Origin of the sequence: Paenibacillus eucommiae (assembly GCF_017874215.1) — a bacterium.
Taxonomy (GTDB): Bacteria; Bacillota; Bacilli; order Paenibacillales; family NBRC-103111; genus Paenibacillus_AI; species Paenibacillus_AI eucommiae.
The window spans coordinates 115,344-173,014 of sequence record NZ_JAGGLB010000014.1; the positions used below are offsets into that span (position 1 = coordinate 115,344).

Genomic DNA, 57,671 nt, shown 5'->3' on the forward strand with positions numbered 1-57,671 from the left:
GATTACCATCGATGAGGTAGGGGAAGGCGCAACGGAGATTACTTCGGAAATGAGCGTGCTGCCGGGTGAATACTACATTCGTATTAGCAACATAAAGGATTATACCAATGCTGTCACTGGGGAATATACGCTTTCTATTGAATTTTCTCCTAAACTTTTAGATCCCAACGAACCGAATGACAAGCCCTATCAAGCAACCTACTTAGGCTGGTTTTCCGACTATAAGGGCGTTTTTCACAATAATGAAGATGTGGATTGGTTTGAGTTCCGTATCGACAAAGAAAGTCTTGTACAGATGAGTTTTCGTGATATCCCTACGAGCCGCAGGCTTGGTGTGGCTCTGTACGACAGCAGCTTGAAAGAGCTAGCCGCCTACAAGAATAAATCAGGGCAATCTTCTATTCGTGTTGATCAAAAGCTGGCCGCGGGCACTTATTATTTAAAGCTGAAGCCTGACCGATTTTTTGTGAATCAAATGTATCATCTTCAAATAGGTGTCTATTCGCTAAAAAGTGGGTATATAGATATTAACGAGCACTGGGCTTCAGATGCCATTGTTGAACTTACAAGCAAAGGCTGGATTAGCGGATATGGTAATTTCCGGTTTGCCCCTGATCGATCCATTACGAGAGCGGAGGCGGCAACTGTGCTCGTCAAGGCTCTTAATTTGACAAAGCAGAGGGAGCTCAGCTATACCGACCTTGGTCCGAAGCACTGGTCCTACCCCTATATAGCCAAGGCTGAACAGGCGGGATTAGTGGAAGGCTACCCAGATGGTTCGTTCCAGCCTGACCGGGTTTTAACCCGAATGGAAATGGTTAGTATGCTGGCGAGAAGTATGAATATGAAGGGGACACAAAGCGGAAATTCACCTTTTATTGATGTTAAGGAGGATTACTGGGGAATCAGTGTTCTGAAACAGATGAGGTCAGAAGGATGGATTAACGGGTATAAGGATGGGTCGTTTCAACCCGAGAAACATGCGACCCGGGCGGAATTCGTTACTATGCTGCAGAAGGTGCTGAATCGTTAATGAAAAGGGGAAAAGCAGCCGATGATGGACTTGCCGGTAGCTACAGGTGCATCCTATAGCGTTATTATCAATATTGCGATTTACTTATTATGCATAGCCCTTTCTTGGTGGGCACTTCAGGAATTTCGTTTTGATGTGCTGCTTAAGAGGCCAAAAAGTGCACCGGCCATCATGCTTCAAATTTTGCTTTCTATAGCCTTAGGTCATTTAGTAGCCAGTTTTTTTATTCAGTATTTGAACTTTTCTGTAGGCTTAAATCAAATATTTTAGGGTATATTATCGAATAATGCACACATTTCTTGTCAACAATGAATCTTATACGGTTCTAAAATGGAATAATCATCCGAATGTTATTGTGACCGCTTGAAAAGCGGATATTGTTCTCATTGAGCTGTAGTGATAAACTAAGGAAATGTACGTAAACAGGTGCATTCAAAATGAGTTCGCGGAGGGAACAAGATGAGCAAAATTATCGTCCGCGGTGGCCGAAAGCTAGCTGGTAAGGTAAAGATAAACGGAGCCAAGAACGCCGTACTTCCTATTATTGCAGCCTCTATTCTAGGGTCTGAAGGAGAAAGCATCATTTATGACGCACCTCCCCTTGACGACGTGTTCGTCATTAATCAGGTTTTGGAAAGCTTGGGCATTGAGATTGAATTTAAAAATGAAGTGATACGGGTTCGGGCGCATAAGATTAATACGTGCGAAGCTTCCTATGAGCTTGTACGTAAGATGAGAGCTTCATTTTTAGTTATGGGACCGCTGCTTGCAAGGCTGGGGCAGGCCCGTATTTCGCTTCCTGGAGGCTGTGCAATCGGAACCAGGCCTATTGACCAGCATTTGAAGGGCTTTGAAGCCATGGGTGCTGAGATCGATCTGGGGCAGGGGTACATTGAGGCTAGGGTTAAGGGACGACTTAAAGGAGCTAAGATCTATTTAGACGTAGCGAGCGTAGGTGCTACGGAGAATATTATGATGGCGGCCACGCTAGCTGAAGGAACCACCATTATTGAGAACGCCGCAAAAGAACCGGAAATCGTTGATTTGGCCAATTATTTAAATGCTATGGGTGCCGTTGTGCGGGGAGCAGGCACGGGTGTTATTCGAATCGAAGGCGTAGAGAAATTATGTGGGGTTTCACATACGGTTATTCCAGATCGCGTTGAAGCGGGTACATACATGATTGCCGCAGCTATTACCGGAAGCAATTTGTATATAGAAAATGCCATCGGCGATCATCTTCGCCCTGTGATCTCTAAGCTGCAGGAAATGGGCGTATCTGTTGATGAAGACGAGAATGGCATTCGTGTTATAGCAGATCGGCCTTTAAGAGCGGTTGATGTTAAAACGCTGCCGTATCCTGGCTTTCCAACAGACATGCAATCTCAGATGATGGCGCTTTTGATGGTTGCTGACGGAACGAGCCTTGTTACGGAGACCGTATTTGAGAATCGCTTCATGCACGTAGACGAGTTTACGAATATGAACGCTCAGATTAAGGTTGATGGAAGAACTGCAGTAATCAGTGGCAACTCCAGACTGAAGGGTGCTAAGGTTTGCGCTACAGATCTACGGGCAGGCGCTGCATTGATCTTAGCGGCTCTAGTGGCAGATGGGGAGACGGAAATTACCGGAACTCACCATATTGACCGGGGCTATGTGAATATTGCAGCTGTTCTTCGCCAGCTTGGAGCGGATATTTACAGACTCACACCGCAGGAAGTGGAACAGGAGCTGCCAGAGGTTGGCTTCTTCACGGCACAGCCTACACTAGCTTAATAAGTATTTACAGAGCTGATCTCCTGACGGATATCGGCTCTTCTTTTTGTTCTATTCTACTAAACCCCCTCATAAAATGTTCATAACCTGACTTCCTAGTAGGAGATTCGGTTTGAACAAATGATGGAGGTATAAAGGATATGTACAAATGGAAGAGTGGCTCTACGCCAAGGGTTGTTTACTGGGTGGCTTTTTGGTTGTCGGCACTAATCATCGTTACTATTATAATTCCTGGAATACTAGTCAAGAAGATTCCAACCGAAACCTCCCTGATTCCGTTAGCCACACCAGAAGCAATAGCAGCCGGAGTTTTAACGACTAAGGCCGCTGTTGCCGAGAAGCAGCTTATGATACCTGTATATTTGAGTAAAAAGGAAGTTGTTGAAACAGTACCGCTCGAGGAATATGTGCGTGGCGTTCTTGCTGCAGAAATGCCAATAGCTTTTGAGCTGGAAGCTTTGAAAGCCCAGGCTATGGCGGCAAGAACCTATATGCTTAGGAGGATCACCGATCAGGATTTCAGCGAAGTACCTACTCGTGATGCTTGGGTTACTGATACGGTTGTACACCAGGCTTACATCAATGAGGACGATCTCAAAAGCAAATGGGATAACAGCACTAAGGAGGCCAATATGGCCAAGATTAACCGGGCTGTGGAAGAAACGAGGGGGCTTATCCTCACCTATGACAATAAACCGATTAATGCTACCTTTTTTTCTACGAGTAACGGTTATACAGAAAATTCAGAGGACTACTGGCCGGATAAGGTCCCTTATTTAAGAAGTGTTCCAAGCCCTTGGGATAAGAAGCTCTCCCCCCGATTTGAGGATACAGTTACTTTTAGCTACTCAACACTTCTGCAGAAGCTGGGTCTTTCTAGTATTTCCTCTAAAAAGGGTAGTACCATGGGGATTAGCATTATTGAACAGTCCGCAGGCCATAGAATTATGAAAATAAGAGTTGGTGGCAAAACCTTCACAGGCCGGGAAATCAGAGAGAAGCTGGGTCTGGCTTCCTCTCAATTTAATTGGAAGTGGAAGGGGTCCCAGCTGGAAATAACTACATACGGATATGGACATGGGGTAGGCATGAGTCAATGGGGAGCTCAAGGAATGGCTAAAGAAGGCAGGACGGCCGCTGATATTGTCAAATACTATTATACCGGAATATCCATCGTTCAGGCCTCCGAGATACTAGCTATGAAATAAAGCGGAAATTCTATAAAAATATCTCTATTGAACAAGTATAAAACATCCAAAAGTGTCAAGAATGGTTATTGAGGTGATAACCATGAATAATCAAAAACCAGAGTTACAAACAAAGGAAGATGCTCCTAAAACTGTTCAAGGAGCACAAGGCGTCACATCCCCATGGAAGAGGTTGCTCGCTAAAAAATGGGTATTTCCCGCGACCTACATCGCAGCAGCGGCAATTATCTTAACCTTCATGTGGGTCTATCAGGATGTTGGTAGAAAAGCGATTAGCGAAGAGGATCTTGGACTCAAGGTAACAGATGGTGCTGTAGCTTCTCCTGCACCGGATGCATTAGCCGTACAAGCACAGCCAGAGACTATGCAGCGGCCTTTTGAGGACCATACAGAAGTGCTAGTTTCCCTACCTTTCTATGATAGTAATGCTACGAATGAAGTGAGACAAGCTGCAATGATCGAGTATGGCGATACGCTGACTCCTCATGTAGGTGTCGATTTCAAAAAGAATGATGGAGAAGCATTTGACGTTCTTGCGGCCCTCAGCGGCAAAGTGACAGCCGTAGAACAAAATCCCGTTGTTGGCTATTTGGTAGAGATCACGCACAGTAATGGATTGGTTACCGTGTATCAGAGCTTATCAGATGTTACGGTTGCAAAAGACGCTGAAGTGAAGCAGGGCGATATTATCGCCAAGGCTGGCCGTAATGAGCTGGAAAAGGGAGAAGGCGTCCATCTTCATTTTGAAGTCCGTCAAGGCATAGATGGTGCCGCCATAAATCCTGAAACGCTGCTTGGCGAGCTATAGGCAAAGCCGGGCAATATCATAAGCAGATGGGGAAATTTGCCCACTGCTTTTTTGTTTTAAGCACCGTTTTAGGGCTTTTTCCAAAATAAATGTACGAATTCAGCTTGTCAGGCTTGGCTACGTAGAATATATAGTCCTGCCCCTCATATAATGTACCAAACTATCTTGAGTAGGGAGGCGAGGGGATTGCACGATTACATCAAAGAGCGAACCATTAAAATTGGAACCTGTATCGTCGAGACCAAGAACACGGTTCGCACCATTGCTAAGGAATTTGGCGTTTCTAAGAGCACCGTGCATAAGGACTTGACGGAGAGACTGCCGGAAATCAATCCGGACCTGGCTAATCAGGTGAAGCACATTTTGGAATATCACAAATCCATTCGACACCTGCGGGGAGGAGAGGCGACGAAGATTAAATACCGCAAAACGAAATATCCCAAGCCTGTTGAAGCCCTTGTCTCTGTGAAGTCCTAAGTATCCGCGCCTTATTCCCTATGGTTTGACTCATTTGTCGAAAAATGCGCAAAAAAAAGAGGAATTCATGCATTTATAGCGAATTTAGCTTATAATTAAACCATATATACGAGGCGCCGATTTCTATAAGGGATGGACGATTGATTTAGGGAGGATTATTCAGAAATGTTAAGCAAGGATATTGGAATAGATCTCGGCACTGCAAATGTGCTCATTCATGTTAAAGGACGCGGTGTTGTGCTCGATGAGCCTTCCGTGGTTGCTATTGAAAGCGACACGAAACGCGTGCTTGCTGTCGGAAACGAGGCCCACCGTATGGTGGGTCGTACTCCCGGTAATATCGTCGCAATTCGTCCGCTGAGAGATGGTGTCATTGCTGACTTTGAAATTACTGAGTTGATGTTGAAGCATTTCATCGCCAAGGTTGGCGGCAAGAAATGGTATTCTCATCCGAGGATCTTAATCTGCGCGCCAACCAATATCACCTCTGTCGAGCAGAAGGCTATCAGGGAAGCTGCCGAGCGCAGTGGTGCCAGGGAAGTATTTCTGGAAGAGGAGCCGAAAGCGGCTGCTATTGGTGCCGGAATGGACATTTATCAGCCTAGCGGCAACATGGTAGTGGATATTGGCGGAGGGACCACAGATGTTGCTGTGCTATCCATGGGCGACATCGTGACCTCCTCTTCGATTAAAGTTGCCGGCGATACGTTCGATACGGCCATTACTAAATATATCAAAAATAAATACAAGCTGCTTATCGGAGAGCGTACGAGTGAGGATATCAAGATCAGAATCGGTACCGTCTATCCGCACGGTCGCTACGAAGAGATGGATATTCGCGGCAGGGATATGGTTTCCGGGCTCCCGCTAACGATAACTATCCATTCCAATGAAATTCAGGAAGCGCTGTGGGATTCTGTATCTTCGATCGTAACAGCTGCCAAGAGCGTCTTGGAGCATACACCACCTGAGCTGTCAGCCGATATTATTGATAGAGGGGTTATTTTGACTGGCGGTGGCGCATTGCTGCACGGTTTGGATCAGCTTCTTGCGGACGAGCTGAAGGTGCCTGTCCTTATTGCAGAAGATCCGATGCATTGTGTTGTTAAAGGAACCGGCATCATGCTCGACCATTTGGATAAAATGAATAAGCGAAAGCTGATGTAAAGGCGATGATACGATGATAAGAGGGTTATACACTGCAGCGGCGGGCATGATTACTCAGCAGCGCAAGCATGATACAATCACAAATAATATTGCCAATATAAATTCTCCCGGCTTTAAACAAGGCAATTCATTGTCCCGGTCGTTCCCCGAGATGTTAATTTCACGTATTCGTGGCGGACAAGACAGCCCGGTTTCGACGCCAATTGGCAGAATGAATACGGGCGTGTTCGCCGAAGAAAATATCTCCATCCATACACAGGGAGATTTACAGGCAACAGATAATCCTTATGACTTCGCGTTGGTTTCCAATATTCAGGTTCCGGGAGCTACCTTTGATGCAACAGGAAAATTCGTGGATCTGGACGGCAATTGGATCTTTCAGCCGCAAGCACTCTTTACGGTAGAAAATGCAGAAGGAGAACAGCGTTACTCACTGAACGGGAAATTTTCTGTAGATGCTGCCGGAACGCTTGTGAATTCGGAAGGCAATATCGTTTTGGGTAGAGATGGACAACCCCTCATACTCGTAGATCAGGTAACGGGACTTCCTATACGTAATATCCAGGTTACAGATAAAGGCAATTTCCTAAACGCTCAAGGTGCCCCTATTCTTAATGCAGCGGGACAACCCCTGGGATTATTGATTTCAAGGGTCGAAAATCCAAACCTTCTATTGCGTGAAGGCAATGGACTTTATCGAATTAATCCTGGAGACGAGGCTTCCGTCACGGCTCTTGGCCAAGGTGATCAGGTAGAGGTTCGTCAAGGCTTCGTAGAACGTTCCAATGTAGATTCAGCCCAGTCCATGGTTGACATGATGTCTGCGCTTCGTGCTTATGAAGCTAACCAAAAAGTCATTCAATTTTACGATAAAAGCTTGGAAAAAGCAGTGAACGAAGTAGGCAGAGTGTAAAAACTGCATAACGTTGTAGGAGGTTCCAATGAACAATTCGATGATCAATTCATCGGTATCCATGCATGCTTTACAGCAGAAGCTGGATATTCTGGCGAATAATATGGCTAATTCCAATACGAACGGCTTTAAGAAGAAGGAGGCTTCCTTCGAGGACGTTCTGACTAACATTAAGAACCAGCCGCAGGGCTTCCGTCAGCAAGGACGCTTATCCCCCCTTGGATTTAATCAGGGCTGGGGATCAAGGCTTGTCCAAACACAGATAAACATGTCCCAGGGCCCTATCCAATCCACCGGCAATATAACGGATTTGGCCATTCAGGGTGATGGCTTGTTTGAATTAGCGATCCCCACTACGGATGCCAATGGAAACCAGGCTTTCCAAACTGCATGGACGAGAAACGGGGCTCTGCACCTAAGTCCGGACAACCAGGGAAGCATGACGCTAAATACAGAAGATGGACATTATCTGGTCAACACCAACGGAGCACCGGTTAGAATTCCTAAAAATTACCGCCCTGAGATTGACCAGAACGGCAATATATTCGCTTATAGCGAAATTAATCATAGTGCACCGCCAATAAATGTAGGACAAATCAAGCTAGTGCGTGTTGTGCGCCCGCAGCTTCTTCAAGAATTGGGGAATAACTTATATACACTGCCTGCGGATATCGGTGATATCCAAAACGTCCTGCAAAATGTAAATGGGAATCCAATGGATGGGGCAGATCGCGTGGAGGTTATGCAGGGATACCTGGAGCAGTCTAATGTGAATATGGCTGATGAAATGACGGATCTTGTTATGGTGCAGCGAGCTTTCCAACTCAGTTCTCGTGCAGTTACTTCCTCGGATACAATGATGAATTTAGCCAATAATTTGCGTGGCTAACAGGGGAAAGTGAGGAAATAACCCGATGTCTGAAAAGCAAAGTTCAACAGAAGCAACTGTAAACAAAACAACGGCCAGTAAAACGGCCACCAATCAAACAACTGCAAAAAAGACAACCGCAAAAAAAAATAAGAAAAAAACCAGACCGTTATGGCTGGCGATTATTTTAGCTATCCTTAAATTTATTCGTGTGCCCTTCCTGTGCTTAGTCGCTTTAGCTATCGGACTTTGGATTGGTTATGTGAAGGTGGGCCATCAGCCGACATCCGAGATGTTCGAATTTAAGACATGGAAGCACTTATTTGATCTAGTATTTGCGAATTAAATCGGCTCCCGTAAGGGAGTTTTATTTTTGCTGGCAGAACGTTTATAATAAATGAAGGTTCTCTTGAGGAGAGGAAAACGCTTGAATGTTCCGAACTTGCTGACACTAAGCCGATTTGTTCTTATACCTGTCTATCTGGTCGTTTTTTTTGAAGGTTATCCAAAGACCGCTTTTTTAATTCTGGTTGTGGCGGGCTTAACGGATATTCTCGATGGTTATTGGGCCAGGTCACGGGGATTAATTACGCCGCTGGGCATCATGCTGGATCCGCTGGCGGATAAGACAATGATGCTTGCTGTAATGATCTCCTTATTGATCTCGGGCATGATACCGTGGCAAGCGGCGGCGGCTATTTTTATTCGAGATATTGGCATGATTATCGGTTCGGCTTTTTTCCATTTCCGAGGGAAGCGGACGGTTCCAGCCAATATGTTAGGCAAGCTTACGACCGTGCTGTACTATGTGGCTATTTTATTTATTGTATTTGAGCTTTCTTTTGCCACTACCTATTTATGGTTTGTTATTGTTATTTCATTTATAGTCTCTGTGATCTACATCATTCAATTTGCTTTATTAAATGCCAATAAGGCAGGTACAGGCTCGAATTCTAAAATATAAAAGAGCAAAAAAAGCAAAAAAGAGCATAAGTATAAGCATATCAAATATTGATTGCCCATACTTACACTCCCTTATATCAACCTTCACTTCTGCAGTCATGAAGGGATATGACTAGTTTAAGTCAATTTCATTGTTTTTATACAGGTATCCGGGAAGGAGTTTATATGAATGCTAGATATTAATCAAATTCAAGAGATTATTCCGCATCGCCCTCCGTTTTTACTCATCGACCGCATTCTTGAAGTGGAAGAAGGGGTAAGGGCTGTTGGCATTAAAAATGTGACGATGAATGAACCTTTTTTTACGGGACATTTCCCGGGATTCCCGGTGATGCCCGGTGTGTTAGTGATCGAAGCCTTGGCTCAAGTGGGAGCCGTCGCTATTTTAAAAAAGGAAGCTAACCGCGGTAAAATTGCCTTGTTCGCCGGTATTGACGATGTACGTATCCGTGGTCAGGTTGTACCAGGAGACACGCTCACCTTAGAAATGACCATTACACGTATAAAAGGGATAATCGGCAAAGGCCGGGCAGTCGCAAAGGTAGGGGATCGTATAGTTTGTGAAGGTGAGCTGATGTTCGCCCTAACGGATCCGAAGTAGAGAAAAGTAGATTAGAAGGAGCTGAAATCTTAATGTCGATGAGCCGCGTACAAACGGAGTATCAATTATGGCTGGATGATCCCGCAATTGACCCTACAACCAAGGAAGAGCTTCGTGCAATCGGGGGGAGCGCCAAGGAAATAGAAGATCGTTTCTATAAGGACCTGGAGTTTGGAACAGGGGGATTAAGGGGCGTGATCGGTGCTGGTACGAACCGGATTAATGTGTACACCGTAGGGCGGGCCAGTCAGGGACTTGCAGAATATGTGCTGCAGACGGGTGCAGCTTCTCCTTCTATTGTTATTGCATATGATTCCCGGAACATGTCACCTGAATTTGCTTTGGAATCTGCCTTGGTTTTTGCCGGCAATGGGGTAAAGGCTTATGTATTCAAAGCTCTTAGACCGACTCCAGAGCTATCTTTTGCAGTGCGTTACCTTGGTGCGTCAGCAGGTGTGGTTGTAACGGCAAGCCATAATCCTCCTGAATATAATGGCTACAAGGTTTACGGCTCCGATGGCGGACAGCTGGTACCAGAGGCAGCAGGACAGGTTATTGCTCTGGTAGGCGCAGTAGATTCGTTTAACAAAGTGAAGAAGCTTGGCCGGGAAGAGGCTGAGGCCAGCGGCTTGCTGGAGTGGATCGGCGAGGAAATTGACATTAAATATACAGCAGCTGTGGCCTCCGTAAGCCAAAATTCCGATATCGTACGTCAAATTAGCGGCGATTTCCGGATCGTCTATACACCCCTCCATGGAGCGGGTAATGTTCCTGTGCGCGATGCCCTGCAAGCCGTCGGCTTTGACCAGGTGCAGGTAGTCCCGGAGCAAGAGCTGCCAGACTCACGGTTCTCTACAGTCAAGTCGCCTAATCCGGAGGAAAAGGAAGCCTTCACCCTTGCCATCAAGCAGGCCGAAGCCTGGGATGCGGATATCATAATCGGAACGGATCCGGATTGCGACCGCATGGGCGCAGTTGTCAAGGATGCTAATGGTGACTATATCGTTCTGACTGGGAATCAATCGGGAGCGATTATGGTGAATTACCTGTTACATAGCATGCAGGAGCGGGGGACACTGCCGGGCAATGGGGTCGTTATTAAGACCATTGTAACCAGCGAGATGGGGGCTGTAATCGCCAATCATTATGGGGTTCCAACGCTGAATACATTAACCGGATTTAAATATATCGGCGAGAAAATGACTGAATACGAGCAAACAGGCGAGCATCAGTTCTTATTTGGATATGAGGAAAGCTATGGTTATCTGGCAGGCGACTATGCTAGGGACAAAGATGCTGTAATCGCGTCTATGCTCATTTGCGAAGCTGCCGCTTATTATAAAACGCAAGGAAAAACTTTATATGATGTGCTTCAGGAGCTTTATGAATCCTTTGGGTATTTTTTGGAAAGGCTGGAATCAAGAACGCTGAAGGGCAAGGATGGCGTCGAGCAAATCGGCCGGATTATGGAAAGCTGGAGAACAAATCCGCCTGAGCAGATCCATGGCAAACGGGTGCTGGAAATCGAGGATTACTCCAAGGGGATTCATGGGCTTCCTCATGAGAATGTGCTTAAATTCAAGCTGGAAAACGGCTCTTGGTTTTGTCTTCGACCATCTGGCACGGAACCGAAAATTAAATTTTATTTCGCTGTCCAGGGCACTTCCGCTTCGCAGGCAGCTGAGCAGTTAAATGATATCGTTCAAGATGTCCTCAGCCGTATAGATGGACAAGGGAGTGAATAGCTTGATTCAAAGGTACACATCGTGGAATAAATTATTGCGAAAAGCTTTATGGTGGTTAGTTATCATCGGCATGCTTTGCTCTCTGCCGCTGGTTTATACCAGATATGAGACAGAAACTTCCGCCAAACAGGTGGAGTTTGTGTTTGATTACCGCGATTTGCTGGACATCGCTGATCTTCAAACAAGTCCGCAGGATTTCGTAAAAAAACAGCTCGTGGCGATGAAAGAAGCAGGAATAGGCTCATTAGCAGTCTATGAAGCGACATTATCAGAATTAAGGCAGAGCCGGCTCATTGAGATGTACAACTCTCGTGAAGCAGTAGCCTTGACGCAAACCATAGGGCTTCCTAACGAAAACTTTACCTATATTTTATTTAGTGACGCACAAGCCAGGCTGCAGCTGCAGCCGCTTATCGAAAAGACCTTTGCAGATTTGCAGGTTCGTACACGGCCATGGAGCTTCAAAAATCAAGCAGGCTTGATTATTGAGATGATCATGGATGAGGCGTCCCTCAAGCCTATGGATCCGGACCCTATCACACTAAGCATGTTGAAGGAACAAGGGTTTCAAATCGTAGTCCGTTTATCGAACCGCAGAGCCTTTGTACCCAATCAGATGGATGCTCTTTTGAAGCATCTTTACAGCTTTGGGGTTAAAAAAATTATCGTCGATGGTGATTCAGTTCCAGGGTATACCGAGGAGGACACCAGCGAAAATCTGGATAAAATGGCGGAGCTTCTTCATAAGTACGGTATGGGGCTAGCAGCCATTGAAATGCTTAAGCAGCCACAGAAGGGCTTCAATACACTGGCCAAAGAGACGAATTTCGATGTTGTCCGGCTTCATTCCTATATGGAGAGAGACGGCGAAAAGCTGATGGAGAACCTGAAGAAGGAAGAACTGGAGCAGCGTATTCAAGCTGCAGCAGACCGCCTGGTTCTGGCTGTAAAGGATCGTAATATCCGGATGGTCTTCCTTAATGCCAAGCCTTTAAAAAGTTTAGACAGAGCGGCTATTGTGAACCCGCTAAATGCTCTATATGCAAGCTTGAATGGCAAGGATGGTGCGATTCCTCGAATCGAAAAGGCTGGATTTACTACCGGTCAGGCGGAAGCCTTCCTGGTCAAAGAGTCAAGCTGGCAAAAGGTAGCCAGATTCTTTATATTAGTAGGTAGTGTAAGCTTAATTACACTTCTTATTTCTTACTTTTTCCCGCAAGTGGCTTTGCTAGTGTTTGTTATAGGCTTGGTTGGAGCTGTTGGTCTCCATACTTTGTCTGGAAGCTTATATGCCCAAGGGTTGGCATTAGGCGCCGCTATTAGCGCACCTAGTATTGCTGTTATGCTTGCTATTCGTTCAGTGATTCAAGGAAAGGCGGCAAGGTGGCGGTCAGGCATCGCTTTTGCGCTTTTGCAAATTATTAAGACTTCCGCGATTTCAATGATCGGTGTGGTCTACGTTATAGTACTGCTGAATCAGATTACGTACTTCTTGGTGCTAGAGCAGTTTAGAGGCGTTGGTTTGCTGCATTTGCTGCCAATTGCTATTGTGGCGATCTATCTCTTGCTCTTCAGTGATGATTCCACTTATACGCAGAAGCTGCAGAAGCTCAAAGCCATACTTTCTTCGAATATTCGGGTTTTATGGCTGGTGCTGGTTGGTATTGCCGTTGCTGCGGGATACTATTATTTATCCCGTACAGGCAATGAAGGACAAGCTCCTGCTTTTGAAAAGCTGTTCCGTTCCTTCCTGGAGAATACGCTGGGCGTAAGACCGAGGATCAAAGAGTTCTTATTTGCACATCCGCTCTTCTTCCTTGGAGCTTATCTGTCCATTCGTTATAAGCATGCGGTCTATCTGATGCTCATTGGCGTCATCGGGCAATTATCGATTGTGGATACTTTTGCTCATCTCCATACACCAATGGCTATTTCGGGGATTCGTATTTCGTATGGCATTATTTTCGGAATCATCGTGGGTCTTGTGATGATTGCCGTCTGGGAAATTGTGGTGAGGAGTTGGAAGCGATGGGCTCCTCAGTTCAAAGGATAGTTCTTTCAGGCTATTACGGCTTTGATAACAGCGGGGATGAGGCGGTGCTTCAATCGATTCTGCTGGCTTTGAAGGAGCAGGGGAGAGAGCAGGGGATTACGATCGAACCGATCGTCCTGTCTGCGAACCCTGAACGAACGCGTCAAATGTACGGCGTCAGGGTATATCATCGTATGAAGCTTCCGCAGGTGCTCAAAGCACTGCGGGAGAGTGATGGCTTAATCAGCGGCGGCGGAAGCCTTCTGCAGGATGCGACCAGCGCGAAGTCGATTCCCTACTATTTGGGCATTCTCAAGCTGGCTCAGTGGCTTGGCAAGCCGACTTTTATTTATTCGCAGGGCATTGGCCCTGTGAATCGGCGCATGTTTGACGGCTGGATCCGCTCGGTGTTCAAGCGGTGCGCCTATGTTTCCGTCCGTGATGTGGAATCCGCGGACCTGCTGGCCTCGATGCGCTTCCCCCGGGAGCGCGCCCAGGTTGTGCCCGACCCGGTCATGGGCCTCCCGCTGCGGAGCTCTGGTGCATCGAGCTCTTCTGGAGAATCAGGAGCGTCTGGTTTGACTGAAGCATCGGGAGTAACTGGAGTATCTGGTGCGTCAGGAGCAGCGGGTGCAATCGAAACATCAGGGGGAGTCGGTGCATCTAATGCATCAGGAGCAAGTGGGGCATCAGGAGCTGCCAGAGCGGCTGCGGACAGCCCCTTGCTCGGGGCTGTCTCTGTGGGCGCTTCAAGCGCGCCCGCGGGTGTGCGGACGGTCGGCGTATCCGTCCGCTTCTGGAACCGGGACCGCTCAGAGCTGGAAGCTCTCTCGCGGTCCTTGACACTGCTGCTCGCAGCCCGCGATGTGCGGCTGCGGTTCCTGCCCTTCCACCTCCCGGAGGATGAGGTGGCCTCGGACTACGTGATCTCCCGCTTGGGCGGGGATCACGGGGACCGGGTGGAGATGATGCGAGGCATCGCCCATCCCCAGGATATGCTTGAGCAGGTGGCACACTGTGACCTGCTCATTGGAATGAGGCTGCATGCTTTGATTTATGCAGCTTCGCAGTTTGTGCCTATGGTAGGCATCTCGTACGATCCGAAGATCGACCAGTTCCTCCATAGGCTGGGGATGAAGGCTGCCGCATCGACTACGCAGTTCGATGCGGCAGCCCTGACCGCTGAGGCCGTCAGCCTGCTGGACGGCCGGGATGCGTGGGCGGCCGATAAAAAGGCCGTCATTGAGCAGCTCAAGGCAGAGGCGCAGCGCCCTGCCCAGCAGATTTTATCTTTTTTTCAGAAATAAAATGATTCAACTTAACGAATATTTGGAGTGTTTTCCGAACAAATTTTGCAATACCCATAATTTTCCGCAACTAAAACTATGCTTACAACGTCTAAATTATGATTACTGTATCTAAAGGATGAGATTTCTTGAACCGACAACCTACTGCTTCGTTAACGGGCTCAATGCCAGCGGAGCGTATTTCCAAAGTCCGTATCTTCGGCGTTCCCATATCCCGAATGGGCATGAAACAGACCGTGCAATATTTATCAGAAGCTGTTGAGCGGAGACAGCCGCATCAAGTCATTACGGCTAATCCGATTATGGTGATGGCTGCGGTTCATGATGAGCGATACCGCTCCATGATGCAGGAGGCCGAATTGATTGTTCCTGACGGCACTGGTGTTGTCTGGGCAGCTAAGCATGTGGGCGAGCCTGTGACGGAACGCGTAGCGGGTTACGATCTGCTTCAAGAGCTCATGCGGGCGGGCGAGCCAAAGAGCTGGAAGGTTTACATGCTGGGGGCCTCCACAGAGGTTGTTGAAGCCGCGGCGAATAAGCTGAAGGATGCTTATCCAGGCATTCAGATTGTGGGCTGCCGCAATGGCTATTTTACCGAGGATCAGGACCAGGAAATCATTCAGCACATCGTGCAGACCGCGCCTGATTTGCTATTGGTAGGAAGATCGGCGGACAAGCAGGAGCCATGGATCGCAAGGTATAAGCAGCAGCTGCAGGTGCCGATTATGATGGGCATAGGCGGGAGTTTCGATGTTTTGTCAGGCAAGCTTAAGCGAGCTCCTCTATTTTTCCAAAAACTAAGAATTGAGTGGCTATACCGTCTTTTGCAAGAGCCTTGGCGCTTTAAAAGAATGCTGACACTTCCGAAATTCGCAGTGAAAGTTATTCGCGAGAAAGAAAAAGTCACCAAATATTGAATATATCCTGCTAATTGCCTGAAAGCGGTCTGAAAGGGGCCATTTTGCCCAAAAACAGAGTTGGTGTTTGTTTGGGAAACAGAGTATAATTTGGTCGGCAGGTTTCCTGCATAGATAGTAGAGGGGCTGTGGAAGAAAAATGTATGGTTTATATGTGATCGGGTTTGTCGCCTCATGCCTTATGGCATTGCTGTTAACACCCATCGTCAAAAAGTTTGCCTTCTGGGTAGGTGCCGTAGATGCGCCGAATCATCGTAAGGTACATACAAGAATCATGCCGCGTCTTGGAGGCCTGGCCATTTTTCTGGCTTTTGTCGGAGCTTACTTTATCGTTTCCCCAGCATTGAACAGCTTTAACTCGGATGCCGGTATGGGACTGCTTCTTGGAGGTCTCGTCATCGTGATTACGGGTGCACTGGATGACCGTTTTCAGTTATCGCCCAAGTGGAAGCTGTTGGGTCAGATTATAGCGGCTAGTATTGTAGTATCCTTTGGTTTAAAAATTGATCTAGTTAATATCCCATTCGGCGTAGATGATCTTCCTATTGGATGGTTAAGTATTCCTATTACGATTTTATGGATAGTCGGCGTTTCTAACGCTATTAATTTAATAGATGGACTGGACGGTTTGTCAGCAGGAGTTTCTGCTATTGCTACAGTGACCATTCTTATCTTGGCTCTTATGATGCCCAATGCAACTGTAGTACTTCTTAGCGTTATTTTACTTGGCAGCATTATTGGCTTTATGTTTTATAATTTTCATCCGGCAAAAATCTTTATGGGTGACTCAGGGGCGTTATTCCTTGGGTTTGCACTTGCCACCTTGTCCATCCTTGGTTTTAAACAAGCTGCAGTTGTGTCCCTGCTTATTCCTATTATGATTCTTGGCGTGCCTTTATCCGATACGTTTTTTGCCATCATGCGCCGTTATGTAAATAAATTGCCTATATCTGCGCCAGACAAAAGCCATCTTCATCACTGCTTGCTGCAGTTAGGCTTTAGTCACCGTACTACCGTTTTTATTATTTATGGAATTGCTTTGATTTTTGGAGGAAGTGCAGTTGCATGTTCCTTGCTAATGGGAAAATCACAGGATTTGACCTGGGCCGTTACCCTGATTATCGTGGCACTGTTTCTGGTCATGCTTTTGGGCGCGGAAGCGATCGGTATCATCAGCAAAAGCCGCAAGCCGATCCTTAAATTTTTTCAAAAAATCATGGGCAAACCTGTACAAACCGACCGTTTTGGTAAATAATCAATAGGCACTTATTGCAAAATTGTATAATACAACCTTAGGGCTTCGCCCTTTTGTAAGCTTTAAAAAACCGTTCTTCCAACCCGGGAGGCGGTTTTTTCTGGTTTATTACGGAGTTTGTGGCTTTATAGCGACGCAGATTTTTCATATTGTCACTATCCCTTTCTGTCAGGAAACAGAAGCCTGCTGGCTGTCCGTTTGAGAATGGCTTGTTCGGCATATTGTAGCTGAGAGAGGGAATGGTGGGTGGAAGAGCGGTAGCGTCCGCATTTAAAGATTTGTTCCAACCCCACATCTATACCATTCAAGGGAACAAATCATTAACAGCGGCTGGAGCCCACATCCATACCCCTCCGCGATGCACCGAATTCTCGAAGACGTACCTCAATGGTCGCCACAAGGCGTTTTTCCCATTTAGAACTTTTCCGTGCCGACTCCTAAAGAAATCAGGTACTTCTGCCGATATATATAATACATGGATTAATTCATAAGGAGTGATTTTAAGGTAATGAAGAAGCTAATTAATTATTTAATGGTGGCTGCATTGGTATTTACCATCCTGCCTCTGAAGCCGGCCCAAGCCGCTGCTGCCAATTTTTTTATTCCCGATAATGTAGCTATATCGAATACAGCCAATATGATAACCGTAGATCCTGCTCTGCATACACCTCTTCTAACTCGCAGCACAGCTTTTTTGTCCAATGCGAAAATTATGTCGATCTCAGGGATTCATCAACAAGTAACTTCAACTTCTTTAAATGTTACGATCGAACAGATCACATTTAATGAGACAAGCAGAGCTTGGCAGGTTGAGCCTGGTAAAACAGAAAGTCTTCCCGTGGCTTCCACAGGAGGCAATCGATTTAATGCCAACGGTATTGAGCTATTCCCTGGATTCAATAGGCTTACTTTTACCGGGAGCCAAGGCTCCGTTACCAAAAAGGATGTTTTCTATGTTTTGTATGACTCGGCTCCTTTACTCAACACCCTGCAATTGATCTCAAATTCTGAATCCTTCAGTCTGAATGAAGGGGCAAGCTTAGTGTTGACCACACCAGCGGCATCCATTCAAGGAAATGCGGCTAATGCAACTTCTGTGATTGTAAATGGTCAAAGGGCTTCTGTGCTGAGCAACGGCATGTTTTTTGCGCCTGCTGTGACCTTAACCCCAGGGCTTAATAATTTTAACATTACGCTATCTAACGAGTCTGATTCGATCACATTGAAGCGTCAGGTTTATTATTATGCACCTCAAACGCCTATTACGATGCTCAAGGTAAAGCAAACAGGATCCACTACCCAAGAAAGTTTGCTAAGCTCCATACCAACATTAACCGGATCAGGGAGTACAGCTGAGCTTGAATTGCAATTCCTCGTTCCTTATCAAAATGTTCCTTTCAATAATGCGAATTCTCAAATAAGAATAAACTCAGTTGTCGTACCTATAGCTTCGCCAGGCGGAGTTGAGAGTGTAAAGGAAACGGTCATATCCAATACGTATGGAGCGCCCGCCTTCAAATTGATTACTCTAACAACGGACAGCTATGATTTAGTGATGGACGGTGCAGACCTTGCGGCCAGTCAACCAGTTGCTATAGCTGTTACTTATATGCCGCTTACCCCGACTGCGGTTACTTTCAGCAGTAATTACTCATTTAATCTTGCTGTAGGCCAAACTTTAATCAAAGGAATTTCACTGCTTCCAGGTTACGTTGCAGGAAGTAATGTCACAGCTACAACGCCAACGTCAGCATTGAACGGATCGGAAGTTTCTCTGCCTGATTTCTTTATTATGGTTGATACATCTGTTGACTTGGTAACCCCTGCAGATCTCAAAGTGGCGTTGTTACCTTTAAGCACCAGTCCACTAACTATTACACCGCTAGCTGATACTACGCCTTCAAGCACCAAAAAAGTGTTTAAAGTATCTGGATTGCCAGAAGGAGAACATACTTTATCTTTTACAATCGGGAATACGAATCCAGTGCCTTTCTTGGCCAAAGTAAATTATGTTTCAAAAAACTACGTCTCACTTGAAGGTCTTTACAATGGACTTGTGCTTAAAATGGATTCTTCTAAAACAACAAATATGGTTCAACTGAAGGGTAAAATTATCGGGTTTGGCTCAAACCTTCTGAATGCCCAATTGCTGATCAACAATGTAGATTACTCAGCCGCACCACATAATCTGTTGAATCTATCTCCTCAAAATTTAACCGATGGGAGCTATGATTTTCCTAATGTAGCGAACGCCAATAATATATCTGTAGATCGTAACAGTGGTCCTCTGTTTTTTGGTGAGAATACAATTAAGTTTGTTGTTGACTATAATGCTGTGCCGGTAACGCCAGGCGGCCCAACCAGTGTGCTGCGGCAATATGTTAAAGAAATCAAATTTTACATTGTCGACACCAACGTGCCGACCTTGTCTGATGTTCGCCCATTAACCCCTCCACCTGCATCAATTGTTAGAGGGAATTTGAATAGTACGGATCCATCGACTTATTTACCGGCATCACCAGAGTTTCAAAACAAGCAAACCTATTACGCAACTACGCATTCCAACATGGATTTGTTTATTGAAGGCTCAGGGGCTTCCCAGGTAGTGGTCAAGGATGGTGGCAAAGAGATCTATAATGCCATGATCAGCTCCAACGCAGTGCCACAAACGACGCCTACATCGGTAGCCATAGGTTCCTCCGCAGCTGATTTCTACGGAAACCAAAGCGCTTTTCGGATTCGGATACTGAATGTTCCGCTTTCTTCCGTAGGAACCCGTGTGTTTACTGTTGAGTTAACAAATATTAATGGAGCTCAAGTAACACAAACTTTAGAGATTCATCGTGACAATGTACCGTATCGCTTGTTAGCGCCTGCTGCAAATACCGGCAGTAAAATTGTAGTCAATAAAAACTTTGTTTTATTCGATATAGAAGCTCAGGGTGCCACAGATGTATTGATTAATGGCAAATCGGCTAAACCTAGAGCAGATTTTTCTGGCAGATATACGTATACGCTTATTGGTTTAAAGGCTGATGCCGAAAACAAGGTAAATCTTGTTGTTAAACGTCCCGGAGGAGAAATAAAGGATACTGTTATTGTCAACTATGTTACAGATCCTGATGTAGGGACTATGTACATGGAAGCGATGGGTGCCAAGCATTCAGTTTTTAATAAGCAAGTTCAATTAAACTTTCCGAAAAACACCATCTTAAGACGCGTATTTGATGGCAGAATACAGCCTCAAGCAAATCTTTTATTTGGAATAGCTGATCCCAATTCGGGAAATACGGAACTAGTTAACGATTACGGGCAGGTACTGGGCATAGATTTGGATGGCAGAACACCTAACGGTTCCTCACCGATTCCAATTAATGCGCAGCTATCCAGCCAGTTTTCCAACCAGTTTGGCCGTGAGCATTTTAACGCCATCTCTCCTTTCTACTGGATTTCAGCAGGTATGGGAGAAATGCCGTCACAATTCCCTTACAGCCCTGCCACAGGCGGGATTGCTCCGTATTCTACAGATGGAACTTTCACGCTCTATAATCAAGCTCGGGTAGTTGTCCCAAGTGAACGAGGGGAGCTGAAGCTGTCATTTAATGAAGCTGTCGTTTCGCAAGCCGGCCCTGAAATTACTGTTTTCTTTCTAGGTAACGATGGAATATGGAAAAACCTTGGCGGTGTAGTAGATGTTAAAGCACGTACTATAACGGTACCTTTTGATAGTTTCGGTTTTTACATGGTGGGCAAGCTTAAGTACGGCTTTGACGATATTACCAATCATGGCTGGGCGCGTGATATTTTGCAGGCTCTGTACTCCAAAGGATATATGCCTAACCTGTATTTCAATACATTCGGGAGTGATGATTACATTACCCGCGGCGAGTTTGCTTCGCTCATAGTTCGTTCTCTTGGCATTAAGATCAATTCCGATAACAAGAATACATTTATTGATATTATTCCCGGGTCCCGTTCGACTACTTGGGAATATGCAGAAATTGAAACGGCAGCAAGGGCTGGCATCATCCAAGGCTTTGAAAACCAGGTATTTGCTCCTGACTTATTAATAACCAGACAAGATGCTTCTGTTATGATCACTAGAGCGCTGAGTGACAAGCTTAAGCAAGCGATCAATGATGACAAGCTGGCAGCGAAGCTTCAGAAAACTTTTGTCGATGCCCAGGACATTTCTTTTTATAGCAGAACTGCGGTTGAGGCATTGTCCAGTGCAGGAATAATACTAGGCAGTCCTATAACTGCAACGACTCCAACTAAAGGCAAGCCGCTTGTTAACTTCAATCCGAAGTCTGACATGACAAGGGCCGAAGCAGGACAAATTACGGTAAGAATACTACAGAAATATTTTAAAACATTCCCGAAAAACTTAACATAATGAGCTAAAATGAAGGGGCCTGAGCTGGCTCCTTCCTCTTAATCTTTTTGGTAAATTGTTACGGATGACGAATATGATAGATCCATAGTATACTAAGTCCCGTGGAACAAATGATATACAAAACAGCCATACGAGGCAGCCACACCAGGAGAAAATAAAAAAATGAAAAGTTTTTTCTCCAAATCGCAACTTTTCCTGAAACTCAGCGTTTAATACATTGAAACACAAACAAAGACGTTGAAAGAGTTAGCTTGCTGGAATGATTTCACAAAAATAACTCTTTACGATGCTAAACCACCATTGTATAATATGAAGTGGTGCCTGTTTCAATTACCTATTTTTAGTTTACTAGTTTCTACTGCGACTAATCTGGTTGCAAAACGAACTTAGTTATAATTACGCTCAACTCTGGAAAGGGGGTGAATCAGCCAATGAGGGAATCGAGCTTAAATAATCATAGAAACTCTAAAAAACCGAAAGATATTCAAGGAGGAGAAAAAAAGGTTATGAAAAAAAGTTTATCCGTTATCCTTTCATCCGCAATGGCATTATCCATGTTTTCTTCAATGGCGTTTGCTAAGACGTCTGAAGATTTTACAGATCTTAAAGATCTTGACGCAGCAACAAAAGCGAAGTTTGACGCTCTAATCAGCGCAGGAATTTTTGATGGAGTTTCCGAAACAACATTTGGTCTGAAAGACCCTATGAACCGTGCTCAATTCGCAAAAGTAGCAGCACTAGTCTTCGGATTAACTGTTGATAGCACTTTAACTACATCTTCATTCACAGATGTTAAGGCAGATGACAAATCCAATGGATATGCACTTCCTTACATCGAAGCTTTGAAGAAAGCTAATCTTACTGATGGTTACGCTCCTGGCGAGTATAACCCAGCAGGTCAAGTAACTAGAGAACAACTTGCTACTTTCTTGCTTCGCGCTCTTGGTAAAGATGCAGAAGCTAAAGCAACTCCAGGTGTTAGCGACAAAACTGTCTCCACTTGGGCTAAAGGTTATGTAGCTCTTGCTCTTGAATTGAAACTGATTGACAACCAAACAGATGGCAGCTTTGGTGGAACTAACGTTGCAAACCGTGAGCTTCTTGTACTGTCTGGTTACCAAGCTAAAGTACTTTATGAGCAAATTAACGTTCCTGCTAAAGCTTCTGTTTCCGAAGCAAAAGCAACAGGAGTTCAAACTGTAACAGTTACTTTGAACAAGGCCGTTGACACTGCTAAAGCTAAGCTTGCTTTGACAAGAGGTAATGCTGCTGTAACAACAACAACTAAATTTGCTGATGATGGTAAATCTGCTGTTCTTACTCTAACAGATTCCAAAATCAGTGCGTCTGAGTATACTGTTACATTAAGCGGGTTAGAAGCTGAAAGTATTGATAAAGCTACTGGCACCTTCACAGGCGAAAATGAATTAGTAAGCAAATTGGATTTTGTAGGAGCTTCTGACACAATTGCTTACAGCTCTAATGCTACTGTTAAAGTAAAAGCTACTAATCAGTATGGCGAAGCAGCCTCACTTGGATCTTCCAATTTCACAGCTTTCGTTTTAGGCAATCAAGTTGCCCCTACTAAAGATAAAGATGGAAATCTTGTCATTAAGTATGATTTGAAAGGAATTACTGGATTAGTTCAAGGCTCAAGCCAAGTTCCAGTGATTATTTATCATAACGACACTCGTCTTACTGCTAACCAAACCTTTAAATTAGGTAATTCTCCTTTCTTAAGCAAAGTTGAAGTTAAAGAAGTTGAATATTCTAATAAAGGTACAGCCTTAGCTTCAAATGGTGAGTTTGCTTCTATTCCATTGAGCTTGTACGATCAATATGGCAATCCAATTATAAAAGCCCAGTTTGATTCGAACGAAGTTTCTACTACAACTATTAACGCAATTGTTACCCCTTATAGCCCGAACTTAGCTTATGTAGCTGGAGATCTTTTTGATTCAAATGATGAGCCACGCATTCGGATTAATCTTATCAATAAAGAAGATAAAACTAGTGATTATACTGTGAATGTTTACGCTGGTTCGTCCACTGCAACAGCTATAGTTAAAGTATCCGCTGCAAATCTTGCTACAAAAATTGACTTTGGTCAATATAGTGGTACATTAGCTGCCGGTGATACAGATGTATATCTTCCTATCGTAGCGACTGATGCGAATGGAAAAACTTTAACTGCACAAGACATTGTTGACAATGCAGGAAGGTTTACTTTTAGTGCTTCAAATACTACAGCTGCTCCATACATCGTAGTAAATGGAGATAACAAAGGTAAATTGCGCCTTCAAGTTAACCCTGCTACTACAGCTAGAAGCTCTGTGTATGTAACTGGCTTTATCAATACTGCTACTGCCAACAGCTCGGCACAAACTCAAATTCAAGTACAAGAAGCTCGTTATCCAGAGCGTGTTGCTGTAACTGTTGAACCAGCTGTTAAAGCAATTTTAGGAGCTACTTCTAAAGTAACCTTCCAATTGAAGGACCAATATGGTGCTAACATTGCAGTAGGTAGTAATATTCCAAATGCAAATGGTCAACAATCTAACTACAAAGTTAAATTGACTGTAGCAGGAGAGGCAGCGACTTCCTCTGGTATTACGCTTAAGGAAACTTCCTCAGGTACTATACTGAATAATGGAACTTTCGAAAAAGAATACTCACCTAGTCAGCTAGCTGCTTTCAATGGAGGCTTTGAATTCTTTACAGATGCTGAAAAAACTGGAAAACTTACTGTAAGAGCTGTTATTCAAAAGGATTCCGGAACCGGATATTCTGATTCTTCAACAAGCATTAGTCGTTCATTGGAGGCAATCAGCAAGAGTACAAACTTGACTTATACTCTTGGTACTATTGGTAACCTTTATGCATTAACTGACAATAACAGCATTGTTGAAGCCACTGGTGACACTAAAGTACCTGAGACTAGTTTGCTTGGTAAGACTCTCTCAATTACAGCAAAGGATGCTGCAGGGAATACAGTGGCGTTCCCTGGAAACAACGTAAAATCCGTTACTTCAACAGATAGCAGCATTGTTAGAACGGGCGACGCCGCAGACAAAGGATATGTGCTAGGTGGCCGTGCTGGTACTTCAACAGTAACTGCATTTGTTTATACTAATGCAGGAACAACTATTTCTTTGACACAAGACGTTACTGTCAAAGCTGATACTATTACAGTTGATGCTTTAACTGTAGCCAATGCTAGATTTGATTATGCTCTTGGGAATAATGATGGGGTTCTTTTAATGGGACTTAAAGCAGTGGATCAATACGGTATTGCTTATACTGGATTAAACAGTGCTCCTACTCCAGAGTCCATCATTAGAAAATACGATAAGCTATTAGGAATCAGATATACTGCAACTAGTATCCAAGGTGATGGATCGGTAAACCTTGATGCTACTACTGGTAAATTTAGCATTACTGGAAATGTTACTGAATTTGTTCTTACTGCAGTTGCACCTAATGGTAAAACTGTATCAGCACTTGTTACTAAGCCTTAATTTGATCCAAAACAATAAAGGCCCTTTAAAGGGTCTTTTTTGTTTTTAATGTTGTTTTTAATGTGTGTTTAATATACATTCCTAGTTAGATGGGTTCTATTTTGTGGATTAATAATTATAAGGAGATTCAAATGATAATTAAAAAAATGATTATAACTTTCACTGTAGGGGCATTAGTTTCAATACCAATTTTAAATGTGACAAAAGCAGACGCCCCAGCCCCAGGCTCTGCCAGCGACCCTGTCATAACCAAAAGCTATTTCGACCAAAATAGCTTATCCGAAGATAAGGTCAAGCAGTTAATTTCCTCAGCAATAGCAGGTCTGCCTAATGGAGGATCCACATCTTCTCCAAGTCCTGGCGCTGGTGCAGAATCAAGCTCACTTAAGGTTGTCCAGTTGAAAATGGGACAAATCTTATATGCTGGAGAGGGCGCGGAACTGATCGTACGTACTGGCAAGACTGTTGCTGTTAGTAATGATGATAACGGAATTCCTGATGTGACAGCAGGTAAGGATATATCTGCAGGGAAAGCTATTGAAAATAATCATTTGCTTATTTTTCCAAGAGATGGTCGTGGTGTTAAGCCTGCTGCCAAAAATACACAAGATATATTTATAATGGTACGCGGCGGATACTTGGTGTTAAATGAAGATGGAAGTAAGGTAACTCCATAAATGTTCTAATATTATCTTTAGCTTATTTTCTTTTTTTAAACGTTTTATTATTTTGGTTACATATTTTATTTTACTTACTAAAAAGCTCTCCATAATTTTACCCGAGTTGACAAGAACTTATACGATTGATAATAAGAGCTCATTGCCATACTAGGTGTACACTCATTTGAAGGAGGAATACCTACTATGGCAAGAAGTTCGAATCATAAAGTAGTTCCTGAATCCAAGATGGCTTTAGATATTCTTAAGTATGAGATTGCAGCAGAGTTGGGTTTACCAGTTGGTAAAAACTCAATGGCGAATGTAAACGAGGAGTTTGCGTCTGAGCTTGGAAGTGTTCCATCATCTTCGGTTAAAGAGGATTATTGGGGTTTTATTTCTTCCAGAGATTCTGGAGCAGTTGGAGGGCAAATTACAAAGCGGTTGATCCAGCGGGCAGAAGAGGTTCTTTATACTTTGTGAAAATATGTTTTATAATTACATGAAATTTGACCATGATATCATGATTTTTTGTTAAACTGTAAATATAAAAAAACGCCACCAGATCATTCATGGTTATGGCGTTTTTTTATATTTACACTATTCAAGTAACAGCTTCCTAGTATAATTTTCATAAATTCATCATCAAATAAAAATATGAAGATCCCTTTGTCTAGCTTTTGTATGAGTTTGATTAAGTTTTTTTTGGAACTGTTCTTGCTCATCTACTCGCATTAGCGTATAGAGGTTAAGTCTTATTGTAGCTAAAAAGCTGAGCCAAATCGCCGTTATAGAGTCTATTCTTTGATTATTTTTAGTGTCTTGGGTAATCGTTTCCAAAAAAGGCCAATATGTAACGCTTCTTTCCTCAAAACTTTTTTTTAAACAGTTTTTTTGTTCCCCTATTATTCAGATGCGGATTGAAGAAATTATTTAACTCCCATTATTTAGAGATAGTTGATTGCTTATATTCAGAAAGGACCTTTTTATAATTTTTGGCTTCTTTGCTGGTGTTAGTTTAGTGTTCCTTACCTAATTCGCTTTCCGATCTGTTGATCGGTATCTGATAAGAAATTTAAAATTATTAAATATGATAAAGTTTTTTATCCATTCAAAATGTATATTTAACAAATATAGGAATTTATTCCTATATTATTTACTTATAAATTCTGATATATTCTATTTATGGTACTAAAATCCATTTCCTAGAATGCTGGCCAGCATTCCCACTACTTAACATTAAATTTAGGAGGAGAAACAATCATGCTAAAGAAAATTACTAAAGTTCTAACCATAGGTCTGTTGGCATCTTCAATTGCCTTTACTTCACAATCGGCTTTTGCTGCAAATTATGTAGATGAGGTAGAACCTACTAATGATTATTATAATTCACCGACTCCTTTTACATGGGGGGATTATGCAAATGGTTATATTTCTAGTAGTACAGATGAGGATGGCTGGATATTTTATGCGGATTCAAATCAAAATGGACGACCAGTTTCTGTAATTTTAAGTCGTCCCTCGAACAAAGATTACCAATATACGATTCGTGAGGTTGATAACGGAAGTATGGTTTATCCAGATGGTTTTCAGTATATCATTGATGAACCCGGTTTTTTGATAGGCACATTTAAATTGAAAGCCAATACTTACTATAGAATAACCGTCTATGGAACTGGACCCAATGAACATAGTACAACTGACAAGTACTATTTATCCGTTGAATAAATGAAGCATAGCTCCTTTAAATAACTCTAAGACTTACTCAGTATTTGACGAATTGAAGAAAAATTAGCGATATAATTTCATTAAAAATAGATTACATGATCTGATTCGACATTGAAAGTTATTTAGTTATCTGCTGATTTCAGTTTGACACTTGATCATTGTTTATTTGACAGCAGGTTACAAATAAAGTAACATATCATATTGAAGGTATACCTAAACAACCTTTTCCAATCGGAAAGGGTTCCTTTTTTTGTAAATATATATTAGTTTTTCGCGGTAATTTGAAATATCAAAATGTATGTAATTTAATTTAAATACTTTACTCTGATATTTCTAAGGAAGACATGATTGTCTTGAGCATGATGATCTGAGCCGTGTATCCTTTTATAATAACTTCTATTGGAGGTCGAGTGATATGACGATTGAACGCGGTCGGCGTTTGTTTACATCGGAATCCGTTACTGAGGGACATCCGGACAAAATTTGTGATCAGATTTCAGATGCTGTATTGGATGCTTTTTTAGAAAATGATCCTAATGCGCGTGTGGCTTGTGAAGTAGCTGTTGCTACTGGCCTTGTTCTGGTTATTGGTGAAATCTCATCCTCTTCTGAGTATGTGGACATTCAAGCCATAGCTAGAAATACCATTAAGGAGATTGGTTACACGCGGGCTAAATTTGGTTTTGACTCGCAAACCTCTGCGGTGCTTGTTTCTTTAAATGAGCAGTCTGCTGATATAGCACAAGGAGTAGACCGTGCTTTGGAAGCAAGAGAAGGTCAAATGTCGGATGAAGAAATTGAAGCTATTGGTGCTGGTGACCAGGGTCTTATGTTTGGGTTTGCTGTAAATGAAACACCAGAACTTATGCCTTTGCCGATTTCCATTGCTCACAAGCTTGCTCACCGTTTGACTGAAGTTCGTAAGAACGGTACTTTGGATTATCTTCGTCCAGATGGTAAAACACAAGTTACTGTAGAATACGACGGCGATAAGCCGCTTCGTGTAGATACAATCGTAGTTTCTACGCAGCATAGAGAAGATATTACATTGGAGCAAATCCAAAGTGATATTAAGGAACATGTTATTGCTCCCGTTGTTTCAGCAGAATTGCTGGATGCAGATACGAAATATTTTATCAATCCTACTGGAAGATTTGTTATTGGTGGTCCTCAAGGAGACGCGGGCTTAACTGGACGCAAAATTATCGTTGATACTTACGGTGGTTATGCTCGTCATGGCGGCGGTGCATTCTCTGGTAAGGATCCTACAAAGGTTGACCGTTCTGGTGCTTATGCAGCCAGATATGTAGCCAAAAATATTGTGGCCGCAGGCCTAGCTGAAAAATGTGAAGTACAACTTGCTTACGCCATTGGGGTAGCCAGACCGGTATCGATCAGTGTGGATACTTTTAAAACAGGTACGATAAGTGAAGATAAACTGGTTGAATTAATTCGTAAGCATTTCGATCTTCGTCCTGCTGGAATTATTAAGGCGCTTGATCTGCGTCGTCCTATTTATCGCCAAACTGCTGCCTATGGTCATTTTGGTCGTACGGATGTTGATTTGCCGTGGGAGCGTACGGATAAGGCTGAGCTTTTGAAAGCTGATGCTTTGAATTGATTTTTGTTTTAGAAGTTGTTTTTTGAAAACCCATAACTTTAAGTATCATATAAATTTTTTACCAAATAGAGACTGCCCTTTAAATAGGGTGGTTTTTTTGTTTTTAAGGAGTAGTTTTGGAAGTTTTTAGTATACAGAAAAATACAATCTACGAATATCGTAACTTTTTCGATAGAAGTGTAGTCTATAGTTAAGTAGGTTAGAAGAAGTATGGGAGAATGAGAGGAGAAAAAGCATGCGGTTACACAAAAAACTAGGAATAGGTGCGCTTGTTTGCGCTCTGTCCCTACAGGTTTTTGCTTTTGCCCCTAGTGTTAGTCTAGCGGCGGATTCAAAGTTGACGATCAGTTCGGAGGAAATTATAACTTCTGGTGCGCTTGTTAAAAAGTATGTTTGGAGCACGACCCGGAACAAAACGACGGTTACGGCGAATGCGAGTGTCATAGAGGTAGATTTGACGAATCCGAATGTAAAGCTGGATGCCATGTCAGGCTCAGGGAGTGAATTTACGAAAAAAGCAACGGTTCTAGAAATGACTAAGAACAGTGGCGCTGTAGCTGGAATTAACGGGGATTTCTATAATACCCAAGCTGAAGGGGTACCAATAGGACCTCAAATTACGGAAGGCGAAATTCTATCGACAACTTCCAATCTGAGCGGTATGTATGCGTTTGGAATTACGAAGGATAACGTGCCGGTAGTGGATCAGTTTACTTTTACCGGTTCCTTAAAGGCGGCAGATGGAGCTTCATTCCCACTGAAGGGAGTTAATACAACCTACTATTATGATGACAATAAGGTATTCAGCCATCAAGATGCTATTTATATGTATACTAGTGCATGGACTCAGAACAATCGCTCTAACGATGGAACTACCAAACCGACAGAAGTATTGGTTCAAAATGGAATCATTACGAAAATCGCTGTGAATGGCGTGATTCCGATGGTTGCCCCTGAGGATGGATACATACTGCGGGCTTCTGGAAAAGGAACTGATTATGTTGTGCAGCATCTGAAAGAGGGAGATCCGCTTATCTCGAATTATGAGATGAAGGCTAAGGATGCTTGGAAGCAGTATGATGTGAACAATTTTAAAATGATGATTGGCGGCAGCACGCTGCTTGTAGATGAAGGCAAAGCAATGAGTTATTTTACCCGTGATATAGGTGGAATCGATGGTTACCGGTATCGTTCGAGAACGGCAATCGGCTATTCGAAAAACTTAAAGACGGCTTATTTAATCACCGTGGATAACAGCGGCAGCAGTAAGGGAGTTAACATGGTGGAGCTGCAGCAGATTATGGTGCAGGCAGGAGTTTGGAGAGGGATGGTGCTGGACGGGGGCGGTTCTACTCAGATGGTGGCCAGACCTTTAGGAGAGTTTGATTCCAAGCTGGTTAATAAGGTAGAAAATAATTACCAACGCAAAGTAGCAAATGGAGTAGGCGTCTATACGCTGGCACCGCAGGGAGAAGTAAAAGGATTGACCTTAAAGGGTCAAGATGAACTGTTTATTGGAGAAACTAGCTCTTATCAAATGAAGGGTTATGATGAATACTACAATCCAATAGCTTCATTCGACGGTATAGTTATGAATTGGAGCAGCTCCGCAGCTTTAGGTACTTTTGAAGGCAATGCATTTACGGCGACTAAATCAGGCAAAACTAAGCTGACTGCAAAATCAGGAAAGGGATCAGCTACTATTGATGTTGATGTGATCGGCCGGGATCAAATATCAGCTATGAAGATTAATGCCGGGGATATTTCCTTGTCAGAAGGTCAAAGCTATAAGCTGCCAATTATGGTTACGACCAAAAGTGGTATTACAAGGGAAGTACCTCCACAGCTTATTTCGTGGGAATTGCAAGGAATCGGCGGTGAGATTGGCAAAGATGGAGTGCTTCGTGTAACGAATCTATCCGGAAGCCAAAGTGCACAACTGATTGCCAGATACGATGGGTACAGCACGATCCTGACGATGCCAATCGGACAAGAGCAGCTGTGGTATGATCTGGATACGACTGGAGTGAAAACTACAGCCAGCAAGTACCCCGCTGAAGTAGTCTCTGCTGTAAATACTGACGCATCAACAGGTAATAAAAACTTGAAAATTACCTATGACTTTACCTTAGGCACTGGAACTAAAGCCGCCTATGCGGATTTTAACGATAAATACGGTGCTCCAATTACGGGTGAGCCTCAATATATCAAGGTGAAGGTACAAGGCGATGAGAGTATGAACTGGCTGCGCGCAGAATTTTCGGACGCCGCGGGCAAGACGCATATGGTCGATTTGACGCAAAATATAAACTGGAAGGGCTGGCAGCAGCTTACCGCTAACCTGACCGATTATAATATGAAGTACCCAATTACCATTAAGAAAATTTATGTTGTAAGTCCTGAGCAAGGTCAGGATGAGCGTGCTTTGAAGGGTGAGGTTCGTTTCGATGATGTAACCTTTGTTTATAAGGGCAAGCTTCCTTCCTTGCCATATAGCAAAGTAAAGCTTACGGTCAACAAGAAGACAGGTATCTTGAATAACAAGAGCATAACCTTGGAGCAAGCTCCTATCATTACTAGCGGAAATACGATGATTCCTATTCGTTTCGTAACAGAAGCGCTTGGAGGCACAGTGAAGTGGGATGAGAAAGAACGGAAGGTTACCATTCTTCGCGGCGACAAGCTGATCGAGCTGTGGATTGGCAAGACGGATATTGTGGTCAACGGCGATCGCGTGACGGCCGAGGTGGCACCAAGGATCGCCAATGACATGACGCTGGTACCACTGAGGATCATTTCAGAGAAATTAGGCTGGAAGGTTGGCTGGGAGCCCGTGGGGCAAGTGATTACACTTGAATAAATTATGTGATAGAATAAGAAAAAAAGACTGATTGTTAGCGCAAAGGAGTTTGGGCCCATTTTGCAAGCGGATGCTTTGGATCGCGTTATAAAAAATGCCATTAACGTTATGGAGACCAGCAAGTACCAGATCTTTGAAATCAGTGAAACAGCCAGACATGAGCGTGAGGTGTTAAGTCGTGAGCTGGAGGATATCAAAGAGGAAACCGGGAATACCATTGACCAAGTGGATAAGCTGGAGAGGGAATACAAGCGCTCAAGAATCCGCCTCACAGAGGTTAGCCGCGACTTCAATCGGTATCGGGAAAATGATATTAAGATTGCTTATGAGGCCGCTATTGATTTGCAGCTCAAGCTGACGATAGCCAGAGAAAAAGAAAATCATTTGAAGGCCAGACGTGATGATCTTCAAAAAAGGATTAAAAATGTCGATAAACAAGTTGAAAGAGCCGAAACGATCGTTTCCCAGATGAATGTTGTACTTGAATATTTATCAGGCGATTTAAATCAAGTCACCCGAATTCTAGAATCGGCTAAAAATAGACAGCTGCTTGGATTGAAAATTATATTGGCGCAAGAGGATGAAAGAAAGAGAATTTCCAGGGAAATTCACGATGGCATGGCTCAGACGATGGCTAATGTGGTGCTTCGCACGGAGATCGCTGAGCGCATGCTGATTAAGCAAGAGTATACGGCTGTCAGAGAGGAGCTAGTAGATCTTAAAGGCCAGGTCAGGGGCGGACTTGAAGAGGTTCGTAAAATTATTTTCAACCTCCGTCCCATGGCTCTTGATGATCTGGGTATAGTTCCAACGCTGCGCAAGTATATTCAGGATTTCGAGGAGAAGACCAAGATCCGTACAAAGTTTACTTTAGTCGGCAGGGAGAGCCGGTTTCCATCGGGACTGGAGATCGCCATTTTTCGGTTGGTGCAGGAGGCTTTCTCCAATGTGGTAAAGCATGCTAAAGCGACCTTCGTGTCACTAGAGCTTACACTGGATAAAGAACATGTGAAAATTTATGTTGTCGATAATGGGATTGGTTTTGACGTAGAAATGACCGAGCAGATTATTACGAAAGGCAACAATTTCGGCTTGCTGGGTATGCGGGAACGAGTGGAGCTGCTCGATGGCAAGATGACTATCGTATCCGAGAAGGATGCAGGTGCCAAATTTACTATGGTGATCCCAATAGGCAATGCAGAAAATAAGGAGGAACTGATATAGAATGGACAATACGGCGACTCTTAAACGAAATGTAAGACTTATTATTGCCGATGATCACCAGCTGTTTCGCGAAGGCGTCAAACGGATCATTAACATGGAAGAAGATATGGAAGTCATTGCGGAATGCGGTGACGGCATTCAAGTCGTCGAGCTGTGCAACCAGAATACACCTGATGTTGTATTAATGGATATCAATATGCCCCTGGAAAATGGAGTCGTAGCTACAGAGCGGCTGAAGCTTATTTTTCCAGATGTAAAGGTTATTATTTTATCCATTCACGATGATGAAAGCTATGTGTTTGAGACGCTCCGCAAAGGGGCTTCCGGTTATTTGCTTAAGGATATGGAGGCTGAGTCGCTGATCAATGCTATACGTTCCGTCGTTGCGGGACATGCCTATATCCATCCGAAGGTGACCGGCAAGCTGATCAATCAATTAAGAAGAATGACCTACCTGGATGAAGTCGGTGTCGTTGGAGCCGAGCAGACAGCGAAGGAAGCTAATATGAGATTTGTACATAAAGATAACAGTCCACTGACCAAGAGAGAGGCTGAAGTGCTTCGTCTGATGGCGGAAGGAAAGAGCAACAAGCTGATTGGAGAAGTTCTGTTCATAAGCGAAAAAACAGTGAAAAATCACGTCAGCAGCATTCTCCAAAAGCTGGAGGTTGACGACCGCACCCAGGCGGTTATAAGCGCAATTAAGAATGGCTGGGTAACCTTGTAGGAACCTCGTTTCTCCCCCCCGCATACTATGGAGGTAAAGGGAGGGAGCCGCGATGTGGATTGGATTGCTTTGGATATTTGGTTGTTACGGAATCAGCATTGCCTTGCTTCACATTTGGTTTGGTTTTAAAAACAATAAACAAAGAAGCGCCGCGCAGGTGCTGCTTATTACAAGAAATAATCAATCACAGATTGAATGGTATATTCGCTCAATGTTCTTTTTTTCACGTATTCGGGGGAGAGAGCTCCAAGTTACTATTTTGGATGAAGGCTCCACTGACGAGACCATGAGGATCATTGAGCGGTTATCCCATACGTATTGTATGGATATCAAATGGTGTCTTCCTGACAAATCCTTGGATGATTTCCTGGAAGCCCATGGAGATGAAGCTGTAATTGTGGTACACTTGAGCAATCGTAAGGAAATACAAGAAATCCCCCTATTTTACTAGTAAACGCTTACAATTCCAAGAAAGCAAGGTGAAGGATTGAAGTCCAAAATATATGCAGTAAAAGTCAACTCCGCATGGCAATGGCACATCACTATTGATTTTCATACAGATATTCAGTATTGGTTCAGTCGATTTGGTACGGATACAGGCATTTTTTTGCTGGATCCTCCTCTTTCGTTAGGACAAGCCCAGCGAATCCACGAGAAGCTTCCTTCACAGCTCCCTTCAAGTTCTCTCCCTTCACTTCAAAAGATAAAACAAATAGCAGCGCAATGCGAACTGAATGCTCAGCTTTGTACGGATTTGCGGATGGAACAAATATCCCATGAATTATGGAAAACCAGAGTACTTCCTGAGGTGCGCCTGGAGCAGTCCATATACAACAAACTGGTATCAGCCCTTAGCGGCAGAGCCTTGCTTATCGAAGAAATCGGTCTGCTCATCGAGCATTTGGGGTTGAAGCCTGAGGGTTTCCCATGGACAAGCTATGTTCAGCTGGCTCATTTGCAAAAAGATGTGTCCATCACTTGCGGAATCAAGGTTGAAGAACGCAGAGAGCTAGCAAGCTTCTGGAAAAAGAGTACTGTATTAACCTGCAAAAGATGCGGCAGCGGCCAGGAGAAAATGTTTTGGTCGGCATGTGTATTCTGCGGCAGTGATTGTCCTTATTGTGAAGAGTGCTTAACGATGGGTAGGACGAGGTTTTGCTCTCTGCTGGTGCAGGGTGGCTCCTTGCGGGGTGAAAGCATTGAAATGGCTGAATGGACTGAAAGAATTGAAAGAATTGAAAGAATTGAAAGAATTGAAAGAATTGAAAGAATTGAAAGAACAAAAGCGACTGTCACAGATGCGAACTTGGAAGAGTTTCAAGCAGATTTAGCCCCATGGGGGCTGAGCGCAGCGCAATCAGCGGCATCATTGGAGGGACTACGCTTTATTGAAAGAACCGGTTCATTGCAGAATGAACAGATTAGGGGGGCTGGACGGACTGGACAGACTGCGAAAAGAACTCCAGGCAGATTCCTGATCTGGGCGGTTACAGGTGCGGGTAAGACGGAAATGATATTTCCATTTATCCTTCACGAGGTTGCCAAGGGCAGAAAGGTGCTTATTGCTACGCCAAGAAGGGATGTAGTGTTGGAGCTTAGGCCGCGCCTCATGAAGGCTTTTGAAGCCTATAAGGTCGTTACGTTATATGGAGGCAGCGAGCAGAGGTGGGAACAGGGAGAAATCACGATTGCAACGACGCACCAATTGCTGCGTTTTCATGAGAGCTTCGATTTGGTTGTGATTGATGAGATTGATGCGTTTCCCTATCACAATAATCCCATGCTGGAATACGCCGCGCAAAAGGTTTGTAAACCTGACGGAAATTACATTCTGCTATCGGCTACTCCACCTGCCTATCTAAGGAGAGCTGCAAAGCGTGGGAAGCTCCCTCATGTAAAGGTGCCAGTCAGGTTCCACCGTCATCCGCTGCCCGTTCCAGAGCTTATTTCCACACCCTCACTAAAACAAATTGTACAGTCGGGTAAATTGCCCGCGGTACTTAAATTAAGACTCCAGGCATCAGCTTCGCGTGGTGCGCAGATATTTGTTTTTGTGCCGAGCATCAAGCTTGTGGAGCCTATGGTGCAACTGCTTAGAAAAGAGATGCACTTCGAGGCTACTTCTGCAATTGATGCAGATAGCTTGCAACAGGAGGGCGGCCAGAATGGCAAGTCTGCTAAAGAAGATACCTCTGGAAAACCCCTTCTGGGACTCATCGAAGGGACGTCGTCACAGGACCCGCTGCGTGCCGAGAAAGTCGTAAGTTTCAGAGAAAGAGAAATTCGGATGCTCGTAACGACAACCATTTTAGAGCGTGGGGTTACGGTTGCTAAGTCGGACGTCTTTATAATCGATAGCGATTCTCTGTTGTTCGATGAGGCGGCGCTAGTGCAGATGGCTGGGAGAGCGGGAAGAAGTAAGGATGACCCAGCAGGTAAGGTTTATTTTGCAGCAAAGGAAAGAACTAAATCACAAATGGAGGGGGTTAGCCAAATTAAGAATATGAACCGATTGGCGCGTAAACAAGGCTATTTCAAGGGGGGAAATGATTGAATAAACAAAGTAGTGGATGGACAACGAAGCTGCTGCAGGCAGCTGGAAGGCTTTTAAGCGTTAGCAGGAAGGAATGTCTTTCGTGTAAACAGCAAGCTGACCTGGACAGCAAGCAATTGGGTCTTTGCAACACCTGCTATCAGACGATCCCTTGGATCACCGAGGTTCTGTGTCCAATTTGCGGAAGGTATGAAGCTTGTCAGGATTGTCTTAGGAGGAAGGATACATTTTTTACGAGAAGCCGCAGCTCGGTGAAATACGATGACACGATGAAAGAGCTGTTGGCAAGATACAAGTACAGGGGGGATGAGAGGCTGGGAGCTTTGATGGGAGCTATGCTGAAACGGGCATTTGATTTACAGCAAGCGGGTGAGGATGATTCTCCTGTGGGGTCTGTTGGAAGGATTATTACCTATGTCCCGGTTAGTGAACGCAGAATGTTGGAAAGAGGCTTTAATCAGGCCGAGCAGATGGCTCGTGTGCTGGGGAACAGCGTCAAGCTGCCGGTTGTCCCACTGTTGCGGAGAGTGAAGCATACGGATAAACAGAGCTTTAAGAAAAGAAGTGAGCGGTTAGATGATTTGGAGCATGTTTTTCAGATTGACGAGGAGGGGCTTTTACAGGCTGGGGACCTTCTCAAGACTTGTGCCGCGGCGCATATTTATGTGACTGATGATGTGTACACAACTGGAAGCACAATGAACCAGTGTGCTAAGGTTTTGCAGGATAGGATCAATGGGGTTATTGGAATTGGCGGGTTTGGAGAGATTGGCGGTTCTTCAGGCTCTGGAGGTTTTGGAGGTTCTATTGTTGGTTTAACATGGGCAAGGTGAGACGCTGGAACTAGACTATTCGTCTAGACCCCTGTTCCCATTCGATTGTGCGTGGTATAATACGCCTAATGATGTAGTTCTGAGAACACGGACACGGGGGTTACGATTAAGAAAGAATTGCAGATTCGAAGCGATTTTCAAAAGTAATCGAAGCAGGCTACTACAAGGGTAGATTAGAGTGGAGGGTTCTAGCATGAGTATGAATGTTGCCAATTGCCCGCGCTGCGGTCGAATTTTTGTCAAAGGATTTAATGAGGTGTGCCCAAATTGCCTCAAGGAAGTTGACCAACAATATGAAAGATGCATCAAGTATCTAAGAGAGAACAAAGGTGCTACAATTAATGAGCTAAGTGAAGCGACTGACGTTACAATGCGGCAAATCACGAAATTTATTCGGGAAGGCAAAATTTCCATCGTTCATGCCCCCAATATGTCTTACCCCTGCGAGGTTTGCGGAGCTTCTATTCGCGATAAATCGATTTGCGATTCATGCCGGAGCAAGCTGATCAAGGACGTAAATAACAGCAATGAGGATGACGTGCGCAGGCAAGAAATGTCGAATAAGCAAGGTCAAGCGAGTTATAATATCCAGGATCGCCTAAAAGATAGACATTAACCTCACATTGATATAAAGTTTCTTATATAAGGTGCCGATAATAGTAGTAAAGATTATCGGTTTTTTCATTTGTTTGTAACGTGACAGGGGTGATAGCCATGAAGATCAATGACAGCCAGCGTATAGGATCAGTGAATCCATACAAGAAGGCGAACGATAGCATAAACACGAACGCTGCAGGGAAAATCAACAAGCCGAAGGACCAGGTGGAAATCTCCCCTGAGGCCAAGGAGCTCTTGGGTGCGCAAGGAAACGTCCGCTCTGAGGAGCAGATCCGTCGCCTAGAAGAGCTTAGAGAGTCAGTTTCATCCGGAACGTATCATGTAGATGCCAGGAAGATTGCTGAGAAGATGTTTCCCTTTATTAAGTAATTAATGTAAGAATACCATCCAAGAAAGAAATCAGGTGAGTATCGATGTCTATGCAAGACTTGATCCAAACCATGGAAATGCTGAGAGAGGCACATGGTTCTCTGCTGGAACTGGCGAAGGAAAAGACGAAGGTTCTTGTGGACAATAAGGTGGAGCAATTGAACCTTATCATTCAAAAGGAAAACAAACTAATCAAGCACATTGCCGTACTAGACCAGCAGAGAATCGAGGTTATCGGCGGCTATTTAATCGCTCGGGGCTATAATCCGAATCCTCGGATAACCATTAGTGACTTAATCCGCATTATTTTTAAGCTGGAAGAGCGGCAAATGCTATCGGAAGCCCAGCAGCGCTTACTAACCGTCTTGGAAGAGCTTCGGGACTTGAACGATTTGAATGAAAAGCTCATTCAACAGTCTTTATTTTACATTGATTATTCTTTAGATCTGTTTGCAGGCTCACCTGACGACGACGCTTTCTATCATCATCCGAAGCATACCGGTCAATTGTCCAATCAAACAGGATATTTCGATAGAAGGGCGTGACCACAGATGAGATCATCGTTCAGCGGCATTGAAATTTCAAAACGGGCATTATTTTCCCAACAGACAGCACTTCAGACTACGTCGCATAATATTGCTAATGCCAATACAGCCGGGTATTCCCGCCAAGTCGTAAATCTGACGGCTTCCAATCCGTTAGAGGCTGTGGGTTTAATGCGGAGTACAATACCAGGGCAGATTGGTATGGGTGTTGAATTCGACAGCATTCGGCGTATTCGCGATACGTTTCTGGATCAGCAATTTTATAACGAAAATAAGGATCTTGGGAGCTGGACTGTGCGTCAAGCAACTCTTGAGAAGCTGGAAGCCATAACCAATGAGCCATCTGATGGTGGTAACGCCAAGGTTATTGAAGGCTTTTGGAATGCTTGGCAGGTTCTAAGCAATGAACCCGAGAGTGCAACGGCAAGAGCGGCATTGAAGGAAAGTGCGCTGGCTATGACGGATTCCTTCAATCATACAGCCAAGCAGCTGGATGAGCTGAAGAACAGTCTAACGCATAATCTCGATGTAAAGGCTCAGGAAGCCAATACGATTTTGGAACAAGTAGCCAGGCTGAACAATGAGATTTTCCGCGTTGAGGGTCTGGGCAATGATGCTAACGATCTGCGTGATAAGCGGGATTTACTCGTTGACGGGCTTTCCAAGATTATTAATATTGCTGTCGATGAGACGGCTTCCGGCTACAATATCCGCATGGGCAGCTTTCAATTGGTGAATGGTATCAATGTAGAGACCTCCTTTGAAACAATTAATCCATCTGATGTCGAAGGCAGCAAAATTAACTTTGAGCAGTCTATGGAATCAGGAGATCTGATTAGCGGCGAAACACACGGGATGATTGTGTCACGCGATACTTATTTGGCAGCCTATCAATATCAACTGGATTCGATGATCAATGCTATGGTTCAAGGAAATGTGGAGGTAACACTCCCCAAAGGCTCTATACTTCCACCTAGCTTGCCTGCAGGGACAATCATTGGAAATACAACCTATACGGGTACGGAGGTTCTTTCTGACGCACAACGTATTCTAACAGCAGATACAAAGATTACGGTAAAAGGCGTCAACGGGCTGCATGGACTGGGATATACACTCGAAAGTCCAGCTAAATCGGGGATCCCCTTCTTCACCAGCTCGAACCCGGAACAAACTAACTTTAACGCAGCCAACATCAGGGTTAACATTGATATTGTTAATAAACCTATGAATATTACTTCTTCATTGAGAGTTGCTACAACGGAGACTAATGGAGTCATTACCATTGATAGAGATGCCAACAATAACGAAATTGTAGTTAAAGGAAATAACACGATTAATTTATTGGCAGCAGGGCTGAAAAATACAAGAATTAATTTTGATCCGGAGGCGACCGGGATTCCGCTGCTTTCCAACGGAACGTTTAATGATTATTATCAGGCGATAGTGGGCCAACTGGGGCTTCAAGCGCAGGAAGCCAATCGTCAATCGCAGAATCAGAAAATATTAGTAGATCAGGTGGATGGCCGCAGGCAATCAGTCAGCGGAGTTTCAATGGATGAAGAAGTGTCTAACATGATCAAGTTCCAACATGCCTACAATGCGGCTGCCCGGTCTATGACAACCTTCGATCAGATGCTGGACAAAATCATTAACAGCATGGGCATAGTCGGCAGATAATAAGACTTGAGTTAAGGGAGGGCACTAGTTATGATGGGAAGAATTACTCAGGGAATGATGAACACGCAGCTCTTAAGCAACCTGAATAACAACCTGAACCGCATGAACGAATATCAGAACCAGTTGGCTACAACAAGGAGAATCAACAAACCTTCAGATGATCCGGTCGGAATTACATTCTCACTCCGATATCGTTCCGATTTGGGCTCTAACGATCAATATCAGAAAAATGTCAATGCAGCTATATCCTGGATGGAATTCAATGATACAATGCTTAACCAAACGACAGAAGTCTTACACCGTGTACGTGAGCTGTCGGTACTGGCGTCTAATGGAACGAATACGGATACTTCCCTGGATGCTGTTAAGAAGGAACTGTTTCAGCTTACCAACCAGCTAGTGACAGTCGGTAATACCCAATTTAACGGGAAATATGTGTTCAACGGTCAGAAGACAGATCTTGCTCCATATCAAGAAGGGATTACTGAACCCAATCCTAATGACCCTGATTCTCTATTTGTGGTGAACGCCAAATCTAATTCCTGCGATGAAGGAGAAATTAAACTGGAGATTGCTACAAGTGTCACTCTCTCCATGAATGTTCAGGGAAATAGTATATTTGGTGTATACACGCCACCTGTTGTTCCACTTCCTGGAGATCCTCCACTACCAGCAGGACCGATAGATGATTCCCTATACAAATTAATGGAAGATATCTTGAACACTTTGCACAAGAACGATAACAAGGGTATGTCTGATGCACTGGCCAGATTGGATAGCCGGATGGACAAGATCATTGGTGTGAGGGCTGATATCGGGGCAAAGCTTAACAGGATTCAATTAGCTTCTGATCGGCTCCAGGATATCAATCTCAATGTTCAGTCGCTGCTATCCAAGACAGAAGATGCCGACATGCCTGCGCTTATTACGAATATGAAAACAAGTGAGAGCGTATATCAAGCTTCGCTATCTGTTGGCACGAAGATCATTTCACCAAGCTTGGTGGATTTCCTTAGATAACGAATCGATTAAGCTCGGCAAAGGTGGTTAGTTCAGGTGGATTTTCCTTTACTCCAAATTCGTCAGCAGTATGCCAGAATTGGTATTGATGCTGATTTGGGAACCTTTGACATAAAACAGCCGAAGCCTGAGATGCATATGAAATCAACTCCAGGAAAGTCTGAGATCCGGCAGCCTCAAGGAGAGCTTACGATAGATTCTTCAAGGGCTAAGGATGCACTGGCCATAGGCTCGCATACACAGTTTATGAAGAGAGTGTACAACGAAGCCTACCAAGTTGGATTGCAGTCTATAGGAACGACCATTGAAGAAGGTAATAGAATGGCTGCGATTCATACGAAGGCTAACGTGATTGCTGATTTGGCTGTCGAAGGCTTTTTCAAGGATTTCAAAATGGCCTATGAGACAGAAGCATCGATCAGTAATGTAGACCTTCAATATACAGCCAATAAACCGCAAATTCATATCGAAAAGAGCCAAATGGAGTTTGATCCGCAGTTACACAAGCCGGAGATTTTCTACAATAGAGGCAAACTGGATATTTATTTGGCTCAGCGAGCCACGCTCGAATTCATACCTCCACAAATTGATGTAAAGCTATAATCATGCCATAATAGAGCTATTGGCATTGATGGATAGCTTTTTTCATTGAAAAAAGACTTACTTCGAAGGAATAGGAGTGTAATGAATGAAATTACATACGTCGCGCTTCGGTGAAATTGATATCGAGACGGAAAAGCTACTAACGTTCACCCAGGGTATCCCTGGATTTGAAGATAAGCACTCATTTATTATGCTGCATCCGGATGCGGAGATTCCTTTTTCATTTATGCAATCCGCTGAGGACGGCAATCTGGCCTTTTTGGTAACAGATCCTTTTTTATACTTCCCAGACTATCAGTTCGATCTGCCCGAGGGGATACAGCAGGAAGTGAATATTCAACAACCCGAGGAAATTATGATCAGAAGTATTGTGTCGATTCATCCGGATACGCAGGAATTCGCCCTGAATTTACTGGCACCGATTATTGTGAATACGAAGGAAAAGCTGGGCAAGCAAGTCATCCTGCATCATTCTTCTTACAAAACGAAGCATCCGATCCAGCCGGGAACCAGCAGTAAAGAAGAACAGTCCGAATTAAAGGAAGTGTAGCAGATGCTAGTGCTGTCGCGTAAGAAGGGCGAGTCTATTATGATAGGCGATGATATCGAATTAGTCATCTTGGATGTAGGCGGGGATAGCATTAGAGTTGGCATCGTAGCTCCCAAGGAAGTGGAGATATTTCGGAAGGAAATTTATTTGACGATTCAAAGCTCGAATGAAGAAGCCTCCTTGAATACCCTGGATACGACGAAGCTGCAGGCTTTGTTTAAAAACAAGAGATAATTAACGATAACGAGAGAAATGGAGTCATCTACTGGCGGTAGGTGGCTCTTTTTGTCGGTAAATGCCGGAAAACGCGTTATTTTGCTTCTTCAATTTTTATATCATCTGTACGATAAATAGAATAGAAGCTTTTTGATAGGGCGTACGACCTATCGAAGAAGTCGAACCACATGGATGTGGAACCCAGAACCTTCAAGGAGGAAGAAAAGTTATGAGAATTAATCACAACATTGGTGCGTTGAACACGTACCGCCAGCTTACAGCTAACACAGAAAAAGGTGCCAAATCGATCGAGAAATTGTCTTCGGGTCTTCGCATCAACCGCGCAGGGGACGACGCTGCAGGTCTTGCAATCTCCGAGAAAATGAGAGCGCAAATCCGCGGTCTCGACCAAGCAACTCGCAACTCGCAAGATGGTATCTCCATGATCCAAACAACTGAGGGTGCATTGAACGAAACTCACTCCATCCTGCAACGTATGCGCGAATTGGCTAACCAATCCGCGAGTGATACAAACGTAGGTGTTGACCGTGCGGAAATCCAGAAGGAAATGAACCAATTGACTTCTGAGATCAACCGTATTGGTAATACAACTGAGTTCAATACACAAGCTCTTTTAAAAGGTAAAACAGGAACTGTTACTGCGACTGATTCTGCTTCTAAAACTATTACTGATGGTGTTGCTGGTGTTCTTCAAGGGGAGCTATCTGGTCTGACTACAGTTAATGGAAGTGTAGTCGGAAGCACTTCAACAACAACAATTCAAGCGTCTTCCAGCAAAGCTACTGGTGCTTTTGAAGATGTGACTGAGACAACTGCAAGTGTAAAAGGTATCAAAGCAACTGTTGGTGTATCCAACGGAATCACTTTTGAGGCCGATGCTGTTGGAACTGGTTTAAATGGTAAAACCATTACTATTAAGCAAAGTGCTACTGGTACAGCCCAGACATCAGGTCTTACTATTGATGGAAGTGGTAACTATACATTTACGATTGGTGAAGATGCTGCCGGGACTTCACTTGCAACTGACAGAGCTACTTACTATAACCAACTGAAAAGTGCAATTGATGACTTCTCAATTAATGGTAATGCGGGTGCAGGCTTTGCTTTGGGGGAAGCTATTACAGTTAAACCACCAGCAAGTGCTGATTCTCCACTCACAGCTTTCAATAACACAGTTGCTACTATTGGTGGCGGTGTAAACGAAGTAGCTGGTGTTTATGATCTGAAATTAGATAAAAAGTTTACAGAAGCTGGCGATACAGTGAAAATTGCTGGTAAAACATTTACTGCAGTAATTGGAACTGCAGATCCTTCTAAAGGTGAATTCCAACTTGCTACTACATCAGCTCTTGTTGGCGCTAGTACTGAAATTACACAAGCAACCAGCCTTTTGGCAGCAATTCAAGCCGATGCAGACATTAGTGCTAGATTCACAATTGATAATGCTGGAGGAACTTTAGCCACTCTTACTTTTACTGAAAAAGCGGGTCAAGCTACAGGTGTTGCTCTTAGTAATACAACTGTTGCCGGTTCAGGTAGCGATGATAAGCTAGTTATCAAGAACGGTAATGGTAACAATCTTAGAAATGTCTCAATTGATGTAGCTACTAATGTTACGGCTTCTGGTGGTACAGTCAAGCTAGAAAGTACTGCTGGAAACACTCTAACATTCACTACAACAGCGGCAGATGGCGCTAAGGCTAATGGAGTAAGGGTTGTAATGGAAGCTGGTACTGGTACAGATCCTACAGCGGTTTACAAGGATGGGAAATTGACAATTTCTTTGGGAACAGATGCTACTCAAAATATTGGTACTAATATATTAGCTGAAGTTAAAGCAATCGGTGTTAAAGATGGTATTGATTTTAATGGTTGGACTCAAGTGAGTGCTGGGAATTTTGGCAATGCTACTGGTGTATCTGCTACAGCTGCTCATATCAATGCAGATCAAATGGTCGCTGGTGGTAAGGATACACAAGTAGCATCAACCATGAGCGTGGAATTTAGTAATGGTGACATTAAGATCCACTTGGCTAACGACAATGCATCCGAGAATACAGCTGCTAAGATCCAAGCTGCTCTTAAAGCATTAGTAACCGCTGGTGAGGTTGGAGGATACTGGGAAGCTGGACAACATAAAGTTGTAGACCTCAACAAATTTACTTTTGAAGCTCAAGGAAATTGGGATACCAAAACACTGGGCAACTCCATTACTAAAGCTACAGGCACATTCACAGGTGGTGTAGAGGATGTTAAGGGTAAGTATACCTTTGACGTTACCAAAGCATTTGGTGAAGGTGACCAAGTCCTTATTAAGGGTGAAGTCTTTACAGCTGTTAGTGGTCTTGCAGATGCAACGAAAGGTCAATTCAGTATCAATGCGAATGGGCTTGGAACAGGAACTCTTAATGAGCAAACAACTAGTTTGCTAGATGCCATCAGCTTGAATTCCAAGCTTAGTGGATATGAAGCTTCTATCGTTAGCGGCACAACTAACAAAATCCAACTGGTTGAAAAAGCTTCTTCCGGTAAGGATCTGAAAGCAACTGATCTAGATACGAAAGCAACTGGAACTCTTGGAGAATTCTCGATCTCCTCAGCACCTTTAAACAATGATGGTGGTTCATTCGTCATTGATGGCGTGGAAATCAAAATTTCCAACAAAGAAGCTAACGTTGGCTATGCCAATGGTACTGTAATTAAAGAAGCTTCCACAGTTCTTGAGCAAAACAAAGCTCTGGTTGATGCAATCAACAAAAACACTGAGCTTAAAGGCAAATACACAGCTTCCATTAATGAAGACGGAGATATGAACTTGGTTCAAACTAATGGATCTGCTACAGGCCCGCAAGTTCAAGCGAAAACTTCACCTAAAGGCGACTTCACTGCAACCTTCCAAGTGGGTGCGAACAGTGGTCAAAGCATGACAATCGAAGTTGGAGATATGCGTGCTAACGCGCTTAACATTAGTGGAGACGGCTCTGTGAGCAATGTTCAAGCTAAGAATGGTATTGTAGCTTCTTTCGTAGCAGTAGCTAACGTTGGAGATGGCTCCACGAAGAACCTTACTGAGTTTGCTCTTGATGTGTCTACAAGTGAGAAAGCATCCGCGGCAATCAGCGTAATCAACGACGCTATTGAAGTTGTTTCCGGACAACGTTCGCAGCTTGGTGCTTACCAAAACCGTTTGGAGCACACGATCAACAACTTGGGTACTTCTTCCGAGAACTTGACTGCTGCTGAATCCCGTATCCGCGATGTGGATATGGCTAAAGAAATCATGGAAAACACTAAGAACAATATCTTGGCTCAAGCTGCTCAAGCTATGCTTGCTCAAGCGAACCAATCTACTCAAGGTGTTCTTCAATTGCTTCGTTAATTTGTTTAAAGCGAAGAGAGACCTTAGCTTGTCTAAGGTCTCTCTTTTCTTCATTATGTGAGCTGAGGAGCGGATGTTGTGGAGAAGTATAGAGCAGTTGTGGAAGCTACCTTGGATCTGTCCGATACCATTGGTGAGGGCATTGATTATATCCGTTATCAAAGCAGTCAAGGAGACTATCTGAACACGCTTAACATGTTCAATGATATTCTGCAAGCGTCGGCTTCTATTGATACGAATTTGCAGTCCTTTGTCGATAAGCTTCCTAGTAATCGTCTCGAAGAGTTGGGAGATACACTGCGTATAGGCTTTTCTTCCCTTGCACTTGCATACGAGCAAGAGGCTCTTGAGAGGGTCTTGCAAGTGGTACAATCAATGATAGATCCCGCCTATGAATCATGGAAACAGGAGCTTAATCGCACATTGAGACCATATATTCTGGTGTAAGGCAAAGGTTTAGAATAAGGAGTTGTTTTAATGGATATTGCGCTATTAGCCATGAGTTTGAATCAGGCCAAACTTCAGGAAAGCGTAAGCTTGTCCGTTCTAAAGATGGCTCTTGGGAATACCCAAGAAATCAGCAGTGGAATTGCACAATTACTTCCAAGCTCCGATAGCGGTATGGCTCGGTCGGTTCAGCCTCACTTGGGAGGGTCTATTGATATAAAGGCATAAGCCGAAATATCATTACTATTTTATTAATTTACAGCAAGCTTATTCCTTTTTAAGGGGTAGGCTTTTTTGCTTCATTCTTTAAAGCAAGAAAGCTATTCAAATCTTCCGGTTTTTTTCCGATAAAATGATATAAGGCTGCCTATACGCTACGATATGAGGAGAATAACCATGAGCGATAAGAAGAGACAACTATTAGTTCCCCATTATATGCAGCAATTTGCATGTATAGGATCTGCTTGTGAGGATACCTGCTGTGCAGGTTGGGCTGTTTCCATTGATCAATCCACCTATAGGAAATATAACAAGGTCAGGGATTCTGTTTTGAAGCCGTTACTGGACAAGAAAGTAACTAGAAATCGGACTAATCCCACTGATGCGAATTACGCCAAAATCAAGCTGAACGAAGATGCTAAATGTCCGCTGCTTAACGAAACCGGCTTATGCAAAATTCAGGTTCAATTAGGGGAGGAGTTGCTCTCTGACACATGCGCTACGTATCCAAGAGTAACTAACCAAACAAATGGAGTGATGGAGCGCTCGGCATCTGTATCATGTCCGGAAATTGCCCGGTTGGCGCTGCTGAATCCTGATGGTATGGAATTTGATGAAATTGAGGAAAGTGCAGATGTGCGGTTTCGTTTCACGAGGCGGTTGGACGAACGCACGGAGTCTGCACCTGATAAGGCGCAAAAGCATTTCTGGGAGCTTCGGATTATATCGATTCAAATTTTGCAAAATCGCAGCTATAAGCTAGCAGATAGACTGGTTATTCTGGGAATGCTCTTCAACAAGGTACAGGAATATGTAGAAGCCAAAAGAGTCGATGAAATCCCGCTCTTAATTGCAGAGTACACTCGTTTACTAGAAGATGGGAGCATGAAAGCAGGGCTAAACAGCATTCCTGTACTCTATGCTATCCAAATGGAAATCATGAAGGGGATCTCGGATGAGCGGTATGTCTTGGGTGTGAATAACAGCAGATATATCGAATGCTTCACGGAAACCTTGCATGGCATCAGCTATACTGAAAATACCCCCGTAGAAGAAATTGCAGAGCGATATAAATACGCTCATGATCTTTATTTCAAACCTCTCATGGATCAGCATGAATATATTATGGAAAACTATTTGGTTAACTATGTATTCAAGAATATGTTTCCATTTGGTGGACATCCGAGCGTAGTCGATGATTACATTATTATGGTTATTCATTATGCTCTTATTAAGCTTCATCTTATTGGGATGTCAGGATTTCATAAAGATGCATTTTGTATAGAGCTTGTGCTCAAACTTATTCAATCCTTCGCCAAATCAATTGAACACAGCCCGCTTTTTCTTAGGAAAGTATACGATTTGCTCAAAAATAATGGATATACTTCCATGGCCTATATGTCCATCCTCATAAAAAATTAATCTTCTACAATTATTTTTTATTTCTATTATTATTTCCTCTTTTTCTTCCGATAACATGGTATATAGACAACATCGGTGAAGGAGGTAAGAAGAATGAGTTCCAATGTATCATTTGGAGGTATTCCGTCGGCTGGAATCCAGCCTTTGGAGAGCATATCCAGAGTGCAGCCTTCCAGCGGCGAATCAACAGCAGGCACTGAAACTAGCAGTATCCCATTATCAATCAAGACAGTGAAGGCTCTCAAGCAAGCAGAGCTGCGCGGGGAAAATGTTACAATTAGCGAGGGGCAGCTCATCAAAGCAATAGATCATGCCCTTAAGGCTGTTCAGGGTGCTACAACCTCCTTGGAATTCTCTGTTCATAACAAGACCAAGGAAATTATGGTCAAGGTAAGAGACAAGGAAACAGGTGATGTTATTAGGGAGATTCCCCCGGAAAAAACACTGGATTTTGTTGCCAAGCTCTGGGAGATGGCCGGCATCTTGGTAGATAAAAAGGGTTAAAGGTTTAGGAGGAGATTTACTATGGTAACAAGAATTAATACAGGAGTTTCCGGATTAGACATAGATTCAATGGTCAGTCAGTTGATGAAGGCCCGGCGACTTCCAGTTGATCAATTAATGCAAAAGAAGCAGGTTATAAGTTGGCAGCGTGATGACTACCGTTCGATTAATGCCAAGATAGTTGATTTCCGTAATTCCGCATCCGATATGAGATTGCAAACCCCATTTCTTAACAAAAAGGCCGCATCCTCTAATGAAGCCATTCTTTCCGTAACGGGAACCGCTAATGCAACAGAGGGGATTTACAAGATTAAAGTGAATGCTCTGGCAGAAGCGGCAAAGCTTACATCCAGCGCTAACGTGACCGGCACCGTAGGGGGGGACCTTTCTAAGAAGATGTCGGAATTGGATCCTAGTTTTGCTTCCAATACTACGCTTACCGTAGGCGGTGCCAAGGGCACAGCTACTATAATCATTAAGCCTACAGACACACTTGCTAATGTAGTGAACAATATCAATTCGGAATCCAACAATACTGGTGTGAAGATAAGCTACGATGGCGGTTTAGACCGACTGTTTTTTGTTGCAACCTCTACCGGCGCTGAGAAAACATCCAACATTAAGCTGCAGTCAGCCAATGAGGATTTACTGACGGATATATTCAAAATGCCACCTGCAGGCGTTACGACGCCGACAACATTCGCAAACACAGTAACGGGTACAGTGGCCTTTGTGGCCGAAAAGACTGACAAAGATGCTGATGACGCACCTCCAGTTCCACTGGAAGTTAAGAAAATAGCTCCTGATCTTAAGGCAGAGCAAGTCTTTAAAATCAGTATGGGAGCTTCAGACAGTGCAAGCTTCACGATTACCAAAAGTACTTCAATAGGCGAATTAATTGATAAAATTAACAGCTCGGACCTTGGCAAGAAGGGGGTATCTGCTTATTTAAATGAGTCTGGCAAGCTTGTGATCTTTAACCCTAATAGATCCAATGAATTGAAATTTACTGATGAGACAGATGATGATAGTGATGTGTTGAAATCGCTTGGACTAGAAGCACCGGTAACCTCTGGTGATTTTGCCTATACACAAATGAGCAGTGTGGGGAAAGATGCGGAAGTTGAATTCAATGGTGTTACGGGTTTTTATGCCTCAAATACGTTTTCCATAAGTGGCTTGCAATTCACAGCCAAAAAGGTAGACACGGAAGAAGTAAATGTGTCGGTCGCTCAAGATGTCGATTCGGTGTATAATTCAATCAAAACCTTTGTAGATAAGTACAATGATGTGATTGATTCTCTTAATAAGAAAATGCAAGAGAAGAGAGACAGGTCTTACCTGCCACTTACTGACGAGCAGCGTACGAATATGAAGGAAGATGAAATTAAACGCTGGGAAGAGAAGGCAAGATCGGGTATTCTGCGGAATGATTCGATTCTTAGCTCTGCTTTAAATTCCATGCGGCTTGCCATATCCAGTCCTGTTAATGGTATTCCGAGCGGGGAGATCAGTATTTTGTCTGATATTGGCATTAAGACTTCGGCTAATTATCTGGAGAATGGGAAGCTTTATATCGACGAGGCGAAGCTTCGGGACGCGCTTTCGAATAAATCTGATCAAGTTAGAAGGCTCTTTACGGCAGATGGAGGGGATGCCTCTTCGGAGCGTGGCGATGGTGTCGCGAGGCGTTTGTTCAATGGAGCGAGTAAGGTTTTTTCAGATATATTAACTAAAGCAGGGGCCTCAAACACTTTGGCCGATGATAGTTTGCTCTCCAAAGACGAAGGTACGTTGGACAAGAAGATATATGATTTCAACAAAAAGCTCTTACTGATCGAAGATCGATACTATAAGCAATTCGGCGCCATGGAAGCTGCCATTCAGAGAATGCAAGATCAATCTTCTTCACTTATACAGCAGCTGACAGGAAGTAAATAATTAGCGACTATTGGGAGGATCCTCATGTTACCGACACAGCCTAACAAATATCTAGAAGCATCGATCCAGACCGCAACCCCTGCGCAATTGCTTATTATGACTTACGATGGCGCTATTCGATTTTGCAAGCAGGCTATTGAGTCGATTAAAAACAATGAGTTTGATAAATCTCACTATTACTTGTCCAAAACACAGGATATTGTTAAAGAGTTTATTATAACGATGGATCGCAGCGTTCCTTTATCCGAGGATTTGCTTCGGCTTTATGATTACTTTCTTACGAAGCTGATTGAAGCGAATGTTAAGAAAGCGACTGCCCCTGTTGAAGAGGTGCTAAGCTACTTAATCGATTTGAAAGAAACCTGGATTCAAGCAGCCAAGCTGAGCGGAGCGACTAAAGTAGGATCCAAGCAGTATGGATAAAACTTTAAACGAACTGATGTCTCTTACCCAAGACGTAATTGGCCGCATGCCGGTCATTACGTATGAGGAGCTGGAAGAGTTTCTGGATAAGCGTGGCGCACTGATCTCTACACTAATTGAGATGGATGTATCTGGAGAAGCGGATATGAAGCTCTACAAGGCTTCTATAGAGAGCGTGCTGGCCTATGACTCACTTATCCAGGACCGCATGAATCATCTCAAGCTGCAGGCCAGCAGCGAGCTTATCAAGCTTCAAACAACCCGCAAACAAAAGTCTGGCTACGATTCTGCGGACAATACCGAAAGTTTATTTTACGATCAAAGAAACTAGACTTATTTGCAAAGCGATAGCTATACTCAGGATCCCACTTGGTACATTAGAAATGTACATGAAGGTGTGGTCCTTTTTATTTTTTTACCCGGATGTTTTCCACATTTTTATTAGAGAAATCTTGTGAATAACTCCACCCCCAGCCTGTGGATAATGTGCATAACTTTGTGTATAACTAATGAAAACAAGCTTTCAGGCCGTTAGAAGGCTGTTAAGGAATTGTGAATATGCAAATTTTCTAAATATTTAGCCAAGTTTGTTTTTACAATTGACATGCCAAGCTGGTGAATGTTATATTCAAAAAGTAAGCAAGGGCTTACATTTGACTTGAATATGAAGGGAATGTGTCAGATGCAAGGTAAAGTGAAATGGTTTAACGCTGAGAAGGGCTATGGATTTATTGAGCGCGAAGATGGTGGAGACGTATTCGTTCATTTCTCCGCAATTCAAACGGATGGCTTCAAAACTTTGGATGAAGGTCAAGACGTTGAGTTTGATATCGTAGAAGGCGCACGCGGACCTCAGGCCGCTAATGTAACGAAATTGTAATTTAAACCAGTTGGAGAGAACCTCTGGAATAGATAGATGAAATAGAACGCTAGCAGCACCCTGAAGAAAGCTTCGGGGTGTTTTTTTGTTAGAATTTAGCTTTTAATTTAGCTGTTAAGGTTGGAATATGAAGGAATTTTGAAGGTGGGGTTGGAATGTAGTATACTAGAGTCATGAAGGGAGGCGTTATACAATGAAATTCAGTATTCGCGGTGTACAACTAGAGGTAACGGAAGCCCTCAGGGACTATGTTGAAAAGAAGTTAACTCGACTGGAGAGGTACTTCGATGCTCCCCTTATTTCTGAAGTAAGTGTAACATTAAGCGTCATTAAAGGCTTGCAGACGGTGGAGGTTACTATTCCACTAGCAGGTGCAGTACTTAGGGCGGAAGACAAGAACAATGACATGTATGCATCTATTGATCTAGTAGTAGACAAGCTGGAAAGACAAATTCGTAAGCATAAAACCAAAGCTAATCGTAAAATTCGTCAGGAAGGCGGGAAGAGGGATCTTTTCAAGGTCGATGCGATTGCCGCGACTGTGTATGCGGATGAGGAAGAAGAGTTTGAGCTGGTACGGACAAAGCGTTTTGCTTTGAAGCCAATGGATGTGGAAGAAGCCATTTTGCAAATGAATCTGGTTGGACATGCATTCTTTGTTTTCGCCAATATGGATTCTTCTGAAGTTAATGTAGTTTATAAAAGAGAAGATGGAAAGTATGGTCTAATAGAGCCCGCTAATTAATTACCAAGTTAATACGAAGGACTCATACAGACATAACGATAGAACAAAAGGCTGGATCCGATTTACGGGTCTGGCCTTTTTCAAATAGTGTCATGAGCGGCTAATTCCTTTCATGGTTTCTACAATTTTTCCAGTGCGGTTGCGGGTAAATTAAGGTATACTTTTTGAATAGTTATTTATTGAGAAAACAGAATGAAGGATTAGAACAGAGAGACGAGCGGGAAATTGAAATATAGTGTCGCAGCATTTTAGATTGAAATCCTTGTTTTGTTGCGACAAGACCGCCAAACTGATACAATTTAGGGATAAGAAATGTGAGTGGAAAGGGGTTCACCGATGCTAGGACTAGTAAAGAAGATTTTTGGTGATTCCAACGACAGAGAAATTAAGCGCATGTGGAAAACTGTAGATCGGATTAATGCTCTTGAGCCTTCGCTTACAGTTCTGTCGGATGAGGATTTAAAAGGCAAAACAGAGGAGTTCAAGCTGCGGCTGGCGAAGGGCGACGAAGATATCGATGATATCCTTCCGGAGGCTTTTGCGGTTGTGCGCGAAGCGTCCAAGCGGACCTTGGGCAAACGTCATTACGATGTACAGCTTGTAGGCGGTATGGTGCTTCATGAAGGCCGTATTGCGGAGATGAGAACCGGGGAAGGTAAAACCCTAGTAGGAACTTTACCTGTCTATTTGAACGCGCTGCTTGGTCAAGGTGTGCATGTGGTAACCGTCAATGATTACCTGGCACAGCGTGATAGCGCAGAGATGGGGCAGATCTATCATTTTCTGGGCTTAACTGTTGGTGTGAATTTACATGATTTAACTCATGATGAGAAGCAGGCGGCTTATGCCTGTGATATTACCTATGGTACAAATAACGAATACGGTTTTGACTTTTTGCGTGATAACATGGTGTTGTACAAGGAACAGATGGTGCAGCGTCCACTTTATTTTGCTGTTATTGATGAAGTGGATTCCATTCTTGTCGATGAGGCGAGAACACCACTGATTATTTCTGGACAAGCTGCTAAATCTACAGATATGTATTACGCGGCTGATCGTTTCATTCAAAGGTTAACTGCTGAGGATGATTACACCGTTGATATTAAGGTTCGTTCAGTTGCACTAACTGAAGCAGGTGTGGCGAAGGCTGAGCGTGCTTTTGGCATCGAGAATTTATTCGATCACAGCAATGTCACACTCAACCACCATATTACTCAAGCATTAAAAGCTCGCGTGATTATGCGCAATGAAGTGGACTACGTGGTTCAGGAAGGCGAAGTCGTCATTGTTGATGAATTTACCGGGAGAATGATGACCGGACGCCGTTATAGCGATGGATTGCATCAGGCGATTGAAGCCAAGGAGCAGCTTGAAGTTCAGAATGAAAGCATGACCTTGGCTACGATTACTTTCCAGAATTATTTCCGGATGTACCGCAAGCTTTCGGGTATGACGGGTACAGCTAAGACGGAAGAAGAAGAGTTCAAGAAAATTTACGGGCTGGAAGTTATCGTTGTGCCTACGAATAGACCGATGATCCGTCAGGATATGCCTGATGTGGTCTACAAGTCAGAGAGAGGCAAATTTAATGCGGTTGTGGAACAAATTGTAGAACGCCACAAGAAAGGTCAACCGATACTGGTGGGAACCATTTCGATTGAAAATTCAGAGCTTTTGTCAAGCATGCTGAAGAAAAAAGGCGTCGCACATAAAGTCCTAAATGCCAAGTATCACGCTGAAGAAGCTGAAATCATTACACGTGCGGGTCAGGCGAGCGCAGTTACAATTGCAACGAACATGGCGGGCCGTGGAACGGATATCGTGCTTGGTGAAGAAGTATCCGATATAGGTGGCTTGCATATTATAGGAACAGAGCGTCATGAGAGCAGACGGATCGATAACCAGCTGCGCGGCCGTGCAGGACGTCAGGGAGATCCTGGTTCCTCACAGTTCTACCTTTCCTTAGAGGATGAGCTGATGAAGCGTTTTGGTGCTGACAACATCATGGCGATGATGGAACGTCTTGGTATGGAAGAAGACCAGCCGATCGAGAGCAAGCTTATCAGTAAAGCGGTAGAATCCGCTCAGAAGCGGGTGGAAGGCAACAACTTCGACGTGCGTAAAATCGTACTGCAGTATGACGATGTGATGAACCAGCAGCGCGGCATTATTTATAAACAGCGTAAAGAAGTGCTGGAGTCGGCTAACATCCGTGAAATTGCAGAAGGTATGATTAACACAGTCATTGATAAAATAGTTAAAGCCCATTGTCCGAAGGAAGAAATCCCGGAAGAGTGGGAGCTGAAGGAAGTCGCAGATTTCGTCAACAACACCTTCCTTAAGGAAGATCAGCTGACTGAGAAAGAGATCTGGGGCAAAGAGCAGGAAGAAATCAGCGCCTACATCAAAGACCTGGTGAGCAAGCGTTATGATGAGCGTGAGGTAGAAATCGGCCAAGAGTTCATGCGGGAATTTGAGAAGGTCGTTGTGCTGCGCGCGGTCGACAGCAAATGGATGGATCATATCGATGCAATGGACCAATTGCGTCAAGGGATTCATCTGCGGGCTTACGGCGGCACGGATCCACTGCGCGAGTATCAGTTCGAAGGCTTCGAAATGTTTAACGAGATGATCGGGAACATTCAGGAAGAAGTCGCTACTTATATTATGAAGGCACATGTGGAGAGCAACCTGGAGCGTCAGGCTGTTGCAGAAGGCCAAGCTGTTGATACCAAGAACGAAGCTGGCGGCAAGAAGCCGTTAGTGCGTGAAGACCGAATCGGCCGCAATGATCCGTGCCCTTGTGGCAGTGGGAAGAAATTTAAATCCTGTCACGGAAAGTGATACGGTATAAATCAGATTGAGGTGTAGAGCATGCTGGAACCGGAAGTAAAGCACGATCTAAGAGATACCGTTAGACGATTAAACGAATTACGGGGGTCTCTTTGACTTAGATCACAAGCTTGAAGCCATTGGCGATTTTGAAGAAAAGATGGCTGCACCTGATTTTTGGGATGATAACGAGAAGGCGCAGAAGACCATTGAAGAGCTAAATGCGATTAAAAGCGTTGTGGAGCAGTTCAGAGAGCTGTCCGAAGCCTACGAGGACCTCGAGGTTATGGCCCAGCTTGTTGAGGAAGAAGCCGACGAAAGCTTGATTCTGGAAATAACGTCGGGCATTTCTTCACTCATTAAGAAGCTAGAGACCTTCGAGCTGCAGCTTCTGCTGAGTCAGCCGTATGATCGTCTCAATGCGATCCTGGAGCTGCATCCGGGTGCTGGAGGCACAGAGTCGCAGGATTGGGCAGAAATGCTGCTGCGTATGTACCGCCGGTGGGCGGAGAAACGAGACTTCAAGGTCGAGCTGCTCGATTACCTGCCAGGCGACGAAGCTGGCGTGAAAAGCGTTACGCTCCTTATCAAGGGCTTTAATGCCTATGGCTATCTGAAGGCGGAGAAGGGCGTGCACCGCCTCGTCCGGATCTCTCCGTTCGACGCATCCGGGCGCCGGCATACCTCCTTCGCTTCATGCGATGTGATGCCGGAAATCGATGACGATACAGAAGTTGAGATTCGCACTGAGGATCTCAAGGTGGATACGTATCGGGCCAGTGGCGCCGGGGGCCAACATATTAATACGACCGACTCCGCGGTACGGATTACACATATGCCGACCGGAGTCGTAGTGACCTGCCAAACACAGCGTTCGCAGATCAAGAACCGGGAACAGGCCATGAAAATGCTTCGTTCCAAGCTGTACGAGAAGAAAATTGAAGAGCAGGAGAAACATCTCTTGGAAATCCGCGGTGAGCTTTCGGATATTTCTTGGGGCAGTCAAATCCGTTCTTATGTTTTCCATCCTTACAGCATGGTTAAGGATCACCGGACTACTGTGGAGACGGGGAATGTAGGCGCCGTGATGGATGGCGATCTGGATCCTTTCATAGATGCTTATCTGCGAAAGCAAATTAATAGAAATTCATAAAGTGTTCCCTCATGGATCATCCTACACTGTAATAGCAGTGTAGGTTTTTTGTGAGAGGATGGGTCCTTGTTGTCTAGAAAAAATGCGCGCTTCTCTGTAGCGGCCGAATCCCCTGCCCACAAAGTATTAGAATATTTGATGCTGATCGTGGGATCGCTGATTATGGCGACCAGTTTTAATTTATTTTTGAATCCGAATCAGATTGCTTCAGGTGGGGTCGCGGGCATCTCGACGATCCTTCACCATGAAACCGGGTTGAACCCGGCTGTTATTCAGTGGGCTATGAACATTCCGCTTTTAATATTCGGCTTGTGGCTGCTTGATCGGCAATACACCTTGAAAGCCGCCGTAGGGTCTATCATTTTTCCGTTATGCGTGCTGCTGACAAGCCATTTGGAGGCGCCCACGCATAATCTTTTATTAGCGAGCATTTATGGCGGGATGGGAATTGGCTTAGGGCTGGGGATTGTGTTTCGGGGCAAAGGGTCAACCGGAGGTCTTGGCTTGGCCGCGCAGATTTTGCAGCTTTACACAGGTATCTCTCTTGGTTTTGCGATTGCGTTATTAGATGGACTTGTCATTGTAACGTCAGGGTTCGTCTTTACTGCGGAAAATGCGCTGTATGCGCTGATCGGTCTTTTTGTCACGAGCAAAACGATCGATGTCGTACAACTCGGCTTTCGTTATTCCAAGGTAGTATTTATTATATCGGAACATACGGATGCGATTCGCGAAGCGATTTTATACGATCTTGACCGGGGGCTTACGGAGCTTAATGGCTCTGGAGGGTATACAGGCGCAGCCCGCACGATTTTGATGGTGGTAGTAAATCAGAATGAGGTCAGCCGGTTGAAAGCTTTGGTTAAATCTGTGGATGCACAGGCATTTGTAATACTTAGCGCTACGAATGAGGTATT

The 57,671-nt window shown here is 44.0% G+C and carries 49 protein-coding genes and 2 pseudogenes (2 of these 51 cut by a window edge); all 51 read left to right on the top strand.

The features are described from left to right. A protein-coding gene (locus J2Z66_RS20330; RefSeq protein ID WP_209973754.1) for a S8 family peptidase crosses the window boundary here: on the top strand, positions 1-1,033 show its 3' end. It extends 1,499 nt beyond the left edge of the window; 1,033 of the gene's 2,532 nt are visible here — the last part of the coding sequence; its start codon lies off the left edge, out of view; it ends in the stop codon at positions 1,031-1,033. Between the two features lie 21 nt (positions 1,034-1,054). Then, positions 1,055-1,303: a DUF1146 family protein gene (locus J2Z66_RS20335; protein WP_209973756.1), complete on the top strand. Its 249-nt coding sequence runs from the start codon at positions 1,055-1,057 to the stop codon at positions 1,301-1,303. 189 nt (positions 1,304-1,492) lie between these two features. After that, positions 1,493-2,812 carry a UDP-N-acetylglucosamine 1-carboxyvinyltransferase gene (gene murA / locus J2Z66_RS20340; protein WP_209973758.1) on the top strand — a complete coding sequence of 440 codons (1,320 nt, stop codon included), beginning with the start codon at positions 1,493-1,495 and terminating at the stop codon, positions 2,810-2,812. A gap of 140 nt (positions 2,813-2,952) precedes the next feature. Beyond that, positions 2,953-4,020 carry a stage II sporulation protein D gene (gene spoIID / locus J2Z66_RS20345; protein ID WP_209973760.1) on the top strand — a complete coding sequence of 356 codons (1,068 nt, stop codon included), beginning with the start codon at positions 2,953-2,955 and terminating at the stop codon, positions 4,018-4,020. 82 nt (positions 4,021-4,102) lie between these two features. Beyond that, positions 4,103-4,828 (top strand): M23 family metallopeptidase, encoded by a 726-nt coding sequence (locus tag J2Z66_RS20350; RefSeq protein ID WP_209973761.1) that lies wholly within the window; start codon positions 4,103-4,105, stop codon positions 4,826-4,828. Between the two features lie 186 nt (positions 4,829-5,014). Continuing rightward, the gene (gene spoIIID / locus J2Z66_RS20355) at positions 5,015-5,305 is read left to right on the top strand and encodes a sporulation transcriptional regulator SpoIIID (protein ID WP_209973763.1); all 291 of its coding nucleotides are present in this window, start codon (positions 5,015-5,017) and stop codon (positions 5,303-5,305) included. A gap of 165 nt (positions 5,306-5,470) precedes the next feature. Then, a complete protein-coding gene (locus J2Z66_RS20360; protein ID WP_209973765.1) occupies positions 5,471-6,472 on the top strand; it encodes a rod shape-determining protein in 1,002 nt (333 codons plus the stop codon). Positions 6,473-6,485: 13 nt separating this feature from the next. Beyond that, positions 6,486-7,385, top strand: a complete 900-nt coding sequence (locus J2Z66_RS20365) for a flagellar hook-basal body protein (protein ID WP_209973767.1) — start codon at positions 6,486-6,488, stop codon at positions 7,383-7,385. A 28-nt stretch (positions 7,386-7,413) separates the two neighbouring features. After that, on the top strand, positions 7,414-8,274 hold the full coding sequence (locus J2Z66_RS20370) for a flagellar hook-basal body protein (protein ID WP_209973769.1): 861 nt from the start codon (positions 7,414-7,416) through the stop codon (positions 8,272-8,274). A 25-nt stretch (positions 8,275-8,299) separates the two neighbouring features. Next, a complete protein-coding gene (locus J2Z66_RS20375; RefSeq protein WP_209973771.1) occupies positions 8,300-8,599 on the top strand; it encodes a DNA-directed RNA polymerase subunit beta in 300 nt (99 codons plus the stop codon). 81 nt (positions 8,600-8,680) lie between these two features. Continuing rightward, complete coding sequence (locus J2Z66_RS20380) at positions 8,681-9,217, top strand: CDP-alcohol phosphatidyltransferase family protein (protein WP_245375694.1); 537 nt, start codon at positions 8,681-8,683, stop codon at positions 9,215-9,217. Positions 9,218-9,385: 168 nt separating this feature from the next. Further along, positions 9,386-9,817 carry a 3-hydroxyacyl-ACP dehydratase FabZ gene (fabZ, locus tag J2Z66_RS20385; protein ID WP_209973775.1) on the top strand — a complete coding sequence of 144 codons (432 nt, stop codon included), beginning with the start codon at positions 9,386-9,388 and terminating at the stop codon, positions 9,815-9,817. 38 nt (positions 9,818-9,855) lie between these two features. After that, positions 9,856-11,562: a phospho-sugar mutase gene (locus tag J2Z66_RS20390; RefSeq protein ID WP_209973929.1), complete on the top strand. Its 1,707-nt coding sequence runs from the start codon at positions 9,856-9,858 to the stop codon at positions 11,560-11,562. After that, positions 11,555-13,615, top strand: a complete 2,061-nt coding sequence (locus tag J2Z66_RS20395; protein ID WP_446686405.1) for a DUF5693 family protein — start codon at positions 11,555-11,557, stop codon at positions 13,613-13,615. Before J2Z66_RS20390 ends, J2Z66_RS20395 begins: the two co-directional genes overlap by 8 nt. Then, complete coding sequence (locus J2Z66_RS20400; RefSeq protein WP_209973779.1) at positions 13,591-14,901, top strand: polysaccharide pyruvyl transferase family protein; 1,311 nt, start codon at positions 13,591-13,593, stop codon at positions 14,899-14,901. The genes J2Z66_RS20395 and J2Z66_RS20400 overlap by 25 nt, the downstream gene beginning before the upstream one ends. Before the next feature lie 164 nt (positions 14,902-15,065). Continuing rightward, on the top strand, positions 15,066-15,818 hold the full coding sequence (locus tag J2Z66_RS20405; protein ID WP_209973931.1) for a WecB/TagA/CpsF family glycosyltransferase: 753 nt from the start codon (positions 15,066-15,068) through the stop codon (positions 15,816-15,818). 139 nt (positions 15,819-15,957) lie between these two features. Beyond that, positions 15,958-17,073, top strand: coding sequence for a glycosyltransferase family 4 protein (locus J2Z66_RS20410; RefSeq protein ID WP_209973781.1), 1,116 nt, complete (start codon positions 15,958-15,960; stop codon positions 17,071-17,073). 508 nt (positions 17,074-17,581) lie between these two features. Next, positions 17,582-21,469, top strand: a complete 3,888-nt coding sequence (locus J2Z66_RS20415) for an S-layer homology domain-containing protein (protein ID WP_209973783.1) — start codon at positions 17,582-17,584, stop codon at positions 21,467-21,469. 431 nt (positions 21,470-21,900) lie between these two features. Further along, entirely contained in the window at positions 21,901-24,987 is a 3,087-nt protein-coding gene (locus J2Z66_RS20420; protein WP_209973784.1) for an S-layer homology domain-containing protein, read from the top strand. A gap of 131 nt (positions 24,988-25,118) precedes the next feature. Beyond that, positions 25,119-25,664, top strand: a complete 546-nt coding sequence (locus J2Z66_RS20425; protein ID WP_209973786.1) for a hypothetical protein — start codon at positions 25,119-25,121, stop codon at positions 25,662-25,664. 186 nt (positions 25,665-25,850) lie between these two features. Then, a complete protein-coding gene (locus J2Z66_RS20430) occupies positions 25,851-26,126 on the top strand; it encodes an alpha/beta-type small acid-soluble spore protein (RefSeq protein ID WP_209973788.1) in 276 nt (91 codons plus the stop codon). Between the two features lie 780 nt (positions 26,127-26,906). After that, positions 26,907-27,371 carry a hypothetical protein gene (locus J2Z66_RS20435; protein WP_209973790.1) on the top strand — a complete coding sequence of 155 codons (465 nt, stop codon included), beginning with the start codon at positions 26,907-26,909 and terminating at the stop codon, positions 27,369-27,371. 415 nt (positions 27,372-27,786) lie between these two features. Beyond that, positions 27,787-28,992, top strand: coding sequence for a methionine adenosyltransferase (gene metK / locus J2Z66_RS20440; protein ID WP_209973791.1), 1,206 nt, complete (start codon positions 27,787-27,789; stop codon positions 28,990-28,992). A 235-nt stretch (positions 28,993-29,227) separates the two neighbouring features. After that, positions 29,228-31,852, top strand: coding sequence for a phosphodiester glycosidase family protein (locus tag J2Z66_RS20445; RefSeq protein ID WP_209973794.1), 2,625 nt, complete (start codon positions 29,228-29,230; stop codon positions 31,850-31,852). A 60-nt stretch (positions 31,853-31,912) separates the two neighbouring features. Continuing rightward, entirely contained in the window at positions 31,913-33,076 is a 1,164-nt protein-coding gene (locus J2Z66_RS20450; RefSeq protein WP_209973795.1) for a sensor histidine kinase, read from the top strand. A 1-nt stretch (position 33,077) separates the two neighbouring features. Next, positions 33,078-33,803: a response regulator gene (locus J2Z66_RS20455; RefSeq protein ID WP_209973797.1), complete on the top strand. Its 726-nt coding sequence runs from the start codon at positions 33,078-33,080 to the stop codon at positions 33,801-33,803. A 52-nt stretch (positions 33,804-33,855) separates the two neighbouring features. Beyond that, positions 33,856-34,254: a hypothetical protein gene (locus J2Z66_RS20460; protein WP_209973799.1), complete on the top strand. Its 399-nt coding sequence runs from the start codon at positions 33,856-33,858 to the stop codon at positions 34,252-34,254. 36 nt (positions 34,255-34,290) lie between these two features. Next, positions 34,291-36,357 (top strand): DEAD/DEAH box helicase, encoded by a 2,067-nt coding sequence (locus J2Z66_RS20465; RefSeq protein ID WP_245375696.1) that lies wholly within the window; start codon positions 34,291-34,293, stop codon positions 36,355-36,357. Further along, the gene (locus J2Z66_RS20470) at positions 36,354-37,190 is read left to right on the top strand and encodes a ComFC family protein (protein ID WP_209973801.1); all 837 of its coding nucleotides are present in this window, start codon (positions 36,354-36,356) and stop codon (positions 37,188-37,190) included. Before J2Z66_RS20465 ends, J2Z66_RS20470 begins: the two co-directional genes overlap by 4 nt. Positions 37,191-37,389: 199 nt before the next feature. Continuing rightward, on the top strand, positions 37,390-37,806 hold the full coding sequence (locus J2Z66_RS20475; RefSeq protein ID WP_209973934.1) for a TIGR03826 family flagellar region protein: 417 nt from the start codon (positions 37,390-37,392) through the stop codon (positions 37,804-37,806). Positions 37,807-37,904: 98 nt separating this feature from the next. Next, on the top strand, positions 37,905-38,177 hold the full coding sequence (gene flgM, locus J2Z66_RS20480) for a flagellar biosynthesis anti-sigma factor FlgM (RefSeq protein ID WP_209973803.1): 273 nt from the start codon (positions 37,905-37,907) through the stop codon (positions 38,175-38,177). Between the two features lie 44 nt (positions 38,178-38,221). Continuing rightward, positions 38,222-38,722 carry a flagellar protein FlgN gene (locus J2Z66_RS20485; protein ID WP_209973805.1) on the top strand — a complete coding sequence of 167 codons (501 nt, stop codon included), beginning with the start codon at positions 38,222-38,224 and terminating at the stop codon, positions 38,720-38,722. Positions 38,723-38,728: 6 nt separating this feature from the next. After that, positions 38,729-40,399, top strand: coding sequence for a flagellar hook-associated protein FlgK (gene flgK, locus J2Z66_RS20490; RefSeq protein WP_209973806.1), 1,671 nt, complete (start codon positions 38,729-38,731; stop codon positions 40,397-40,399). A gap of 30 nt (positions 40,400-40,429) precedes the next feature. Further along, entirely contained in the window at positions 40,430-41,419 is a 990-nt protein-coding gene (gene flgL, locus J2Z66_RS20495) for a flagellar hook-associated protein FlgL (RefSeq protein WP_209973808.1), read from the top strand. A 36-nt stretch (positions 41,420-41,455) separates the two neighbouring features. Beyond that, positions 41,456-42,022 (top strand): DUF6470 family protein, encoded by a 567-nt coding sequence (locus J2Z66_RS20500; protein WP_209973811.1) that lies wholly within the window; start codon positions 41,456-41,458, stop codon positions 42,020-42,022. 85 nt (positions 42,023-42,107) lie between these two features. Next, the gene (gene fliW / locus J2Z66_RS20505; RefSeq protein ID WP_209973813.1) at positions 42,108-42,572 is read left to right on the top strand and encodes a flagellar assembly protein FliW; all 465 of its coding nucleotides are present in this window, start codon (positions 42,108-42,110) and stop codon (positions 42,570-42,572) included. A gap of 3 nt (positions 42,573-42,575) precedes the next feature. Further along, the gene (gene csrA, locus J2Z66_RS20510; RefSeq protein WP_209973815.1) at positions 42,576-42,806 is read left to right on the top strand and encodes a carbon storage regulator CsrA; all 231 of its coding nucleotides are present in this window, start codon (positions 42,576-42,578) and stop codon (positions 42,804-42,806) included. A 211-nt stretch (positions 42,807-43,017) separates the two neighbouring features. Beyond that, a pseudogene (locus tag J2Z66_RS44115) lies at positions 43,018-43,432 on the top strand (flagellin N-terminal helical domain-containing protein); the annotation flags it as partial. A gap of 2,480 nt (positions 43,433-45,912) precedes the next feature. Further along, a pseudogene (locus J2Z66_RS44120) lies at positions 45,913-46,188 on the top strand (flagellin); the annotation flags it as partial. Positions 46,189-46,266: 78 nt separating this feature from the next. Continuing rightward, positions 46,267-46,635 (top strand): DUF8042 domain-containing protein, encoded by a 369-nt coding sequence (locus tag J2Z66_RS20525; RefSeq protein WP_209973816.1) that lies wholly within the window; start codon positions 46,267-46,269, stop codon positions 46,633-46,635. 30 nt (positions 46,636-46,665) lie between these two features. Beyond that, complete coding sequence (locus tag J2Z66_RS20530) at positions 46,666-46,863, top strand: YjfB family protein (RefSeq protein WP_209973818.1); 198 nt, start codon at positions 46,666-46,668, stop codon at positions 46,861-46,863. Positions 46,864-47,031: 168 nt separating this feature from the next. Further along, on the top strand, positions 47,032-48,276 hold the full coding sequence (gene fliB, locus J2Z66_RS20535) for a flagellin lysine-N-methylase (RefSeq protein WP_209973820.1): 1,245 nt from the start codon (positions 47,032-47,034) through the stop codon (positions 48,274-48,276). A 93-nt stretch (positions 48,277-48,369) separates the two neighbouring features. Further along, on the top strand, positions 48,370-48,780 hold the full coding sequence (locus tag J2Z66_RS20540) for a flagellar protein FlaG (RefSeq protein WP_209973822.1): 411 nt from the start codon (positions 48,370-48,372) through the stop codon (positions 48,778-48,780). 21 nt (positions 48,781-48,801) lie between these two features. After that, positions 48,802-50,721 carry a flagellar filament capping protein FliD gene (gene fliD / locus J2Z66_RS20545; protein ID WP_209973824.1) on the top strand — a complete coding sequence of 640 codons (1,920 nt, stop codon included), beginning with the start codon at positions 48,802-48,804 and terminating at the stop codon, positions 50,719-50,721. Positions 50,722-50,745: 24 nt separating this feature from the next. After that, entirely contained in the window at positions 50,746-51,144 is a 399-nt protein-coding gene (gene fliS / locus J2Z66_RS20550; RefSeq protein ID WP_209973825.1) for a flagellar export chaperone FliS, read from the top strand. Then, entirely contained in the window at positions 51,137-51,475 is a 339-nt protein-coding gene (locus J2Z66_RS20555; RefSeq protein WP_209973827.1) for a hypothetical protein, read from the top strand. The genes fliS and J2Z66_RS20555 overlap by 8 nt, the downstream gene beginning before the upstream one ends. Positions 51,476-51,826: 351 nt before the next feature. Further along, complete coding sequence (locus J2Z66_RS20560) at positions 51,827-52,024, top strand: cold shock domain-containing protein (RefSeq protein ID WP_209973829.1); 198 nt, start codon at positions 51,827-51,829, stop codon at positions 52,022-52,024. Between the two features lie 193 nt (positions 52,025-52,217). Beyond that, the gene (gene hpf, locus J2Z66_RS20565) at positions 52,218-52,769 is read left to right on the top strand and encodes a ribosome hibernation-promoting factor, HPF/YfiA family (protein ID WP_209973831.1); all 552 of its coding nucleotides are present in this window, start codon (positions 52,218-52,220) and stop codon (positions 52,767-52,769) included. 336 nt (positions 52,770-53,105) lie between these two features. Next, complete coding sequence (gene secA / locus J2Z66_RS20570) at positions 53,106-55,613, top strand: preprotein translocase subunit SecA (RefSeq protein ID WP_209973833.1); 2,508 nt, start codon at positions 53,106-53,108, stop codon at positions 55,611-55,613. 30 nt (positions 55,614-55,643) lie between these two features. Then, positions 55,644-56,754 (top strand): peptide chain release factor 2 gene (gene prfB / locus J2Z66_RS20575; protein ID WP_209973835.1). Its coding sequence is split into 2 segments (ribosomal slippage): positions 55,644-55,715 and positions 55,717-56,754, totalling 1,110 coding nucleotides; the frame shifts between segments, so codons are not numbered across the junction. Between the two features lie 69 nt (positions 56,755-56,823). Beyond that, positions 56,824-57,671, top strand: partial view of a YitT family protein gene (locus J2Z66_RS20580; RefSeq protein WP_245375697.1) — the 5' portion only. 28 nt of this gene lie beyond the right edge of the window; only the first 848 of its 876 coding nucleotides appear in the window; it begins with the start codon at positions 56,824-56,826; its stop codon lies beyond the right edge, outside the window.

Bases quoted from the DNA above. Each gene is read 5' to 3' on its own strand.
- J2Z66_RS20530 (WP_209973818.1), top strand. From the start codon at position 46,666: ATGGATATTGCGCTATTAGCCATGAGTTTGAATCAGGCCAAACTTCAG.
- J2Z66_RS20375 (WP_209973771.1), top strand. From the start codon at position 8,300: ATGTCTGAAAAGCAAAGTTCAACAGAAGCAACTGTAAACAAAACAACG.
- J2Z66_RS20445 (WP_209973794.1), top strand. From the start codon at position 29,228: ATGCGGTTACACAAAAAACTAGGAATAGGTGCGCTTGTTTGCGCTCTG.
- J2Z66_RS20555 (WP_209973827.1), top strand. From the start codon at position 51,137: ATGGATAAAACTTTAAACGAACTGATGTCTCTTACCCAAGACGTAATT.
- J2Z66_RS20350 (WP_209973761.1), top strand. From the start codon at position 4,103: ATGAATAATCAAAAACCAGAGTTACAAACAAAGGAAGATGCTCCTAAA.
- murA (WP_209973758.1), top strand. From the start codon at position 1,493: ATGAGCAAAATTATCGTCCGCGGTGGCCGAAAGCTAGCTGGTAAGGTA.
- J2Z66_RS20335 (WP_209973756.1), top strand. From the start codon at position 1,055: ATGATGGACTTGCCGGTAGCTACAGGTGCATCCTATAGCGTTATTATC.
- J2Z66_RS20560 (WP_209973829.1), top strand. From the start codon at position 51,827: ATGCAAGGTAAAGTGAAATGGTTTAACGCTGAGAAGGGCTATGGATTT.
- J2Z66_RS20485 (WP_209973805.1), top strand. From the start codon at position 38,222: ATGTCTATGCAAGACTTGATCCAAACCATGGAAATGCTGAGAGAGGCA.
- J2Z66_RS20430 (WP_209973788.1), top strand. From the start codon at position 25,851: ATGGCAAGAAGTTCGAATCATAAAGTAGTTCCTGAATCCAAGATGGCT.
- J2Z66_RS20415 (WP_209973783.1), top strand. From the start codon at position 17,582: ATGAAGAAGCTAATTAATTATTTAATGGTGGCTGCATTGGTATTTACC.
- csrA (WP_209973815.1), top strand. From the start codon at position 42,576: ATGCTAGTGCTGTCGCGTAAGAAGGGCGAGTCTATTATGATAGGCGAT.
- J2Z66_RS20370 (WP_209973769.1), top strand. From the start codon at position 7,414: ATGAACAATTCGATGATCAATTCATCGGTATCCATGCATGCTTTACAG.
- fliS (WP_209973825.1), top strand. From the start codon at position 50,746: ATGTTACCGACACAGCCTAACAAATATCTAGAAGCATCGATCCAGACC.
- metK (WP_209973791.1), top strand. From the start codon at position 27,787: ATGACGATTGAACGCGGTCGGCGTTTGTTTACATCGGAATCCGTTACT.
- J2Z66_RS20360 (WP_209973765.1), top strand. From the start codon at position 5,471: ATGTTAAGCAAGGATATTGGAATAGATCTCGGCACTGCAAATGTGCTC.
- fliB (WP_209973820.1), top strand. From the start codon at position 47,032: ATGAGCGATAAGAAGAGACAACTATTAGTTCCCCATTATATGCAGCAA.
- J2Z66_RS20365 (WP_209973767.1), top strand. From the start codon at position 6,486: ATGATAAGAGGGTTATACACTGCAGCGGCGGGCATGATTACTCAGCAG.
- secA (WP_209973833.1), top strand. From the start codon at position 53,106: ATGCTAGGACTAGTAAAGAAGATTTTTGGTGATTCCAACGACAGAGAA.
- fabZ (WP_209973775.1), top strand. From the start codon at position 9,386: ATGCTAGATATTAATCAAATTCAAGAGATTATTCCGCATCGCCCTCCG.
- fliD (WP_209973824.1), top strand. From the start codon at position 48,802: ATGGTAACAAGAATTAATACAGGAGTTTCCGGATTAGACATAGATTCA.
- hpf (WP_209973831.1), top strand. From the start codon at position 52,218: ATGAAATTCAGTATTCGCGGTGTACAACTAGAGGTAACGGAAGCCCTC.
- J2Z66_RS20400 (WP_209973779.1), top strand. From the start codon at position 13,591: ATGGGCTCCTCAGTTCAAAGGATAGTTCTTTCAGGCTATTACGGCTTT.
- J2Z66_RS20460 (WP_209973799.1), top strand. From the start codon at position 33,856: ATGTGGATTGGATTGCTTTGGATATTTGGTTGTTACGGAATCAGCATT.
- fliW (WP_209973813.1), top strand. From the start codon at position 42,108: ATGAAATTACATACGTCGCGCTTCGGTGAAATTGATATCGAGACGGAA.
- J2Z66_RS20455 (WP_209973797.1), top strand. From the start codon at position 33,078: ATGGACAATACGGCGACTCTTAAACGAAATGTAAGACTTATTATTGCC.
- J2Z66_RS20435 (WP_209973790.1), top strand. From the start codon at position 26,907: ATGCTAAAGAAAATTACTAAAGTTCTAACCATAGGTCTGTTGGCATCT.
- flgL (WP_209973808.1), top strand. From the start codon at position 40,430: ATGATGGGAAGAATTACTCAGGGAATGATGAACACGCAGCTCTTAAGC.
- flgM (WP_209973803.1), top strand. From the start codon at position 37,905: ATGAAGATCAATGACAGCCAGCGTATAGGATCAGTGAATCCATACAAG.
- J2Z66_RS20540 (WP_209973822.1), top strand. From the start codon at position 48,370: ATGAGTTCCAATGTATCATTTGGAGGTATTCCGTCGGCTGGAATCCAG.
- spoIID (WP_209973760.1), top strand. From the start codon at position 2,953: ATGTACAAATGGAAGAGTGGCTCTACGCCAAGGGTTGTTTACTGGGTG.
- J2Z66_RS20425 (WP_209973786.1), top strand. From the start codon at position 25,119: ATGATAATTAAAAAAATGATTATAACTTTCACTGTAGGGGCATTAGTT.
- J2Z66_RS20405 (WP_209973931.1), top strand. From the start codon at position 15,066: ATGCCAGCGGAGCGTATTTCCAAAGTCCGTATCTTCGGCGTTCCCATA.
- J2Z66_RS20410 (WP_209973781.1), top strand. From the start codon at position 15,958: ATGTATGGTTTATATGTGATCGGGTTTGTCGCCTCATGCCTTATGGCA.
- J2Z66_RS20390 (WP_209973929.1), top strand. From the start codon at position 9,856: ATGAGCCGCGTACAAACGGAGTATCAATTATGGCTGGATGATCCCGCA.
- J2Z66_RS20475 (WP_209973934.1), top strand. From the start codon at position 37,390: ATGAATGTTGCCAATTGCCCGCGCTGCGGTCGAATTTTTGTCAAAGGA.
- flgK (WP_209973806.1), top strand. From the start codon at position 38,729: ATGAGATCATCGTTCAGCGGCATTGAAATTTCAAAACGGGCATTATTT.
- J2Z66_RS20420 (WP_209973784.1), top strand. From the start codon at position 21,901: ATGAGGGAATCGAGCTTAAATAATCATAGAAACTCTAAAAAACCGAAA.